General features: G+C 35.7%; 59 protein-coding genes, 2 pseudogenes, 2 riboswitches and 1 other annotated feature (1 of these 64 running past the window's edge). Of the genes and pseudogenes, 38 read left to right on the forward strand and 23 right to left on the reverse strand.

Annotated features, from left to right (window positions below):
- Positions 1 to 528 precede the first annotated feature (528 nt).
- The 4 genes from FG384_RS17460 (at position 529) to FG384_RS17475 (ending at position 4,672) form a co-directional block, all read left to right on the forward strand.
- Positions 529 to 1,221 (forward strand): response regulator transcription factor, encoded by a 693-nt coding sequence (locus tag FG384_RS17460; protein WP_142643972.1) that lies wholly within the window; start codon positions 529 to 531, stop codon positions 1,219 to 1,221.
- 141 nt (positions 1,222 to 1,362) lie between these two features.
- A complete protein-coding gene (locus FG384_RS17465; protein ID WP_142643973.1) occupies positions 1,363 to 3,531 on the forward strand; it encodes a sensor histidine kinase in 2,169 nt (722 codons plus the stop codon).
- Positions 3,532 to 3,660: 129 nt separating this feature from the next.
- Complete coding sequence (locus FG384_RS17470) at positions 3,661 to 4,125, forward strand: DinB family protein (RefSeq protein WP_142643974.1); 465 nt, start codon at positions 3,661 to 3,663, stop codon at positions 4,123 to 4,125.
- 19 nt (positions 4,126 to 4,144) lie between these two features.
- Positions 4,145 to 4,672 (forward strand): P-loop NTPase family protein, encoded by a 528-nt coding sequence (locus tag FG384_RS17475; RefSeq protein WP_142643975.1) that lies wholly within the window; start codon positions 4,145 to 4,147, stop codon positions 4,670 to 4,672.
- Positions 4,673 to 4,791: 119 nt separating this feature from the next.
- Here the strand turns inward: FG384_RS17475 and FG384_RS17480 are convergent, their stop codons facing one another.
- The 6 genes from FG384_RS17480 to FG384_RS17505 form a co-directional block, all read right to left on the reverse strand.
- A complete protein-coding gene (locus FG384_RS17480; RefSeq protein ID WP_142643976.1) occupies positions 4,792 to 5,043 on the reverse strand; it encodes a hypothetical protein in 252 nt (83 codons plus the stop codon).
- A gap of 55 nt (positions 5,044 to 5,098) precedes the next feature.
- Positions 5,099 to 5,740, reverse strand: coding sequence for a response regulator transcription factor (locus FG384_RS17485; RefSeq protein WP_142643977.1), 642 nt, complete (start codon positions 5,738 to 5,740; stop codon positions 5,099 to 5,101).
- A 45-nt stretch (positions 5,741 to 5,785) separates the two neighbouring features.
- A complete protein-coding gene (locus FG384_RS17490; RefSeq protein ID WP_142643978.1) occupies positions 5,786 to 6,895 on the reverse strand; it encodes a sensor histidine kinase in 1,110 nt (369 codons plus the stop codon).
- Entirely contained in the window at positions 6,892 to 7,593 is a 702-nt protein-coding gene (gene liaF / locus FG384_RS17495) for a cell wall-active antibiotics response protein LiaF (protein ID WP_142643979.1), read from the reverse strand. Before liaF ends, FG384_RS17490 begins: the two co-directional genes overlap by 4 nt.
- 219 nt (positions 7,594 to 7,812) lie before the next feature.
- The gene (locus tag FG384_RS17500) at positions 7,813 to 8,451 is read right to left on the reverse strand and encodes a PspA/IM30 family protein (protein ID WP_142643980.1); all 639 of its coding nucleotides are present in this window, start codon (positions 8,449 to 8,451) and stop codon (positions 7,813 to 7,815) included.
- 13 nt (positions 8,452 to 8,464) lie between these two features.
- Positions 8,465 to 8,818 (reverse strand): lmo0954 family membrane protein, encoded by a 354-nt coding sequence (locus FG384_RS17505; protein ID WP_142643981.1) that lies wholly within the window; start codon positions 8,816 to 8,818, stop codon positions 8,465 to 8,467.
- Positions 8,819 to 8,979: 161 nt separating this feature from the next.
- Between FG384_RS17505 and FG384_RS17510 the strand changes: the two genes are divergently transcribed.
- From FG384_RS17510 to FG384_RS17535, 6 genes are all read left to right on the forward strand, one after another.
- On the forward strand, positions 8,980 to 10,071 hold the full coding sequence (locus tag FG384_RS17510; RefSeq protein ID WP_142643982.1) for a metallophosphoesterase: 1,092 nt from the start codon (positions 8,980 to 8,982) through the stop codon (positions 10,069 to 10,071).
- Complete coding sequence (locus FG384_RS17515; protein ID WP_142643983.1) at positions 10,071 to 10,673, forward strand: DedA family protein; 603 nt, start codon at positions 10,071 to 10,073, stop codon at positions 10,671 to 10,673. The genes FG384_RS17510 and FG384_RS17515 overlap by 1 nt, the downstream gene beginning before the upstream one ends.
- 9 nt (positions 10,674 to 10,682) lie before the next feature.
- Positions 10,683 to 11,510: an undecaprenyl-diphosphate phosphatase gene (locus FG384_RS17520; RefSeq protein WP_142643984.1), complete on the forward strand. Its 828-nt coding sequence runs from the start codon at positions 10,683 to 10,685 to the stop codon at positions 11,508 to 11,510.
- A 768-nt stretch (positions 11,511 to 12,278) separates the two neighbouring features.
- A riboswitch (cobalamin riboswitch) is annotated at positions 12,279 to 12,456 on the forward strand.
- 154 nt (positions 12,457 to 12,610) lie between these two features.
- On the forward strand, positions 12,611 to 14,836 hold the full coding sequence (locus FG384_RS17525) for a ribonucleoside-diphosphate reductase subunit alpha (protein ID WP_142643985.1): 2,226 nt from the start codon (positions 12,611 to 12,613) through the stop codon (positions 14,834 to 14,836).
- A complete protein-coding gene (locus tag FG384_RS17530) occupies positions 14,836 to 15,258 on the forward strand; it encodes a flavodoxin (RefSeq protein WP_205961818.1) in 423 nt (140 codons plus the stop codon). The genes FG384_RS17525 and FG384_RS17530 overlap by 1 nt, the downstream gene beginning before the upstream one ends.
- Positions 15,251 to 16,282, forward strand: coding sequence for a ribonucleotide-diphosphate reductase subunit beta (locus FG384_RS17535; RefSeq protein ID WP_142643987.1), 1,032 nt, complete (start codon positions 15,251 to 15,253; stop codon positions 16,280 to 16,282). Before FG384_RS17530 ends, FG384_RS17535 begins: the two co-directional genes overlap by 8 nt.
- A gap of 68 nt (positions 16,283 to 16,350) precedes the next feature.
- Here the strand turns inward: FG384_RS17535 and FG384_RS17540 are convergent, their stop codons facing one another.
- Together FG384_RS17540 and FG384_RS17545 are read right to left on the reverse strand one after the other, a co-directional pair.
- A complete protein-coding gene (locus FG384_RS17540; RefSeq protein WP_142643988.1) occupies positions 16,351 to 18,018 on the reverse strand; it encodes a sensor histidine kinase in 1,668 nt (555 codons plus the stop codon).
- Position 18,019: 1 nt separating this feature from the next.
- Positions 18,020 to 18,718, reverse strand: coding sequence for a response regulator transcription factor (locus tag FG384_RS17545; protein WP_142643989.1), 699 nt, complete (start codon positions 18,716 to 18,718; stop codon positions 18,020 to 18,022).
- Between the two features lie 114 nt (positions 18,719 to 18,832).
- Between FG384_RS17545 and FG384_RS17550 the strand changes: the two genes are divergently transcribed.
- From FG384_RS17550 to FG384_RS17595, 10 genes are all read left to right on the forward strand, one after another.
- Entirely contained in the window at positions 18,833 to 20,038 is a 1,206-nt protein-coding gene (locus tag FG384_RS17550) for a DUF418 domain-containing protein (RefSeq protein WP_142643990.1), read from the forward strand.
- A gap of 212 nt (positions 20,039 to 20,250) precedes the next feature.
- Positions 20,251 to 20,976, forward strand: a complete 726-nt coding sequence (locus FG384_RS17555) for an HAD family hydrolase (RefSeq protein WP_240793465.1) — start codon at positions 20,251 to 20,253, stop codon at positions 20,974 to 20,976.
- Entirely contained in the window at positions 20,976 to 21,812 is an 837-nt protein-coding gene (locus FG384_RS17560; RefSeq protein ID WP_142643991.1) for a MurR/RpiR family transcriptional regulator, read from the forward strand. The genes FG384_RS17555 and FG384_RS17560 overlap by 1 nt, the downstream gene beginning before the upstream one ends.
- Positions 21,813 to 21,828: 16 nt before the next feature.
- Positions 21,829 to 22,563 carry an MBL fold metallo-hydrolase gene (locus FG384_RS17565; protein ID WP_142643992.1) on the forward strand — a complete coding sequence of 245 codons (735 nt, stop codon included), beginning with the start codon at positions 21,829 to 21,831 and terminating at the stop codon, positions 22,561 to 22,563.
- Positions 22,564 to 22,580: 17 nt separating this feature from the next.
- Entirely contained in the window at positions 22,581 to 24,131 is a 1,551-nt protein-coding gene (locus FG384_RS17570) for an ABC transporter substrate-binding protein (RefSeq protein ID WP_142643993.1), read from the forward strand.
- A 21-nt stretch (positions 24,132 to 24,152) separates the two neighbouring features.
- The gene (locus FG384_RS17575; RefSeq protein ID WP_142643994.1) at positions 24,153 to 25,097 is read left to right on the forward strand and encodes an ABC transporter permease; all 945 of its coding nucleotides are present in this window, start codon (positions 24,153 to 24,155) and stop codon (positions 25,095 to 25,097) included.
- Positions 25,094 to 25,912: an ABC transporter permease gene (locus FG384_RS17580; RefSeq protein ID WP_240793467.1), complete on the forward strand. Its 819-nt coding sequence runs from the start codon at positions 25,094 to 25,096 to the stop codon at positions 25,910 to 25,912. The genes FG384_RS17575 and FG384_RS17580 overlap by 4 nt, the downstream gene beginning before the upstream one ends.
- Before the next feature lie 11 nt (positions 25,913 to 25,923).
- Positions 25,924 to 26,904: an ABC transporter ATP-binding protein gene (locus tag FG384_RS17585; RefSeq protein WP_142643995.1), complete on the forward strand. Its 981-nt coding sequence runs from the start codon at positions 25,924 to 25,926 to the stop codon at positions 26,902 to 26,904.
- A complete protein-coding gene (locus tag FG384_RS17590) occupies positions 26,901 to 27,872 on the forward strand; it encodes an ABC transporter ATP-binding protein (RefSeq protein ID WP_142643996.1) in 972 nt (323 codons plus the stop codon). Before FG384_RS17585 ends, FG384_RS17590 begins: the two co-directional genes overlap by 4 nt.
- A gap of 1 nt (position 27,873) precedes the next feature.
- On the forward strand, positions 27,874 to 28,692 hold the full coding sequence (locus tag FG384_RS17595) for a metallophosphoesterase (RefSeq protein WP_142643997.1): 819 nt from the start codon (positions 27,874 to 27,876) through the stop codon (positions 28,690 to 28,692).
- Between the two features lie 241 nt (positions 28,693 to 28,933).
- Here the strand turns inward: FG384_RS17595 and FG384_RS17600 are convergent, their stop codons facing one another.
- The 6 genes from FG384_RS17600 to FG384_RS17625 all read right to left on the reverse strand — a co-directional run bounded on the left by FG384_RS17600 (position 28,934) and on the right by FG384_RS17625 (position 33,540).
- Positions 28,934 to 29,302, reverse strand: a complete 369-nt coding sequence (locus FG384_RS17600; RefSeq protein ID WP_142643998.1) for a VOC family protein — start codon at positions 29,300 to 29,302, stop codon at positions 28,934 to 28,936.
- Positions 29,303 to 29,693: 391 nt separating this feature from the next.
- Positions 29,694 to 30,194: a DUF1697 domain-containing protein gene (locus tag FG384_RS17605; RefSeq protein ID WP_142643999.1), complete on the reverse strand. Its 501-nt coding sequence runs from the start codon at positions 30,192 to 30,194 to the stop codon at positions 29,694 to 29,696.
- Between the two features lie 79 nt (positions 30,195 to 30,273).
- The gene (locus tag FG384_RS17610) at positions 30,274 to 31,032 is read right to left on the reverse strand and encodes an energy-coupling factor transporter transmembrane component T family protein (RefSeq protein WP_142644000.1); all 759 of its coding nucleotides are present in this window, start codon (positions 31,030 to 31,032) and stop codon (positions 30,274 to 30,276) included.
- Complete coding sequence (locus FG384_RS17615) at positions 31,013 to 32,383, reverse strand: ABC transporter ATP-binding protein (protein WP_240793468.1); 1,371 nt, start codon at positions 32,381 to 32,383, stop codon at positions 31,013 to 31,015. Before FG384_RS17615 ends, FG384_RS17610 begins: the two co-directional genes overlap by 20 nt.
- Complete coding sequence (locus FG384_RS17620; protein WP_240793476.1) at positions 32,376 to 32,954, reverse strand: ECF transporter S component; 579 nt, start codon at positions 32,952 to 32,954, stop codon at positions 32,376 to 32,378. Before FG384_RS17620 ends, FG384_RS17615 begins: the two co-directional genes overlap by 8 nt.
- A 4-nt stretch (positions 32,955 to 32,958) precedes the next feature.
- Positions 32,959 to 33,540, reverse strand: coding sequence for a YkoF family thiamine/hydroxymethylpyrimidine-binding protein (locus FG384_RS17625; RefSeq protein WP_142644003.1), 582 nt, complete (start codon positions 33,538 to 33,540; stop codon positions 32,959 to 32,961).
- Between the two features lie 78 nt (positions 33,541 to 33,618).
- Positions 33,619 to 33,726: riboswitch (TPP riboswitch) on the reverse strand.
- Between the two features lie 220 nt (positions 33,727 to 33,946).
- Here FG384_RS17625 and FG384_RS17630 point away from each other — a divergent pair.
- Entirely contained in the window at positions 33,947 to 34,942 is a 996-nt protein-coding gene (locus FG384_RS17630) for a 2-hydroxyacid dehydrogenase (protein ID WP_205961820.1), read from the forward strand.
- Positions 34,943 to 35,003: 61 nt separating this feature from the next.
- Here the strand turns inward: FG384_RS17630 and FG384_RS17635 are convergent, their stop codons facing one another.
- Together FG384_RS17635 and FG384_RS17640 are read right to left on the reverse strand one after the other, a co-directional pair.
- The gene (locus FG384_RS17635; RefSeq protein ID WP_142644005.1) at positions 35,004 to 36,077 is read right to left on the reverse strand and encodes a hypothetical protein; all 1,074 of its coding nucleotides are present in this window, start codon (positions 36,075 to 36,077) and stop codon (positions 35,004 to 35,006) included.
- A 24-nt stretch (positions 36,078 to 36,101) separates the two neighbouring features.
- The gene (locus FG384_RS17640) at positions 36,102 to 36,836 is read right to left on the reverse strand and encodes an ankyrin repeat domain-containing protein (RefSeq protein WP_142644006.1); all 735 of its coding nucleotides are present in this window, start codon (positions 36,834 to 36,836) and stop codon (positions 36,102 to 36,104) included.
- 650 nt (positions 36,837 to 37,486) lie between these two features.
- Here FG384_RS17640 and FG384_RS17645 point away from each other — a divergent pair.
- Positions 37,487 to 38,221 (forward strand): hypothetical protein, encoded by a 735-nt coding sequence (locus FG384_RS17645; protein ID WP_142644007.1) that lies wholly within the window; start codon positions 37,487 to 37,489, stop codon positions 38,219 to 38,221.
- A 153-nt stretch (positions 38,222 to 38,374) separates the two neighbouring features.
- Positions 38,375 to 38,935: an ATP-binding protein gene (locus tag FG384_RS17650; RefSeq protein ID WP_142644008.1), complete on the forward strand. Its 561-nt coding sequence runs from the start codon at positions 38,375 to 38,377 to the stop codon at positions 38,933 to 38,935.
- Between the two features lie 168 nt (positions 38,936 to 39,103).
- Here the strand turns inward: FG384_RS17650 and FG384_RS20530 are convergent.
- A pseudogene (locus FG384_RS20530) lies at positions 39,104 to 40,053 on the reverse strand (IS110 family RNA-guided transposase); the annotation flags it as partial.
- Positions 40,054 to 40,074: 21 nt separating this feature from the next.
- A pseudogene (locus FG384_RS17660) lies at positions 40,075 to 40,401 on the reverse strand (IS110 family transposase); the annotation flags it as partial.
- A gap of 391 nt (positions 40,402 to 40,792) precedes the next feature.
- Between FG384_RS17660 and catA the strand changes: the two are divergent.
- The 3 genes from catA to FG384_RS17675 all read left to right on the forward strand — a co-directional run bounded on the left by catA (position 40,793) and on the right by FG384_RS17675 (position 42,731).
- Positions 40,793 to 41,443, forward strand: coding sequence for a type A chloramphenicol O-acetyltransferase (gene catA / locus FG384_RS17665; RefSeq protein WP_142644009.1), 651 nt, complete (start codon positions 40,793 to 40,795; stop codon positions 41,441 to 41,443).
- A gap of 200 nt (positions 41,444 to 41,643) precedes the next feature.
- Complete coding sequence (locus FG384_RS17670) at positions 41,644 to 42,069, forward strand: ester cyclase (protein WP_142644010.1); 426 nt, start codon at positions 41,644 to 41,646, stop codon at positions 42,067 to 42,069.
- Positions 42,070 to 42,290: 221 nt separating this feature from the next.
- Complete coding sequence (locus FG384_RS17675) at positions 42,291 to 42,731, forward strand: cell wall hydrolase (RefSeq protein WP_142644011.1); 441 nt, start codon at positions 42,291 to 42,293, stop codon at positions 42,729 to 42,731.
- A 284-nt stretch (positions 42,732 to 43,015) separates the two neighbouring features.
- Here FG384_RS17675 and proC read toward each other — a convergent pair whose 3' ends face one another.
- Together proC and FG384_RS17685 are read right to left on the reverse strand one after the other, a co-directional pair.
- Positions 43,016 to 43,828: a pyrroline-5-carboxylate reductase gene (proC, locus tag FG384_RS17680; protein ID WP_142644012.1), complete on the reverse strand. Its 813-nt coding sequence runs from the start codon at positions 43,826 to 43,828 to the stop codon at positions 43,016 to 43,018.
- Positions 43,829 to 43,894: 66 nt separating this feature from the next.
- Entirely contained in the window at positions 43,895 to 44,803 is a 909-nt protein-coding gene (locus FG384_RS17685; RefSeq protein ID WP_142644013.1) for a Nif3-like dinuclear metal center hexameric protein, read from the reverse strand.
- A 46-nt stretch (positions 44,804 to 44,849) separates the two neighbouring features.
- Positions 44,850 to 45,059, reverse strand: a binding site (T-box leader).
- A 121-nt stretch (positions 45,060 to 45,180) separates the two neighbouring features.
- On the opposite strand from FG384_RS17685, the gene FG384_RS17690 reads away from it, so the two are divergent.
- Both FG384_RS17690 and FG384_RS17695 read left to right on the forward strand, forming a co-directional pair.
- Positions 45,181 to 46,128 carry an MBL fold metallo-hydrolase gene (locus FG384_RS17690; protein WP_142644014.1) on the forward strand — a complete coding sequence of 316 codons (948 nt, stop codon included), beginning with the start codon at positions 45,181 to 45,183 and terminating at the stop codon, positions 46,126 to 46,128.
- Positions 46,115 to 46,867 (forward strand): SDR family NAD(P)-dependent oxidoreductase, encoded by a 753-nt coding sequence (locus FG384_RS17695; RefSeq protein WP_142644015.1) that lies wholly within the window; start codon positions 46,115 to 46,117, stop codon positions 46,865 to 46,867. Before FG384_RS17690 ends, FG384_RS17695 begins: the two co-directional genes overlap by 14 nt.
- 118 nt (positions 46,868 to 46,985) lie before the next feature.
- Here the strand turns inward: FG384_RS17695 and FG384_RS17700 are convergent, their stop codons facing one another.
- On the reverse strand, positions 46,986 to 47,150 hold the full coding sequence (locus FG384_RS17700; protein WP_142644016.1) for an aspartyl-phosphate phosphatase Spo0E family protein: 165 nt from the start codon (positions 47,148 to 47,150) through the stop codon (positions 46,986 to 46,988).
- A gap of 335 nt (positions 47,151 to 47,485) precedes the next feature.
- Here FG384_RS17700 and FG384_RS17705 point away from each other — a divergent pair, with 335 nt between their 5' ends.
- From FG384_RS17705 to FG384_RS17740, 8 genes are all read left to right on the forward strand, one after another.
- Positions 47,486 to 47,899, forward strand: coding sequence for a MarR family winged helix-turn-helix transcriptional regulator (locus FG384_RS17705; protein ID WP_142644017.1), 414 nt, complete (start codon positions 47,486 to 47,488; stop codon positions 47,897 to 47,899).
- Between the two features lie 605 nt (positions 47,900 to 48,504).
- Positions 48,505 to 49,362 carry a DUF4097 family beta strand repeat-containing protein gene (locus tag FG384_RS17710; protein WP_142644018.1) on the forward strand — a complete coding sequence of 286 codons (858 nt, stop codon included), beginning with the start codon at positions 48,505 to 48,507 and terminating at the stop codon, positions 49,360 to 49,362.
- A 375-nt stretch (positions 49,363 to 49,737) separates the two neighbouring features.
- Complete coding sequence (locus FG384_RS17715) at positions 49,738 to 50,553, forward strand: lipid II flippase Amj family protein (RefSeq protein WP_205961819.1); 816 nt, start codon at positions 49,738 to 49,740, stop codon at positions 50,551 to 50,553.
- A 73-nt stretch (positions 50,554 to 50,626) separates the two neighbouring features.
- Entirely contained in the window at positions 50,627 to 51,082 is a 456-nt protein-coding gene (locus FG384_RS17720; protein ID WP_142644019.1) for an SRPBCC family protein, read from the forward strand.
- Positions 51,083 to 51,209: 127 nt separating this feature from the next.
- Complete coding sequence (locus tag FG384_RS17725) at positions 51,210 to 51,692, forward strand: hypothetical protein (RefSeq protein ID WP_142644020.1); 483 nt, start codon at positions 51,210 to 51,212, stop codon at positions 51,690 to 51,692.
- Positions 51,693 to 51,786: 94 nt separating this feature from the next.
- The gene (locus FG384_RS17730; RefSeq protein ID WP_142644021.1) at positions 51,787 to 52,212 is read left to right on the forward strand and encodes a GNAT family N-acetyltransferase; all 426 of its coding nucleotides are present in this window, start codon (positions 51,787 to 51,789) and stop codon (positions 52,210 to 52,212) included.
- 242 nt (positions 52,213 to 52,454) lie between these two features.
- Entirely contained in the window at positions 52,455 to 53,537 is a 1,083-nt protein-coding gene (locus tag FG384_RS17735; RefSeq protein WP_142644022.1) for an FAD-dependent monooxygenase, read from the forward strand.
- 242 nt (positions 53,538 to 53,779) lie between these two features.
- The gene (locus tag FG384_RS17740; protein WP_142644023.1) at positions 53,780 to 54,238 is read left to right on the forward strand and encodes an SAM-dependent methyltransferase; all 459 of its coding nucleotides are present in this window, start codon (positions 53,780 to 53,782) and stop codon (positions 54,236 to 54,238) included.
- 186 nt (positions 54,239 to 54,424) lie between these two features.
- Here FG384_RS17740 and FG384_RS19900 read toward each other — a convergent pair whose 3' ends face one another.
- Positions 54,425 to 54,598, reverse strand: coding sequence for a hypothetical protein (locus tag FG384_RS19900; RefSeq protein WP_166462479.1), 174 nt, complete (start codon positions 54,596 to 54,598; stop codon positions 54,425 to 54,427).
- Between the two features lie 218 nt (positions 54,599 to 54,816).
- Positions 54,817 to 55,161: an ATPase gene (locus tag FG384_RS17745; protein WP_142644024.1), complete on the reverse strand. Its 345-nt coding sequence runs from the start codon at positions 55,159 to 55,161 to the stop codon at positions 54,817 to 54,819.
- Between the two features lie 331 nt (positions 55,162 to 55,492).
- On the opposite strand from FG384_RS17745, the gene FG384_RS17750 reads away from it, so the two are divergent.
- Complete coding sequence (locus FG384_RS17750) at positions 55,493 to 56,755, forward strand: ATP-binding protein (protein WP_142644025.1); 1,263 nt, start codon at positions 55,493 to 55,495, stop codon at positions 56,753 to 56,755.
- A 556-nt stretch (positions 56,756 to 57,311) separates the two neighbouring features.
- A protein-coding gene (locus tag FG384_RS17755) for a malate:quinone oxidoreductase (protein ID WP_142644026.1) crosses the window boundary here: on the forward strand, positions 57,312 to 57,671 show its start. 1,140 nt of this gene lie beyond the right edge of the window; the window shows 360 of its 1,500 coding nt (coding positions 1-360); it begins with the start codon at positions 57,312 to 57,314; the stop codon falls past the right edge of the window.

Raw genomic sequence — 57,671 nt, forward strand, 5'->3', positions numbered from 1 at the left:
AAATCCAAACGAAAGAGATTAGGCTACATTTTGTGAATGGTGACTTGGAAGAGCCGTGTGCGTAAATAGCGCAAGCACGGTTCTGTGAGGGGGGAGGAACACAATCTACCGCAAGGTAGAGAGGTTCCCTTCTACTCGACTAGTTGAACAAGTTAAGCCAACGTTTAGTTGGCTTTTTTGTTGCGCATCTGAAACATAAAGCCATAAACTAAAACTCCATCATTAAAGGGTTTACCAAGACTTAGAACAAGGTGGGTTTTTTTTTTTATAATGAAAAGTATATTTCTACCCAAAAGCACAAGTCCGGAATTTTAGTTATTTTCATGTACCCCAATTGCACCCCGTCTATAAATGTAGATAAAAAATCTGACGAGCCTTCTCAAAAGCCGTAAACAATAGGATATAGATTTTCTAAATACGAGTAAATAACTAGATTCTTAAGAATTTCTTCATAATTATTATGCTGGAATGTTAAGAAATGAAGGGTACAATAAGAAACATAAGAAAGGCAAGTGAGGAGGTAAGAATATGACACAGTTTACTGTATTAGTGACTGATGATGACCAAGATATTCGAGATGGCATCGAAATTTACTTAAAAAACGAAGGCTACCATGTACTAAAAGCAGCGGACGGACTTGAAGCATTACACCTTATAGAAGAAAATGAAGTCCATGTTATTGTGTTAGATATTATGATGCCTAAAATGGATGGAATTGCAGCGACATTTAAAATAAGAGAGCAAAAAAATATCCCTATTATTATGCTTAGTGCTAAGGCAGAAGATTCGGATAAAATTCATGGACTGTCAGTTGGAGCAGATGACTATGTAACGAAGCCGTTTCATCCAATGGAGCTGGTTGCACGTGTGAAGTCTCAACTTAGACGGTATACGAAACTTGGTACCTATCAAGGTCAACAAGCAGTCATTGAAATCGATGGACTTGCGTTAAACCAAGAAGCGAAGGAACTTACTGTTGAAGGTGAAACTGTCAAACTGACCCCTATTGAATTTAAAATAACGGAATTGCTGATGATAAACGCAGGACGTGTATTTTCCATCAATGAAATATACGAACGTGTTTGGAATGAACCAGCTTACAATGCGGAAAATATCGTGGCAGTGCATATTAGAAAAATACGAGAGAAAATAGAAGCAGATCCTAAAAATCCTAGGTACGTAAAGGTGGTGTGGGGCGTTGGCTATAAAATCGACAAGTAAAATGAATTTAATTTTGTCTATTTTTGCGATTTTTTGCGGTATGGTTTGTTTATCTTATTGCGTCGCCAACGTGCTACCTATAATTGAAAGTAATGAAAGCTTTATTCAAATCATTCGAATTATGAAAGAGGGTGTAGCAGGATGAAACATTCATTAGGAAAAAATATTTTGGTAAGTGTATTAGCTGTAATTACAGTATTTTCAATGTTTACGCTGATTGATCAAAGTAGCAATTACATTGGTAAAAATTATTTTGATAGCGACAGTTTTCAAATGGAGCTGACCGAATTTGAATCGTCTATTGTTCCATTAGTTTTTGCTGTTCCCGATAAAGAAGAAGTGAAGAAAAATATTACGGTAACACCAGAGGAAATAGAAGAATATCGTTTTCGATATGGGGATTTGGAGAGCCAATTAAATTCGATAAGAAACCAATATGAAACAAACGAAGAAGTAACAACGGAAACAACTACAGGCAATGGAGATACAGCAGAAACAGTTACGGCGATAGAAGAAGCATCTATAGCTGAACGCAATAAAAAGATAGAAGATATTACGAAAAACTTTACAGATGATAGCTATGTTGAAAAAAAGATTCGTAAAGAAAAAGAAGCACAAGTTGATGCCTATTATCAATCGATTGCTAGAGCCAAAAATAACCTCATGAATGATAACGATGATTTTGTTTATGATTTCAAAAATGTAGAAACAGGCGAGCAATTTAGTAATGGGGATACAAATTCAAAAAATGCGTTTATAAAAGAGTATTCTAGTAAACATGGCTATTTGAAGAAAAGTATTATTTATGAACAAGTAGAAGACTACTGGAATATCAGAAATTTAATCGACATTGAATTTGCTCGATTTGAAGGCACAATTGCTATTCCAGAATCCAACATGTTAAGTGGAGATAGAGCTTATGAATATAAATACTTTTTAACAAATCAACGCAAATTTTATGGAGTTATTCTAATTGGGATATTGGCTGCCATCGGGTTTATTTTATTGTGGAGAAAGAATAGTGACATATTCCGTCATGAAACTTATGAGCAAAAGTATCGTAAGCTGCCAATCGATGTGAAACTAGCGTCGTTTTTTATTAGTATTTTCGTGGTAATTAGTAACGTAAATTATTCGGTAGAATTTATATTTAATAGAGACTATGACATGCAGATAATTACGTTTGTTCTTGCAATCTTTTTTACTGCTTTAATTCTGTACCAATGGAAATGGATGCGCACTGGTTTTGGTACAGCTGACTGGAAACGAAGTCTTATTTACAGCTGGTGGAAATCATTAGAAGGTTTTTTCTTGAAGCAATCTATTGGGGTACAGACTTTGATTATGCTGATTGTAATGTTTTTCTGGGGATTTGGTACGATGCTAACGATTGTTCAACCAGCAGCAATAATCATTTGGATTCCAGCTACTGTATTAATAGGAATTCCAGTGCTTGTGGCTTTATTGTCAAGAACGGCTTACCTTAACCGCATCTTTGTGAAAACGGAGGAAATGGCAAGAGGTGTTATTCGAGATGAAGTAGAGGTAAAAGGACAATCAGCATTTTCCCATCATGCATCCAAATTAAACGATCTCCGTGATCGAATAAAATCATCTCATTCTGAACAAGCAAAAAGTGAGCGTTTGAAAACGGAGCTTATCACAAATGTGAGCCATGATTTGCGTACACCATTAACATCAATTATTACCTATACAGACTTATTGAAAAATCCAAGTATTACGGATGAAGAGCGAGCATCTTATATTGCGATTTTGGATAAAAAGTCAATGCGTTTGAAAACATTAATCGAAGACTTATTTGAAGTATCGAAAATGGCATCTGGCAATATGGAGTTAGACAAACGGAAAGTAGATTTAACACAATTATTGCAGCAAGCGATTGCAGAGCATCAGGAAGAGATTGATAAATCGGGCTTAGAATATCGTGTTAATATTAGTACTACTCCAATAATGTCCTATGTGGATGGTCAAAAGTGGTGGCGAGTACTCGATAACTTAATTATTAACACATTGAAGTACGCGCTTTCGAATACTCGGGTGTACATCAATTTAGATCAAGTGGATGGAGAAGCCGTTTTCGTTATAAAAAATATAGCGAAGTATGAATTAGGCAATAACGTAGATGAGTTGACGGAGCGATTTAAACGAGCAGACACATCACGTCATACAGATGGCTCGGGACTTGGTCTCGCTATTGCACAATCTATAGTGGACTTACACGGAGGCAGCTTACGAATGGAAGTAGATGGCGATTTATTTAAAGTGACAGTAAAAATAGCATCTATTTAATAAAAACGAGAAACCCATTATCGGGTTTCTCGTTTTTTTAGGTTAGTTGGAAAAATGAGTACTTTAGTTGGAAAACTATGTATCTCCACTTTTGATATACTATTTAAAATGCCAAAGGGGGAATTATTAATGGAAACAATGAGTCAATTAAGTTTTGCAAGAGTATATACACTAGGGAAGGTTAAACAAAGTAATGAAGCAGCTTGGGACATAAAGCCTAATGGATTTAACAATACGATTCGTTGGAATGTGGGACATATATTTGTGACGATGGAAACATTAACACAAAGAGCAATTCCATCTTACGAGCCGATCCATGCGGAATGGATTCCATTGTTTGTGCCTGGAACAAACCCAGACCAATGGGAAGTTGAGCCGCCAACGATGGAGGAACTAGTAGAAGCGCTTGAAAACCAGCCAGAACGAATAAAAGCAGTGCTTGCAAATAATTTAGAAAATTCTTTAGCAGAACCAATGTCTATTGGCAAGTTTCATCAAATGGATACAGTAGAAGCACTTGTACAATTTATGGTCTGGCATGAAGGTATTCACTCTGGAATTATCCATGCATTGAACCGGTGCAACGCAGAATAAACGTTGCAGGTGTATTTGGATGAAAATATACATTGTCGGGTCAGTTGGAAGTGGAAAAACAACGTTTGCACGAAGACTTTCGAAAACATTGGATTTACCTCATTATGAAACAGATAATTTTGTATGGCAAAGAAATAAAGGTGGAGACATACGAAATTCAGAGGAAATGAGGAACGAATTGTTTCAAAAAGTAATACTGCAAGAAAAGTGGATAATAGAAGGCGTTCATATAGGATGGACGGAAGCAGCAATAGAAGTAGCAGATAATATCCTCTTTCTGGATGTACCTATCCAAAAAAGAAAGTGGCGAATTATTAAAAGATATATTTTGCAACTGCTAAAACTAGAAAAAGCGAATTACAAGCCAACCTTTATTATTTTCAAAAGAATGTTTGGATGGAACTTATATTTTGAACAACATATGAAGCCTGAGTTTCTAGAAGCTTTCAACCCTCATAAAGAAAAAGTTGTTTACTTGAAGACGGAACTTGAGATGACTAGATGGATAGAGCAAAATAAAAGTAAATATGCATCGTTAGAAGCATAAGAAACTCGAAAGAAGGCTTACCTATCTAGGTAGGTCTTTCTTTAAAAGCTATTTTTGTGAACATGCTGCTTAATTAGTAAGGAAAAAGAGGATAACCTAAAAACACTCCATTTTTTAGGTTATCCTCTTTTTTTTAGTTCTTCAATTTCATTTATTAAGTATTCTAACTTACTCTGAATGTCTGACATTTGTTTCTGCTGATCTACTGCTGCTTGTTTTTCTAGTTTCTCAGCACGATTTGTTTCATACAAAACAATGCCTTCTCCAATAGTACCTACGACGTATCCAATTGAAAGAATGACAGAACTTATGAAACCAACAGTCAAGCCTAAGTTAGGTGGTAGCTCGTTATTTGGACCTTCAAGAGTCATGCTAACATCCTTTATTTCGTCTTTTCATTAGCATATGATGAATAGTTCTCATAGGTTATTTTTTCGAAGTAACAAGCTGATGTTCAAAAGCATAAATAACTGCCTGCGTTCGGTCGCTCACTTCAAGTTTTGACAAGATGTTGCTGACATGTGTTTTAGCAGTTTTCAGTGCAATAAAGAGTGTGTCTGCTATGTCTTGATTTGTTTTTCCTTCTGCCATGAGAAGTAATACTTCGAGTTCACGGTCTGTTAAGTCTTCATGAAGGGAATGATCGGTTCCTTGACGCATCCGTTTCATCATTTTGTTCGTTACCTCTGGCTCTAATACGGCATCCCCATTTAATGTTTTACGAATAGACTCCGCAATATGAGAAGCTTTAGAAGTTTTTAATAAATAGCTAATGGCACCAGCTTCGAGCGCGGGGTACACTTTATCATCGTCGATAAAGCTCGTTACAATCATCACCTTTGCTTCTGGCCACTTTTTAACAATTTCATTAGTAGCCTCTGCACCATTCATAATAGGCATAACCATATCCATCAATATAATATCTGGTTTATGTTCTAGAGCTAAGTCAACGGCTTCTTGACCATTCGTAGCTTCTGCCACTACTTCCATATCGGGCTGTGCCTGTAGATAGGCAGACACACCAATTCGAACCATTTCATGATCATCCGCGAGTAATATTCGAATCATTCTCTAGATCTCCTTTCTTATCTCCAAGCAACAGCAATGTAATAGTTACATGCCAATTCCTTGCGGTGGCTGAGGAGCTGCCTCTTCAGAAATTGCAATTTGCTCTTGTGCAAAGTTAGATGGACTGCCTGTGTTTTTCTCAATCGGAAGCTTCACTTCAACAATCGTACCTTGGGAAGGTACTGATACAACTTTGCATGTAGCACCAATTTCCACAGCTCTTTCCATTACGTTTTCCAAGCCATAAGATCCTGTTTTTGCGTCGGATACTTCAAATCCAACACCGTTGTCCTGCACTCTGAAAATAGCGAGGTCGTCTCGCTCTACGAACAAAATATCCACTTCCGTTGCGTTGGCATGGCGCAATGTGTTGGACAATGTTTCTTGTGCTATACGAAATAAATGGTCCTCGGCTCCTTTTGGTAAAGGGACCTCTTCTAAACGATAACGTATCGTGAAAAACACTTTTTGTTGCAATTCGATTAATAGCTCTTCCATCCCTTGCTTCAAAGTCTTATCATGCAATGCTGCTGGACGTAAATGGAGTAACAATGCACGCATTTCAAGCTGTGCTTGCTGCACAATTTTTTCAGTTTGTAGTAAAGTTTTTGAAGCTTCTCCGTTTTGCGATTCCTCTATTTCAACCATTGTAGAAAGAAGCATGGATGCTGCAAATAATTGCTGTGAAACCGAATCATGCAGCTCTCTTGCCAAACGTTGTCTCTCTTGCACGATACGTTCTTGAATAAGCTTATCTTGTGCTTCTGCTTTTTCATTTGTAATTCGTTGCAATGTTTTACGTTGGGTCAAAATGAGCTGCTCTAATTGTTTCGTTGTGACTTGTAGTCGCTTCGAATACGCATATTTTTTATTGTTTGGTATGAATGATTCTGCTTCTAATAATGGTCGTAGGCTTGTTTCGATTCTCTTTTCCTGATCTCGTACTTTTAGGAGAGTATTTAATGAAAAGCTAAAGCTGATAAGTATTAATACGATAATAATCCATGCACCTAGAGGAATTTCAGCATATCTAGTCTCTAGTAAAGACCACCATGCATTATCGTTCGGCCATCCCCAAAGTGTATATAGTAAAAGTGCTGAGAGAGCTAATAAAATAATAAAAATGGACAAACCTTGACCAAACAATATCTTCATTTACGAATCACCTCAATATCCCCAATCCATGTAGACACAGTGATAACTAACTCTGAAGCATAATTGACATCTTCCTGGTAACCATCTTTTAATACTACCGATTGGTTCCATAAACGTTGAACCCCTCGACCAAAAATATTCGCTTCTCCAATGATGGTTGCGTAATGGAGTCTTACAGGTACTTCATACGGAACATAAATCGTTACTTTTCCGAGTGATTGGCGGATAGAAATAAAGGAAGTGCCTTTTGGTAAAACAGTTTGTGTCACATCGATTACATGCTCACCGTAGAAACTTTGAACATGCACGTCTTGCCATTCATAAGCATTGAAAGGTGTAGTTTGAGCTGAAAACAGCTTGTTTTGAATAATACTGTTCGGTGTTTCTTTATATACCGTATCGAATGGTCTAATTACTTGTCGAACCGGTTCGTTTTTCCAAAGCTTATGAAGTACATACATCATAATGGCGATTAATAAAAGTCGTAAGCTCCACATAGAAAAAACGGCAATGAGGATAAAAATGATCCCGCCCCAAAATAAGAAACGAGTTCGTTTACGAAAACTAAAATAGATCATCCCGATGCCAAGAAGGACTAATACAATGCTGCCATTTCCAAAAATTGTTGCTTCAATGAACATAAGAAAAACAAAGCAAATGAGGATAAAAGCAAGCTTGTTCGTTTGGTTTTCCTTCATCCAAGTATTCCCCCTTCTTCACATAAAGATTGTAAAGTCATATGTCTTAAAGTCTAATCCGCAGACTCCTTCAAAGTATACTTTCTAACAGCTTGAGGAGAAGACGATCGCCTTCTCCACTTTACTGCTAAATTAACTGCCTAGTCTCCAATCCCCACAAAGCTCATTGTATATAACCTGTCGGAGGAAGATTTAGGATAATATCGCTTTTCTTATAGTTTACACAATTTCTGCCTTTGGTTGTGCATTTTTTTCTAACATTTCTAAACGTTGTTCCATAGACGTGACTTCATGTTCTTTTTCTATTTTTTGTCCAAGGCGTTCGATGTATTGCTCCATCTCTTGAAATGTACCAAAGTTTTTTTCTTTTTGTTCTGGTTGTAGAATTCGATCCATTTGATGATGTGCACGAGTTACATTTTCTTTGCCCATCAACTGTAATTGACGAACTTTCATATCTTTAATTTTATGTTTCATCTCTTCATATTTACGTTCAAGACCGAAAAGTTCTTCTGTTGTTTGTTGAATGCTGTTTTGTAAAACAGAAGATCTTTCGTTGTATGCGTTCACTTCCGCTTGTGCAAAGGCTATTAAGTCTTCTTCACCGCTTGCAGTAGCAAGCTCCACTTGCTGTTTACGTTTTTCAATCATTTGTTTTGTTTCTTCTAGTTCTTTTTCAAGTTCTTGTTTTAATTTTCCTTGGCGCTCTAACCACTTGCCGGTTTGTTCTGTTTGTTTTTCTGCTTCGCGGATGTATTGATTGAGCATAGCGATTGGATTTTTATCCTCTTTTTTATCAAACATTTTGTGTAAATCTGCCTCTACTGAATATTTGAATCGTTTCCATAATGATGTCATGGTTGTTTCCTCCTTATTTTGAAAGTTCATTCCATTGTTTTTCGAAATTAACAAATGGGTCATCGGATTTTACTGAAGGTGCTGAAAAGCTAACTGATTCGTTGTTCCATTTCTTCACTACATACCAGACACCTACGATTGCTAAAATTCCGAAGAAACCTGGCACGTTAGCAACAGCAGAAAGTAATCCAATTATCCCTACGCTTGCCCAAAAGATTTTCAAAAAGGTAGATTCACTTTTTAGATAGAAGTGCATCCCGGCAAATACGATTAATGCGGATACTCCTAATCCTAATAGGGAACCTAAGTTTGCAAGAGCAACGATTCCTGCAGTAATACCAAGTACTAATAAACCAAATTTTTTCATGTGATTGTTCCTCCTCTCGTTTGTATTTATAGCTTATCAATTCCACTAATTATTCCAAACGGGCTAGGAAACGATTTTCGTATCGGTCTAGAGGCTTAGAGGGGAGTGCAACTTACAAATCTGCTATACTAAATGAAAAATACAAAAAATGGAGAACTAAAATGAAGAGAATTAGTGCAGCTGTATTCGCAGTGATATTATATTCTGCTATTGTGTTTTATTTTGGTTGGTGTGTTGTCCAATGGCTGGACACAGTTGTGCCAAATGTTAATAGATTAATATTCGGTATTGTGTGGACACTTATTGCATATGGATTTATTATTGGACGAATTGATCATAGATTGAGATTGTTTAGTATGGCAGGTTCTTATTGGATGATTATCATGCAGTACGGTGTTATTTTATTTCCTATTGCAACGATTATGGCATGGATACTACCAAGTCGATTACAAATTATTGGTTGGATAGTTCTCTTTATCTTTCTTTTTATAAGTTTATTAGGGACTTTCAAGGCTTATACACCAGTTGTCCGAGAACTCTCTATTAAGATGCCAAAAAAGAATGCAAAACTTTCCGAACTAAAAGTAATAGTTGCTTCTGATTTCCATCTTGGTTTATTATCCAATAAGGCGCATTTGAAGCGCTTTGTGAATAAGTCGAATGAGCAGAAACCGGATTTAGTTTTACTCGTTGGAGATTTAGTCGATGACGACCCAATTTGGTTTGTGAAAAACGGAATGTCTGAAGTGATGAAGCAGCTAACTTCGACGTATGGTGTGTATGGAGTACTTGGAAATCACGAATACTATGGAAAGAAAATTCCTCTATTAGTAGAAGAAATGGAAGCATCTAATGTGAAAATGTTACTAGATGAAACCATTTTGTTGGGCGACTCGTTCTATTTAACGGGTAGAGAAGATTTGACGAACAGAGAAAGAAAACAACTTTCTTTTTTGGTTCCTGAAAATCGAAACCTTCCTTGGTTTGTGATGGACCATACGCCTTCGAATTTACTAATTCCGGAGAAAGAAGGAGTAGACTTTCATGTATCTGGTCATACACATCGAGGACAAATGTGGCCAAATCACATTTTTACTAGAAAGATGTTTGAACTAGATTATGGGTATAAACAACTAAGGGGCTTGCATGCGATTGTATCATCAGGATTCGGTTTTTGGGGTCCACCTATTCGTTTAGGTAGTCAATCGGAATTGTGGTCAGTAAACATTAAGTTTGAGGACGTGAAAGTATAGTGGAAGCATGGATTACTGACTGGATGAATCAGTTTGGTTACCTTGGTGTATTTTTATTAATATTAATCGAAAATGTTTTTCCACCTATCCCTTCTGAAGTAATTCTAACACTCGGAGGATTTATGACGACGACAACAATGATGACGAAGCTCGGTATTATTGTTGCATCTACGTCAGGTTCTGTTGTTGGAGCAGCTATTTTATATTGGATTGGTTCGCTTTTGGACGTAGAACGTTTGGAGAAAATTGTTCAGAAGTATGGAAAAATTTTACGATTGAGCATTAAAGATGTTCATAAAGCAGATGCGTGGTTCGACAAATATGGCGTTTGGGCTGTATTTTTCGGAAGACTTGTCCCGCTTGTTCGAAGTCTAATTTCGATACCTGCTGGGATGTCGAATATGAAGTTTGGGTTATTCCTTTTATTTACAACGTTAGGAACGTTAATATGGAACACAGTATTAGTTTCAGTAGGAGCAGCAGTCGGCGAAAATTGGAACGAAATCGTAGGGTATATGGATATATACTCCAACATAGTGTATGTTATATTGGCCATCATTGGCGTCGCATTTCTTGTTTGGTATTTTAAAAAACGTGACTAAGGAGATCTTATGGAATTTCTAGAATTGTTAAAAGCATTAATATTAGGATTTGTAGAAGGTATGACTGAGTTTGCACCCGTTTCTTCCACAGGGCATATGATTATTGTGGATGATATGTGGCTGAAAACAGAGGAATTTTTAGGGATGTATTCAGCAAATACATTTAAAATTGTAGTCCAATTAGGCTCGATTTTAGCTGTAGTAGTTGTTATGTGGAAACGATTATTTAGTTTAGTAGGATTATATAAAATAGAAAGTGAGCAATCGAGCAAGCAGTTCAATTTGCTGCATGTAATTGTTGGAATGCTTCCTGCTGTTATTTTAGGGTTTGCGTTTAAAGATCTAATTGATGATTATTTATTCGGGGTGGAAACTGTAATTTTCAGTCTTGTTGCAGGTGCTATTTTGATGATTGTTGCGGATAAATTTGGACCTAAAAAACCGAAGATTGTTACGCTTGACCAAATTACATATGCGCAAGCATTTAAAGTAGGTCTTGTTCAATGTCTATCATTATGGCCAGGTTTCTCCCGTTCAGGAGCAACGATTTCCGGTGGTGTCTTGTTCGGAATGAGTCATAAGACCGCAGCAGACTTTACATTTATTATGGCTGTACCTATTATGGCTGGAGCAAGTCTTGTGTCAGTTCTAAAAAATTGGGAACAAATTAATATTGATGACATGGGCTTTTATATAGTTGGATTTTTAAGTGCATTTGTGTTCGCACTAGTTTCTATTAAATTCTTCTTAAAACTTATTGACCGTATTAAGTTAACACCATTTGCAATTTATCGTCTTATTTTAGCGGCAGTGCTAGCAGTTATTGTGTTTATGTAAAAGAAGTATGGGCAGACATTTATTGGCTGTCTGCTCAACTTGTCGACAAGTGCATTTTTATGAATCAAAATGTATTAAGAACATAGTGATTATTGTGCTTTTCCTGAGCAATCGCTTCAGGCGGACGCTTTCCGCGGGCTCGCGCCAAGCCTCTTTGGCTTTGCCTGCGGGGTCTTGGACTTTCTCGCTGTCCCGCAGGAGTCGCCGCCTTCCGCTCATTTTATCTTCAATAAACAGAAAAGTGGACAACTAATCACAGCATCTTCAGATTTCCACTTTCACCTTTTGAAAAATAGGAAGGGCCCGCCACGGAGACTCCTGTGGGAATAGCTTGAGCTGAAGACCCCGCAGAAACGGCAGTGACGAGGAGGCTGAAGCCAAGCCCACGGAAAGCGAAGTGGCGGGCCCTGCTGATTCTCTTATACATCTCTACTCATTGTAAAACGAATTTGTCTACAGTGTGGGCAGACATTGTTGGGATGTCTGCTTTTTTATTTTAAGAATGAGTTGGACAATCCAAAGAAGAAGTTGGACAATAGATTCCGAATGTTGGACAATCCAAAGAAGAAGTTGGACAATAAATTCCGAATGTTGGACAATCCATAGAAATAATTGGACAATAAATTCTAAAAGTTGGACAATCCCACGCTAGTAAAAGGATGACGTGACTATGCAAAAATGCTACTAAATTTGGTAGAGTCTTTCTTCCTATGTACAAGCCTAAACACAATATGTTAGATTGTATAAGTAAATAAAACACAATATATAGTATGTAAACGATGAAAAGGTACCTTTATGGTTTAAAAGGGAATTCGGTAAAATGCCGAAGCTGTCCCCGCAACTGTAAGTGTCGACGACTGTCTAAAAGCCACTGCGAGAAATCGTGGGAAGGAGGACAGAAGGATGAAACACGAGCCAGTAGACCTGCCTTCTTATCGGTGAAGCAACACTTTCTTCGGGGGTTGAGAGGTGGAGGCGATGGACTTTCTCTTAATCGATGGAATTGTCTTGTTGTTTCCTACTTTTAATTTTGAGCGATGCTCTGCCGAAGAGGCAAGGGGATCGCTTTTTTGTTCCCTAAAACTAAGGAGGAATAACATATGACATCTATAACGTATTCAGTAAAAGAAGAGGTACTACATAACTTAATAAAAGAATTTGGAGAAGAAAAAATAGCGCCACTCATCAAATCACATGAAAGATGGATGAAGAAATTTCCTGAAGGAACTGCTTCTGATTGGGCTAAGTCCATGTCACTAGAAGCATTAAGTTTTTTAAATGAAGATGAAACATATTGGACATTTGTTGCAGCACGTATTCATTTAGCAGATGTATATGAAAAAGTAGCAGTACATAGAGGGACTAATCCAGATGTAGTGTATAGCAAATTTGCAGATAACGTACAAAAATTAAGTGTAAAAGGCATTTATGACAAACGTCTAACAGAAGCATATTCTCCAGCTGAACTGCAACAAATAGCAGAAGTAATCGTGCCAGAACGAGACTTTTTATTCACATATATTGGATTAAAAACATTACTAGACCGTTACGTAGCGAAAGATTTTGATAAATCGATCGTTGAACTACCACAAGAACGCTGGCTTATCATTGCAATGACGCTAATGAAAGATGAAAAAGAAAATCGTCTTGGGAAAATAAAAGAAGCATATTGGGCGACAAGCAATTTATATATGACTGTAGCAACACCAACTTTATCAAATGCAGGAAAGCCTCATGGTCAGTTATCTAGTTGCTTCATTGATACAGTAGATGATAGTCTGCAAGGAATTTACGATAGCAATACGGACGTAGCAACGCTCTCCAAATTTGGTGGTGGAATCGGGGTGTACATGGGGAAGGTACGTAGCCGTGGGTCTTCTATTCGTGGCTTTGTAGGAGCATCCAGCGGAGTACTTCCTTGGATCAAACAACTTAATAATACGGCAGTAAGTGTGGACCAGCTTGGTCAGCGCCAAGGGGCAATTGCTGTTTACCTAGATGTTTGGCATAAAGACATTTTCACTTTCCTAGATTTACGTTTGAATAATGGGGATGAGCGTCTTCGTGCACACGATATTTTCACTGGCGTATGTTTACCAGATTTATTTATGGAAAAAGTAGACGCTCGAGAAGAGTGGCATTTATTTGATCCACAAGAAGTACGTCAATTAAAAGGTTATTCTTTAGAAGATTTTTATGATGAAAAACGTGGAGACGGTTCATTTAGAGAAAAATATGAGGAATGTGTACATGATAGTCGTTTATCTCGTGAAACAGTTCCAGCTATCGACTTGATGAAACGAATTATGCGTTCTCAACTTGAAACAGGTGTACCATTCATGTTTTACCGCGATGAAGTAAATCGTAGAAACCCAAATAAGCATGCTGGGATGGTTTATAGCAGTAATTTATGTACGGAAATATTCCAAAACCAGAGCGCTACATCTTTTGAGTCTATTCAATTAGAAGATGATGTCATCGTAACTCGTCGCAAAGCTGGAGATTTCGTTGTATGTAACTTATCTTCTATTAATCTTGGGCGTGCGGTTCCGGAAAATGTATTAGAACGCCTGATCAAAATCCAAGTGCGCATGCTGGATAATGTAATCGATTTGAATATGATACCTGTACCACAAGCTGAACGTACAAATGCTAGATACCGTGGAATTGGACTTGGAACATTTGGATGGCATCATTTACTAGCGTTGAATAGCATTCGCTGGGAATCAGACGAAGCAGTAGAGTTTGCAGATAAATTATACGAAAGAGTTGCTTATTTAACGGTACAAGCATCTATGGAGCTAGCGAAAGAAAAAGGAGCATATCCGTTATTTGAAGGGTCAGATTGGCAGACGGGAGCATACTTTGAAAACCGCCAGTACGAAAGTGAAGAATGGAACGAACTGCGTCATCAAGTCGCGGAAAATGGGATTCGAAACGGCTATTTAATGGCTGTTGCACCGAACTCATCAACATCTATTCTAGCTGGAAGCACTGCGAGTATTGACCCGATTTTCCAAAAGTCTTACTCGGAAGAGAAGAAGGACTATAAAATTCCGGTTACGGTACCAGATCTTAACTCGGAAACGACATGGTTTTACAAATCTGCATACTTTATTGATCAACATTGGACATTAAAGCAAAATGCAGCACGCCAACGCCATATTGACCAAGGGGTTTCTTTAAATTTATATGTGCAAAATACGATTAAAGCAAAAGAATTACTAGATCTACACTTAGATGCTTGGAATAGTGGACTTAAAACGACATATTATGTTCGTTCCACTTCAGTTGAATTAATCGATTGTGATTCTTGTTCAAGCTAATGAAAGCAATTATATGCTATTTAAGCTATAGCGGAAATACAGAAGAAATAGCTGAATTAATAAAGAGACGGCTTGTGGAAAGTGGCTATCTCGTTGATATGTATATGATAGGTTTTGGCCCAGTGCCAGACCTATCGATATATGACAAAATATTTTTAGGAACCTTCACGTGGGATAAAGGAAGCACACCAGATGAGATGAAAGAATTCGCTCTGGAAGTTGGCTATAAACCAGACAATGTTTATGTATTTGGTTCAGGAGATACCCAATTCGGAGGAGACGATTTATTTTGCGGAGCTGTTGATAAATTAGTGAAGTTTTATAACTGTTGCTATGGTGGCTTAAAAATAGAACAATCTCCGAGAGGAAGCCAAGAAAAAATAGTAACTAAATGGTTAGAAGGAGTTTTAGAAAATGGATAAAGCAAAAACATTAGACCCTAGAAACCCTAATAAATCGACGGGTATTTTTAACGGAAAATCAAGTGGTATATTAAATTGGAATGATATTGCTTATCCGCACTGGTATAAAATCTATAAACGATTGTTAGGAAACTACTGGCAAGCAGATGAAATAAATATGTCTAGTGATGTAAAACAATTCCCTAATTTAACTAAACCAGAGCAAGATACCTATTTAAAAGTTATAGGATTACTTGCAACACTTGATGCACCACAAACAAGAACAGCATTATTACTATCATTATATGCAACGGATCCTTCTGTCCAATCCATTATGGCTGTAATTGCACAACAAGAAGCAGTTCATAATGAAAGCTATTCATATGTTTTATCATCCGTTGTTTCACTAGACGAGCAAAATAAATCATTTGATCTTGGAAGAACAGATGCGATATTACTAAAAAGAAATGAAAACATTATTAAGTATTACAATGAATTTGTGGAAAATCCTACAACTGAAAATATACTAAAAACATTAACTTATACTACATTACTAGAAGGATTATTTTTCTATTCTGGATTTGCATTTTTCTATAATTTAGCACGCTATAATAAGATGGTCGGTACATCCACAATGATCAGCTATATCAACCGTGACGAACTGGAGCACGGACGCTTTATCTCCGAATTGTTTAGAGCCACTTTATCTGAAAATCCAGAGCATAATAATGATGAACTAATTGGTTGGGTATATGATCAATTTAAAGAATCTGTTGATTTAGAAATTGAGTGGTCTAACTATGTGTTGAAGGATATTGAAGGTATCGATTTAGATGATATGCAAGGCTACATTAAATATCGTGCAAATAAAATGTTGCGTCTCATTGGGCTTAATGAAATATACCCTGAATATGTAGAGAATCCGATGAAATGGATTCGCGCATACGCAGACAATATAGATGGGACCAAAACAGATTTCTTTGAACAAAAGTCACGTCAATACGTAAAAGTAAATGCAATAGATAACGGGTTTGATGATTTGTAATTTGTTATCACTTTCGCTGTAAAATAATCGTCCATCAGTCATTATTACTGATGGACGATTATTTTTATCTATATAGAAGGAAGAATAATGGTGATGATTGTTCCTTGATTATTTGACTCCACTCGAATTTCTCCATCATGTGCTTCCACAAGTTGTTTCGTTATAGCGAGTCCTAAGCCTGTTCCGGAAACGTCAGATGTTGTATTTGTACCTCGATAATAACGGTCAAATAGGTTTTCTAGTTCTTCGGCAGGAATCCCATTCCCCTCATCTTTTACCTGTAAGTATACCTGTTCTTTTTTTTGCCCAATTTCTATAAATACGTTCGTTCCTTCTGGAGTATGCTTAATCGCATTTCCAACTAAATTATCGAGCACTCTTGCAAATAACTTTGGATCAATAAATACATGTACATTGGAATGATGAGAAGGCACATGTAAGTTTGGCCAAATGGAGTTACATACATAGTTATATATATAGTCATACAAATTGATGTCTAATCGTTCTATAGCTATGGCATTGTTTTTAAGCTGATACGTATAGGTCAAATCATCAATGAGTGCATCCATATAACTGGCTTTTTCTTTCATCGTTTCTGCAAAAGTCTTCACCTCATCATCTGACCATTCATAATCTTTGGAAGATAACATCGTTGAATAGCCATAAATGGAACTAAGTGGCGTTTTTAAATCATGTGAAAGGCCAGTAATCCAGTCCTCACGAAGTTTTTCCGTTTGCAAAATTTTCCGTTCGTTTTCTTTTAACGTATGTGTTAACTGAGATAGTGACTGATCTATATCTTCATATACACGGTATTTACGTTTAAATCTGCCAGTTTTTTTAGTACGAAGTTTTCGATCATCTAATGAAGCATAGTCTTGTTTTCCCAACTTTTCGATTCGTCTCAAAAAGTATAAAACAGGACGCCCAAATCGATTTCCAATCCAAAAGGAGAAGAGAATTATAAATAATAAAAGTAGGATGTGAAAAATCAAAATCGCCAAGGCGAATTTTTTGAGACCGTTTTTAAATGCAGGTTCAAATGGATGATAGAGCGAATTACTCATTCGTACAACAGCAGTAGTTCCATCTTCCAATAATTCTGAAGCAACAATTTCTTTTCTTTCCGTATAATCATGAGAGCCGGCGAGGATTTCAACGCCATTCAGCGCTTTTTGAGATGCCCCGAAGACAACTTGTTGACGTTTTCCGACTGCATCGTATATTTCAAAGCTAGCTTCGGCATCAGATAGTTGTTTTTTTATGTCTATAGATAACTCATCAGGGTATTGCTGAACTGCTGTTGATAATAATTGCTTTGCAGGATGGTTTTCAATAAATACTAAATACAAGCTATTTTCTTGAATCCAAACAAAAGCCTCGTTAGATTTTGACATTGCTACAAAATCTGAAATAAGGTAACTCGTACAGCACTTATACCCTTTTTTTGAACTTGCAAGCACAGTGCCTTTCTTATCAATTAATTGAACAACCCCATTATTTGCATTTGCAGAGTCGATTAGTTTTTGGGATAAATGATAAGTACCATCTATATCCTTTTTAATGTCTTCCTCTAGCTCAAAAGCATCTAAATCGCGAATGTTTGTATAACTACTAGTACTTATAATATCGTAAATTACAAATGCTGTTAGCCCGGAAGATGCAATAAGTAAAAAGCCATAAAACACAACGAAGTATGCTAAAAACCGTATAGTCATTTTGCCTGATAAGCTCATGTCAGTGTTCCTCGCTAATTATCTTATAGCCAATTCCACGAATTGTCAGGAGAAGCTGTGGACTTCCTGGGTTCACTTCAATTTTCTCTCGTAACTTTCGAATATGCACCATAATGGTATTATCATCGATAAAATGTTCCTCGCCCCATACTTGCCCATAAATTTGTTCTTTTGATAATACTTGTCCAGGATGTTCACAAAAGAAATGGAGTAAGTGAAATAGTTTTCCGGCTAATACAGTAGTTTTTCCTGCAACGGTAAGCTCTGCTGCTTGAATATCTAATTGAAAGCGTCCGAAATCATATAATGGTTTTGACTTTGTAATGGAGGGTAAGTATCTTTTCATTTGTACTTTCACGCGAGCAGCAAGCTCCATTGGGTTAAAAGGTTTTGTAATATAATCATCTGCTCCGTACATAAAGCCTCTAATTTTATCTGCATCATTTGCTTTTGCTGTTAAGAAGAAGATCGGTGCATCTGATTGTTTTCTAATATGTTCTGCTAAATCGAGACCTGTTCCATCAGGTAACATAATATCTAATATATATAAATCATACGTATTTTGTGTAATATGTGCAGTGGCGTCTTTAAAACTTGTACAAACATTGATATTGTTAAATCCTTCTTTTCTTAATATGATGTCTACCATGTCTCCTATTGCTTGTTCATCATCCACAACTAATATTTTCGCATTAAACAATGATTTCAACTCCAAAATTTAAGATTTCTTTAAGGTACGTTTCATTTTGAGATAAGCTTTCTATCTTATACTAACAAATGAGCGATAGAAAATTCTAGGAGGATTACTAATAAAATGGAGAGAGTAAGATTAATAGACAGCTTAAGGGGGCTTAGCCTGTTTGGTATATTACTGGCGAACTTGCTTATATTTCAATATGGAATCTGGGGAAAAGATGAAATATCTTACTTTTCCTTATCAAGCATGGATGCCGGTGCCTACAAATTTATTAAAATAGTAGTAGAAGGTAGCTTCATGCCAATCTTTACGTTCTTATTTGGATACTCACTTATTAAATTGGTGGAGTCATTAAAAAGTAAAAACGTCAAAGTAAAAAGACACTTAGTGAGACGTTTTATAATTCTAATGGTTTTTGGAATTTTGCATAGTACATTTTTATGGGAAGGGGATATTTTGACTTTTTACGGTTTAATGGGCTTCTTTCTCTTAATGTTTATAAACAGAAAAAAGAAAACACTTATTATATGGGGAATTATTTTATTTGTTTTGACTAACGCCATGGGATACGGCATATATGAAGAAACGAAGGAAGAAAAAGAAAAACTATCATCCTATATAGTCAAAACAAATGATATTTATAAAAACGATACATATTCAGAAATTAAGTATCATCGAAATAATGAAGATCCATTGTTGTTGGAAAATGAATTTTTTATTTTGTTCGTCTTAATATTAGCTCCCTTTTTGACAGCCCCACTTTTCTTGTTTGGTATGGCAGCTGCGAAAGGGAACATGTTTACTAAACCGCATTTGGAACAAAAATGGTATAAGGTTGGAGCATTACTATTACCAATAGGTATTGGACTAAAAAGTGTTAGTATATTGTTACAAGAGAATGCTTGGTCATCCATATTATTAAATGTTGGTGCGCAGTTGCTTTCAATCGGATATATAGCAGCATTTTCGATTCTTTTTGTATCATTATCGAAATCAGTAGTATTTCGTGGATTTGAAAGCGTAGGTAAGCTTTCACTAACGAATTATATAATGCAAACTGTTCTATGTACTTCTATTTTTTATGGTTACGGATTAGGTTTATTCGGAGATTTTGGAATGGTAAATAGTATTATTCTTGGGTTAGTAATTTTTGCTCTACAGTGTGTGTGTAGCACTCTGTATTTGAAAAAATTCAACCGTGGTCCACTTGAGTATATTTTACGAATGGGAACTAACTTTTCTTGGAATGGATCTGTGAAAAAGAAAAGACCTTTCTTAAAAAAATCTAAAAAAGTAGAAATAGAAAACACCCCAGTTTTATAAAGGGCATTGTGTCCAAAATAAAAAGTCTGCTATTCATTCAAATTCGAACGAATAGCAGACTTTTTTCTCTTCATTATGTAGGTTTTCCTTCAAGGTAAATAATTTTGATTTTTTTTCTTCACGAACTCTTTACATTTTGTTAACGCCTGCAAAACATTTTGAATCTACAATAAGTTTGTAAACAGATAGGGGTTTTATAAAAAAGAAAGAAGGTGGTTACTATAGTAGTTCGATTTATTTGGTTTGATTTAGGATACACCTTGGCGTATATCAACCGGGAAGAAATGTATTATGAGAGGCTTCAGACTATTGGAATTTCAAAGTCAATAGAGGAATTAATGCTGGCGTTTCATTTGGCAGACAAATACTACATGCGTGAGCATCCAGGAGCACTTGGAAAAAAAACTGAACAAGTTATGAATGATTATTATAAAAGACTTAACGAATATTTACATATTCAGTGTGATGATCTCACTAAAGAGAGATACATACTTGGAAGTGAAATAAAACCTGAATGGAGACCATTCGAAGAGACTATTTCAACGTTAGAGAAACTAAAAACATCAGGTATTGGCGTAGGGTTAATTTCTAACTGGGATGAAACCGCCATAGATGTGCTTGAAAAGACGAAAATTCTTCCTCTATTAGATAAAGTAATCATTTCATCTGAAATCGGGATTGAAAAGCCAGATGAACGAATTTTTTTACATGCGCTTGAGCAAATTGATATTCCAGTATGTGAATGTTTATATGTTGGAGATAATTATTATGATGATGTACTTGGTAGTCGGAAGGTAGGAATGGATAGCATTCTTATCAACCCATTCGACAATATTGGTATTGAAGAGATTCCTGATATATTGAAAATCTCCAATATTAAAGAACTTTTTCCTGCACTTGATTTATTCACGAGAGAACGAGTCAAAGAGGAGGTATAATGGTGAATTTTACAGAAAAAATTACTCAGACCTTTCATACATTAAGTGATGCTCAAAAGAAAGTTGCGCATTATATGCTTGAAAATACGCAAGAAATTGTTGTCCATACTGCCCAAAAAGTTGCAGAAGCTTCGAATGTAAGCGAGGCAACAGTCCATCGTTTGTCCAAAGCTCTAGGGTACGAAAGCTTTTTTGAAATGAAACAGGACATTCATCAATTTGTTAAAAATGATCACAGAGCGGTAAATAATTTCATTACAAAAACCGCTATGAAACAAGAGTCGTGGTTGGAAGAACATTTTTTGCAGGAAGCAGACAACATTATCCAGACTAGTCAAGGAATACAGAAGGATAGGATCCACCTTGCGGCACGCTATTTTTTAGATGCTGACCATATTTGGGTGGCTGGGTGGAGAATGGGTATTTCGGTTACATCCTATATGCAATTTGTGTTGAAATATATGCTTGGCAAAAGCCAGATGATTCCACAAGGGGAAGCCGCAGAATATGTTACCTATCTTAAAAAGGGTGATGTATTATTTGTAACTTCATTACCTAGGTACTGTCAAAAGACGTTAACTATTGCAAAAATAGCAAAGGAAAAAGAAGTTCAAATAATTGCTATCACTGATAGTCAAATTGCACCAATTTGTGAGTATGCTGATATTGTATTTTTAGTCAAAAGTAAATCTAAAAGTTTTTTGGACTCTTATACCTCTGCAGTTTCGGTTTGCAATGCAATAGTAAACGAGATTGCTTATATTGGCAAAGATGATGTGATGGATAATATTAAAGAAATGGAAACAAAATTTGAAATTTTTCACGATAGACATTGAAGCGAAGGTGATTTAATTGAAAGTAACAACAGTTGGGTATTGGGGAGCTTACCCTAGTCCGAACGGAGCAACCTCTTGTTATTTGGTACAAGAAAAATCCATAAATATACTTTTAGATTGTGGAAGTGGTGCATTAGCTAAGCTTCAAAATTATATTGAACTTGAAGAATTAGATGCGGTTTTCATTAGTCATACACACACGGATCACATGGCAGATATATATAGTTTAGAGTATGCCATGCTTATTCAAACTCAATTAGGCAATCGAAAGCGTCCGTTAGATATTTATGTTTACGAAGATAATTTTTCAGTATTACCTTTTGAATTTCCAGATATAGTTCATGTTCATCCTATTAAATTAAAAGAAAGTATTACTGTAGGTCCCTTAAAAGTGTCGTTTACTGAAAATCTACATGAAATTCCATGTGTTGCTATGAAAGTAGTTAATACAGAAGGAAAAACACTTGTTTATTCTGCAGATACAGGGATGACAGAAACTATTAAGAATTTTGGGAAATCTGCAGATATTTTTATCGTCGAGTGTAGTTTTTTTGAAAAGCAAAAAGGTTTCGTAAAGGGGCATCTTTCTACAATTGAAGTAGCAGAGATAGTCAATTTTACTAAACCAAAGATAACGGTATTAACTCATTTTCCACATTTTGGTGAAACTCAACAGTTGATAGAAGAAGTACGTAAGTATACAACCGAGGAAATATGCTTAGCGTCAGATGGTTTTACCATTAACTTATAAATTGGAGGAATTTAAAAATGAAAGCTTCATGGAAAAAAGGACTATCGGTATTCGCTTTAACATCATTAATACTTGCAGGTTGTGGATCGAACGATTCAGCATCAAAGAAAGAATCAGCTGCTACAGGTACAGAAACGAAAGAAAAAGCAAGTGGTGGAGTAGTTCGTATTGCGATGGCAACGGAAGTGGACAATTTAGATCCTTACCTATCTGCTTCTACTGACTCTTCTTCTATGATGGACAATGTGTTTGATGGATTACTGGATACCAACGAAAAAGGAGAACTAATTTCCAATCTCGCTGAAGACTATACAGTCTCTGAAGACGGTCTAACTTATACGTTTAAGTTAAAAGAAGGGGTAAAGTTTCATGATGATTCAGATTTTACTGCAGAAGATGTCGTCTATTCGTATTCTAAATTAGCAGGTCTTACGACTGGAGAGCCGATGAGTTCTAAATTTGCGGGCGTTGGATCAGTAGAAGCAAAAGGTGACTTTGAAGTAGTTGTCACTTTAAAAGAAAGGGATTCCTCTTTTTTAGCAAGAAACATAGTAGCTATTGTACCAAGTGATTATGAAGAACAAAGTAAGACCCCAATTGGAGCAGGACCCTTCAAATTCAAGGAGTATAAAGCAGGGCAACAATTAGTTTTAGAAAAAAATGAAGCATATTACTTGGAAGGAAAAACACCAAAAGTAGATGAGGTACAATTTAAAATCATGCCTGATGCAGAGTCTTCTATTTTAGCGATGCAAGCTGGTGAAATTGATGTGCTTCCGGGCATTTCGGAACAAGGTCTACAACAACTAGGTGATTCGGTAGAAGTGGTGTCTGGCCCACAAAACATGGTTCAGCTAATGGCATTAAATAACTCATTTGAACCGTTAAATGATCTCCGAGTAAGACAAGCTATCAACTATGCAATCGATAAAGATACAATAATCAAAACTGTTGCAGAAGGAAAGGCGACTAAACTTGGTTCAAACTTCAGCCCAGCAATGGACTATTATTTTGAAGATGGCTTACAAGATTACTATAAAACAGATATTGAAAAAGCAAAACAACTACTTGCAGAAGCAGGATTTGAAAAAGGATTTGATCTTCAACTAACAGTACCGTCCGACTATCAGTTCCATGTAGATACAGCTCAAATGCTAGCGAATCAATTGAAAGAAATTAATATCAATGTTGAAATCGAGCCAATTGAATTTAGTACATGGTTAGAGAGAGTCTATACAAATGCAGAGTATGAGTCAACAGTTATTAGTTTCACTGGTAAATTAGATCCTTATGAAGTGGTAGGGCGTTTTGTAAGTGATTATCCTAAAAACTTTATTAAATTTAACTATACTGAACTTGATAATGTTATTGACAAAGCTTTAAAAGAAACTGATGAAAAAGTAAAAGCAAATCTCTATAAAGAAGCTCAACGTATTCTTACGGAGCAAGCAGCTAGTGTTTTCATTATGGACCCTGACCGTTCAATAGCAATGGCAAATGGTTTGACTGGTTTTAAAATGTATCCAGTACAAAAGTATAATTTAGAGGATCTTGAATTTACTGAGTGATTACGATAGGGGATTTCGGCATTGAAGTATTTATTGTATAAAGCGTCTACTTTCACTTTAACGATTACGTTTATTTCAATTATTATTTTCTTTGTATTTCAAATAATACCAGGAAATCCTGCTCAAATAATTTTAGGAATTGATGCAGATGAACAACAGGTTATTCAACTAGAGGAAAAATTAGGATTAAACGAACCTCCTTTAGAGCGCTATATCGATTGGATTAAGGGGGTATTTCAGGGAGACTTAGGTGACTCCTTGAAATACCAAATCCCTGTTATGGATATTTTAAAAGATCGTATTCCAGTTACATTTTCTTTAGCAATACTATCCATTCTATTCACCGTACTAATTGGCATTCCATTAGGGATATTAATAGCTCGTACAGATGGTAAATGGTATTCGGTAGTTCTTTCAATCTTTACACAATTAGGCATTGCAATTCCTTCTTTTTGGTTTGGCTTTCTTTTAATTCTATTATTTGCGGTTATATTAAATTGGTTCCCAACTTTCGGTTATGTACCTTGGTCTGACGACTTTTGGGGTGCACTCAAGTCTTTCTTTTTACCATCGCTTGCAATTGCTGTAACCAATATTGCTGTAGTTATTAGATATTTAAGAAACACGATTCTTGATCAATCAAAAATGGATTATGTGAGAACTGCTAGAGTAAAAGGATTAAGTGAACGTTCTATTGTTTACGGGCATGTATTAAGAAATGCCTTCCTACCCGTTTTAACAATTATGGGAATGATTATTGCAGATACAATAGGAGGCAGTATAATCATAGAAAATGTTTTTGCTTTGCCAGGTTTAGGAAATTTATTAATTCAATCTATCACTTCCCGTGATTTTCCATTAATACAATCAATGGTTATGTACATTGCCATTTTTGTTGTCATAATTAACTTTTTAATTGACTTACTTTATCGAATTATCGATCCAAGAATCCGTTTGAAAGGTTGAGACTTTTGAAAAGAAATAAAAGTATTCCCTTTAATATTGGTGTCACACTTGTAGTACTTCTCTTCCTGATGATGGCTTGCAGTCTCTTTTACACACCTTATGACCCAAATGCAATGGAACCGCAGAATCGTTTAGCACCTCCTTCTATAGAGCATCCATTTGGAACTGATAACTTTGGGCGTGACATTTTGAGTCGAGTGATGGAAGGTTCTAAGACTGCGTTCTTAATCGGTACCTTATCAGTTACAATAGGTTTGTTTTTTGGTTTTTTGATTGGGGCGGTGGCAGGTTACTTTGGTGGCTGGATTGACGAGATTTTTATGCGATTCATTGATGCGATGATGGCGTTTCCGGGAATTTTATTAGCTATTGTCCTTGTTTCAGTTTTTAATACGGGGATGCAAAATACGATTATTGCTTTAGGGATTATGACTATTCCTTCGTTTTCCAGAATAGTAAGAAGTGGATTCATACAAGTTAAGGAATTTGATTTTGTGAAAGCGAGTAAAGCTAAGGGTGCCGGTTCAATGCGTATCATTGTCAAGCATATTTTACCGAATGTAATTTCATCTATTACTGTAGCAGTGACACTCAGTTTTTCAGGATCAGTTCTTGCAGAGTCAGGCTTAAGCTATTTAGGACTAGGTGTGCAACCTCCGGATCCAAGTTGGGGAAGAATGTTGAAAGAGGCGCAGCCTTTCATAGTTTCGTCTCCTACTTATGTAATTATTACAGGGGGAGTCATCATGCTAATGGTACTTGGATTCAACCTACTTAGCGATGGAATTAGAGACCTGAGAGATAAAAAGGCATAGGAGGAAATGTAGTGTCTCAACCAATTTTAACAGTGGATAACCTAGAAGTAGCATTTTCATTCCCGGATGGAGAATTTAGTGCACTTCAAGGAATATCCTTTTCAGTTGAACCAAATGAAGTTGTGGGAATCGTAGGAGAATCGGGCTGTGGAAAAAGTTTAACTTCTTTATCCGTAATGGGAATTCTTCCTCGCAACGCTAATATTATTAATGGTGAAATCCAACTAAATGGAAAAGATCTAATAGGACTCTCCAATAAGGAATGGCAATCGCTTAGAGGTAACAAAATCTCTATGATTTTTCAGGAACCAATGACTTCTTTGAACCCATTGCTTACAATTGGAAAACAAATATCAGAAGTGTTAAAAAAACATACTAAATTATCTAAAGAAGAACGGAAAAAGCGGACTATTGAGGTTATGAAAGAGGTTGGGCTTCCACGTACTGAAGAGCTGTATGCATCTTATCCTCATCAATTATCAGGTGGAATGAGACAACGTATTGTAATTGCTATTGCTTTAATTGGAGAGGCAAATTTAATCATTGCGGATGAGCCCACGACTGCGCTCGATGTAACGATTCAAGCACAAATTCTTGAGTTGTTTAGAGAAATAAAGCGAAAAAGAAGTACTTCAATGTTGTTCATTTCCCATGATTGGGGTGTAATTCGACAAATTTGTGATCGCGTATTCGTCATGTATGCTGGACGTATTATTGAACAAGGAACAGTGAATGAGATAGTAAATAATCCAAAGCATCCTTATACGAAAGGGTTGATATTATCTATACCTGATCATAAGAAAAGAGGAAAAGAATTACATACAATCCCTGGACGTGTTCCAACGCTTAAGGAACGAAAAGGTGGATGCCTGTTTGTAGATCGTTGTGCAAATGCTATGAAGATTTGCAAATATGAGTATCCTAAAAGCCTTGAGATTGGAGAACAAAAGGTTAGTTGTCATCTTTATACGAAGGAAGCTGAAGTAATATGATAGAGCCTATTATTGAAGTGAAAGATTTAACGAAACAGTATAAGATTGACAGAAAATACTTTTGGGCCAAGGATACGTTTGTTAAAGCTGTGAACAACCTCTCTCTTCAGTTACATAGTGGTGAGACGTTTGGCCTTGTAGGTGAAAGTGGCTGCGGAAAATCTACCACAGGACAGATTATTTTGCAGCTAATTAAACAGACAAGTGGAAAGGTATTATACAAAGGGGAAGACATTTCACGATTTTCTTCTAAAAGATTGAAGGCTTGGCGTAGGAAAGTTCAAATTGTTTTCCAAGATCCGTACTCCTCTTTAAATCCTAAGAAAACGATTCAGTGGACTTTAAACGAGCCATTGGAGATTCATGGAATAGGTACAAAAGAATCACGTCAAGAGCTTATTATCAAAACACTTGAGGATGTTGGATTAGATGCAAACTATTTAAAGCGAATGCCACATGAATTAAGTGGTGGTCAGCGTCAGCGTATAGCTATAGCGTCGGCTATTATATTGAATCCAGAATTTATAGTCGTTGATGAAGGGGTTTCGGCGTTGGATGTTTCCGTACAGGCACAAATTTTAAATCTATTAAAAAATTTGCAGAGAAAATATCAATTGACATACTTATTTATTTCTCATGATTTAAATGTCGTTCAATATTTCTGTGATCGCATTGCAGTCATGTATTTAGGAGAAATTGTAGAAATCATTAAATCGGATGAAACAAGTTTAATGCCCAAGCATCCTTATTCACAAGCCTTGTTTTCCTCCATTCCCCAAGCCTTTGATAATGGTCAAGAAAATATCGTTTTAAAGGGAGATATTCCAAGTCCAAGTGATTTGCTACCAGGTTGTACTTTTGAAACACGTTGTCCGTTAGCTATGGAGGTTTGTAAAAAGGTAAAACCTACATTCAAGAAAATTACAGAAAATCATATCGTAAGCTGTCATTTGAAAGAGGAGGCTTAGTATGAAGATAGGTGTGCTATCGGATATACATATTGATAGAAATGCAGAGATGCTTAGTGGAGGACAAAGCTATGTAGAAATAGTGGCTGAAAAAGTTCGTTTAGAACAAATTCAGTTATTACTAATAGCAGGCGATATTTCAAACGATTATTTGACAAGCCTTAAGTTTTTACAGGAATTAGAAAAAGAATGTGCTTGTAAAGTGTTATTTGTTCCAGGAAATCATGATTATTGGTCAAAAATAAACGGTATTACAGATACTAAATTGATATATGAAAAATTTAGAACGGACGCAACGACACTACTAGAAAAGCCTTGTCTTATAAATGATGATTGGGCAATTGTTGGGAACTCTGGATGGTATGATCATAGCTTTGGGAATCCGAAATTTTCGCAAGAAGAATTTGCGAAAATGACATATAATGGTCGGACCTGGCAAGACTATTATTTCGTACATTGGGGTATGTCTAATCTGGAAATACATCGTTGGTTTTATAAAAAAATTGAAGAAGACCTACAAGCGGTAGAAGGACGAAAAGTTATTTTGATGACACATATCGTGACACATCCTGAATTTATAGTACCAATGCCAAATAGCGTGTTCGAGTATTTCAATGCATTTATCGGAAGTGATGAATACAAGAAACTATATGAGAAGTACAATATTAAAGTAAGCGTAATGGGGCATGTACACTATCGGAAAACCTTGAAGCTAAATGATACTACTTATATATGCGCATGTCTCGGGAACTCAGACGAATGGCGGACTGGGGATCCAGTCAAAGAAATAGAAGCCTCTTTTGCTACATTTACTATATAAACTTAGGCTCAACATGAAAGTCTGTTCTTGACATAAAAAGCTATACAAAAGAACAGCTACAACCCTGATTCTCATCAGTCGAAAGTAAAACAGTAAACAACCGATTTTATTGGGACGTAGCCAGAATCTTTTTTGTTCTTAAAAGTAGTCAAGTACATGTTTGGAATAGCCTAAATTTTACCATTCTTTCAAGTTTGAGTATTTGTTAAAGCAGGATGAGGAACGATATTTTTTGTTCTTTTTAGTTCCATTCCAATATTTCAATTCGATTACCAAAAGGATCATGTACATATATTCTGTTTGCTCCAGGTAAATCTGTATCTACAATGAAGCTGACTTCATTTTTCGTTAGATGTATCTTTAATGCTTCTAGATTTTCTATTTCAAAAGCTGGATGTGCTTTTTTAGCTGGAGCGAATGGCTCTTCAATACCGATATGAATCTGATAGTTGCCGAATCCGAACCATACTCCGCCTTTCTTTTTTAGCATTTCTGGCTTTTCTATTTCTTGAAAACCTAGTAATTCACCAAAAAATTGTTTTGCTATAGCTTCTGAACCTTTAGGAGCTGCTAGTTGTACATGGTCGATTGATTTAAAAATAAATGACATAATAAATCCCCCTTGTATTGTTCTAGTTTAAGCTTAACCTAAAGAGTGTGATTAGAAAATTTTATTGTATTTATAGATCTTCATAACTTAATCTTATGAGACGTCTAATAAGGCACATGTGAACTTCCTGAAAATGTGTTTTCGCTTGAAATAAATGGCTAAGCTAGACTAAATATAGCGTGAAAGCGACTAAAAAAGTTTCCACCTCTCAACATGGTGGAAACTCATTTACATTTGGAAACTTGTAAGTAAGAATCGGATAATGAAGAGTCAAAATCGGATAACCACTCGGGATAATCGGATAATACAGCGTCGAAACCGGATAATCACCCAGTAAAATCGGATAATATCATATAAAAAAAGTTCATGTTATTACTAGGCGGATACCTTTTCACATTTTTAATATGATCTTATTTACTGTATTTTGATTCCGCGCAGTAGAGATCATTTTAAGCTTCTTTTCAAAGAAAGTATTCGTAAATTTTGTCTGATGATAACTTTTTGTAAGATTTATTATCACATTTCTACGATTCAACACGACAAATTCGTCATCAACTAAACTACGGAGCAATGCTTGCTGTTCATCAGAAATTTCTTTTTCTAAAAACATGACATATACTTGCTCTTTTAAAAAAGTAGAATTCTGTTGAATTTCTTCAAGCTCTTCCTTCGACCGAACGACAACGGGTATATCAAATCCGTAGGTATCACGAAGCGAAGTTTCAATCTGCTGAACATTATAGGATGAATTATCAAAGATCACATTACCTGTCTGTATATACGTACGCACATTTTCATAGCCCAACTCTTCAAATAGTACCTTTAACGATTTCATATCCACTTTATTTTTGTTCCCAAGATTGATACCCCTTAGCAAAGCAACGTGTGACATCCTCAACACTCCTTTAAGTTTTAACGAAAAACTCCTGCTTTTATCTTATCGAATTAAAAGCAGGAGTAAAATATTTATGTTAAAAATCAAGCCATAATCTATTCGTACAGCTCAACACGAGCACTAGTAAAAACACAACAGCTAAAGCTGTATCTATTTTGCCAACCTTAATAACTTGAAAATAGCTGCTTCTTCGTTCTCCAGTAAAGCCCCGTGCTTCCATTGAGAACGCTGCTCGCTCGGCTTTTCGAACAGCACCTGCAAGCATAGGAATTAGTACTCGTCGAGTGCCAAGAAGCCGTTGAAATGCATTTTTTTCTTGGGTGATTCCTCTCAAACGCTGAGCTTGCCCAATGTGCATAAATTCGTCCTTTAACACGGGCAAAAACTGATAGCCAACCATTACACCGTAAGCGATCTTTGGTGATAATTTTAATTGTTGCATTAAGCTCATGATAAAAGTGGTGGGATTAGTTGTTAAAGCAAACAAGAGCGATAGACTTGAAAAAGCGAGTACACGAAAGCTTAACGATAATGCATGATTCAGCTGTGTTTCTGTAACATGCACATTCCAAATGGACCAAATTACAGGTCCGGATTGATCTTCGGCAAAAACGAGTGTAGTCCAAAAGTAGCCGAATGCTGTCACGAAAAAAGGTAGCATAAATAATAGCCATTTCTTCCAATCAATGCGACTAAACAATAGTTGTAGAACGAGTATACCAATCCAAAATACGAAAGGGGTCCAAGGATCAAAGAAGAACGCCATCGTAAACATACAAATGGTAATCAATAAAAACTTCACCGAAGGATTCATCTTATGCAAAGCATGCTTCATGACGCATCAATCCTTTCGGAGGAAGAAGATGATGATTTTGAAGTAATCGCTCATCGCTCCAAACATCTTTCGCTGGAAACTTCCCAGTCAAACTGCCACCATCCATTAGTAGAACCGTATCTGCGATACAGTAAGCAAACTCCATATCATGTGTTACGATTAAAAACGTCGTTCCTTCTCGTGCTCGCTCATTTATTAATTGAAATAACTCAGACAAAGCAACAGCGTCCTGACCAGAAGTGGGCTCATCCATTAGAATAACTTCACGTCCATCAGAAAGCATCGCAGCAATTGCTACTCGTCTCTTTTGACCATGACTAATAGCAAACGGATGAGCATCAGCAATATTCTCTAGTTTCAGTCGAGACAGCATTTCATCAATATTACTACCACCGCCGTAACCTATTTCATCTCGTACATTTTTTGTGAGAAATAAAAACTCTGGTGATTGTGGCACATATCCTAAAAAATCTGGCTGCACAGTTCCACTCGACGGGATTAACTGACATAGAGTTTTCATCAATGTGGATTTTCCACTCCCATTTGGACCTGCAAGTACGGTTATTTCACCGCGACTTAACTGAAAACTAATGTCTTTTAAGAAAGATTTATCTCGAACTTTATTTACGGCAAGCGAAATTTCTTCTATTTTGCTACTATTTCGTTTTTCCAAAGGAGCAGCAACCTCCGTTTTATGCAACGGAATGCTTCGTTCAAAAAAATTGCCCCATAGGTCAAGCCGGTGTTCGATAGCTACTATTGTGATGGACCGTTTATGTTGTAAATCATCTAACCACTCGATATATTTTTTTGCCGTATAGGGGTCTAAATGAGCAATAGGTTCATCTAACAATAAAATTTCTGGCTCCATAATAAGAGCACATGCTGTAGCAATCCTCTGTTTTTGGCCACCAGAAAGTGATTGGATAACAGCGTGTCGAAACTCGCATAAATCCGTTAAAGCCAGTACTTCACTAATACGTTTATCCATTTCTTCACGATTGACATGCAAGTTTTCAAGGGTGAAAGCGAGCTCTTGTTCCACTGTTTGCATACAAAACTGGGAGTCGGGATCTTGGAAAACCGTCGCGATTCGATGATTTATTTCCCCGGGAATAAAATAAAGGCTATCTTTGCCGAAAAGTTTCACTGTGCCAGATAAAATGCCATCGCAATTTTCTGGATACAACCGATTGCATAAATATAGTAAAGTCGTTTTTCCACATCCACTTGGACCTGTGATGACAACGCGTTCTCCTTGACTGATCGAGAATGAAAGCTCCTGAAGTACTGGATTTTCCTCGTCTGGATAGGAGAAAGTCACCCGTTCAAATTGAATGACATCATGCACGAACTTCACCTTTTTTCGAGCGGGAAATTGCATATCCTCTAAGAGAACCTGTTGCAAGTAACCCATCGGATAATGCTTTTCCTCCAAGGCCAGCGATCATTGCTCCGCTTAGTATTCGGATACCGAGCATTAACGCAACATAACCAGGGCTATACACTGCAAATCCACCTAGGAAATACCCGTACACGAAACTAAATACAGAAGAACCGACACCAGCTAACATCAATACCCACAAATCAAAACGCTTATATCGAGTCGCTGCAAACACTGCTTCCGCACCAAGCCCTTGAATCAAACCAGAGAGGATTAATCTTGGACCAACTGCATTACCTAATAACACTTCAATTGCAGCCGCAATCGTCTCTGAAACCACCGCAGCACCCGGCTTACGAATAATATACATACAAATGATCGACACGATGAACCATATCCCGAAAATCCATTCATACGCAATGGGACCTATAAATCCAGCCCAAATATTGCCGACATGCACGAACAATAAATATACAATTCCAAACACTACTGCAAACAAAGACATAAGTACAATCTCTTTTAACTTCCAAGAGTTCAGCATATTAAAGACCTCCGTGTGAAGGACTATTAATACTCATCGAAACTGTCATAACTAAATGTTTATGCTCCTTAGAGCGAGCGTGTGTAAATGTCTCTTCGTAAAAAGCAAAAACATCATGAATATCGCCGTGAATCCCACTCGCATAATGCATCGATTCGTTGAAAACACCACGTTCCTTCGCACGGTCCACTTCTCGATAAATAACGTCCATATAATTTGGGTTGTTCATCGGATATAGAGCAAATTGAGAAGATACGTATTGTTTTGTCGTATCTATATTTGCCACTTCATCACCTTTATTTAGATACACATCTCCCGCACTATCCCCAGGACAACCAGCCGAAAAAGTGCCGGATAATGCAATATGTACACCCGTTTTTGCAGCGTGAAGTGTAATCGATTTTGCAACATTGAACACATGAACTTGTTTCCCACGAATTACTGTGGACACATCATCTGTATGCATCCACACATTGCACGTATCGGTTTCTTGTAGTGCTCCTTTAATTACTGAAATAAAATCGTTGGTCATCGGATGTAACGAAAAACGAAATCCGACAATCGGGCTTAAGCCACATTGCATAATAAAACCTCCTAAATTTTTTCATAAAAAAAGACCACATCCGTGAAGATGCAGCCACTTATCCAATATAAAAAAATTCGGAAAGTCACCGCACTTCCTCACGCAGGTATTATCCTGATCGAGTAATAAGGGATCGGAGCTAAAAAGCTCTCATCACAGCCAAAGTGGGCACCCCTAGTGCAGAAAAACGGTATGTAGTTTTCCAAATTGTTGACAAACGCTTTCATTCTTCGTTGCTGGCACTTCGTTGTAAGCTCATGAACCTTTAGTTCAATTCGCTTCCACCTCGTACTGGCACGCCTCGACTGGCAAGCGTTTTCAAGACAATTTGATTTCTTATGTGCCCCCAGTATACCCTACGAAATTAGCATTGTAAATGCAGTTGCAAAATTTCATACTTTCGTCCATGCTTGAACTTATAGATTATTTGGAGGTTGCTGATTTGAAAAAAATATTGATAACACGCAAGTTACCAGATGAAGTAGTGAACCCGTTAAAAGAAAAATTTGAAGTGAACATGTGGCATAGTGATGAAATTGGAATGACCTATGAGCAATTAAAAGCAGAAGCGAAAGATGCTCATGCTCTATGGACAGTGCTTTCAGACAAAGTAGATCGTGAACTATTAGAGAGCTTACCAAACTTAAAAGTAATTAGTAACTTAGCGGTTGGTTATAATAATATTGATGTGAGCGCGGCTAAAGAGAATGGAATTATCGTGACAAATACACCAGGAGTATTAACAGAAACAACAGCGGACTTAGCTTTTTCACTGCTTTTAGCTACTGCTCGTCGTGTGACGGAATCAGAGCGCTATCTTCGAGCAGGTGAGTGGAAATCTTGGTCACCAATGCAGCTTACTGGAATGGATGTTTTCGGTGCTACACTTGGAATTATTGGGATGGGACGCATCGGAGAAGCAGTTGCAAGACGTGCAAAAGGTTTTGATATGAATGTTCTTTACCATAATAGAACAAGAAAAATGGAATCCGAGGAAAAGTACGGTTTTACGTATGCAGAATTAGATACATTGCTGAAGGAATCAGATTTCATCGTTCTGTTAACGCCATTAACACCGGAAACGAAGGGATTAATTGGAGAACGTGAACTAGAAATGATGAAAGAAACCGCAGCAATTATTAACGTTGCGCGTGGTGGAGTCATTGACGAACAAGCCCTATACGAAGCATTAACGACAAATAAAATATGGGCTGCTGGTCTAGATGTATTCGAAGTGGAGCCAGTTCCATTAGACCACCCATTACTCACATTACCGAATGTTACTGTGCTACCGCATATCGGAAGTGCAAGTATTCGTACGAGAATTGCTATGATGCAAATGAATGCTGACGCTATTAAAGCTGTATTGGAGAATAAAGAGCCAGAGAATAGAGTAGTATAAAAAATACCAGATCAGAGCTATTTCCATTTCTCTGATCTGGTATTTCGTTGTTCTTATACTATTAAGTCACTAAGGATACATCACTTGCTGTAGCCCAATCAGTCATTGGAACCACAATATATGTTGCACCGGGTTTTAATGTATTGTCTTTAACATCAAAGATACCAACTGCACCTTTACGGGAAGAGAAGCGATATTGTGCTTGAATCTTGCTACCATCTTCAGCTTGTAATTCTACGCTTCGACCTGCAAGTAAATCCATACCAGGATCTTTATCTAATGTTAATTGGAATGATTTATCATCAATTGCTTCTGCTGATTTGACTGTCAACGGAGCAATCTCTTTCGTTTCGAAGGTTGGATTTTTAATTGTTGCCCAATCAGATGACACAGTATATGTTGTACCAGGTGTTAAAATTTGTCCATCTGATAAACGGAATTTTGGTGCTTGTCTACCATCTGCTGCTTGAGTAAATGGAACATAATTTGCTGTTATTTTTTCTCCATTATCTGATGTTATTGTCACTGTACGATCACGTAAAGAAGAAATTACTTGGTATTGGTTTCCGTTATCGTCTTTGTTTTCATCATTTAATTGGAAAGAAAGATCCCCTCTACCAGCTCGATAAGCTTCAATAATATTAGCATAATCTGTTACGCCATCTTCTTTAAAAGATTCAATTTCAAAAGTATCGTTCGTGACTTGTTTCGTTTGACTTAAATTAATTTTCTCCTCACTTGCTGCAAACGATTGTTTTTCGCCACCTTTATAGCCAACTGTATATGTTGTTCCTGGTTTTTGTATAGTAACAGGGATAATATATGTGCTTTCAGCTCCAATTTTTAGGCGAGGAACATTCACTATACTTAAATCATTATCAAACTCAAAATTTTTCTTAATGTTATCTAAGTTCTCTGGATTAATGTCTTCTTCCAATAGTGGCTCAGAGAAAGTTATTTGTAATGTCATTGCGTTTAACGGCTGTAAATCCGTGATTTGAGCTTCTGTAACAGTTTGAACTTCTTGTTGTGGTTGCTCTTGCTCGTTTTGATTGTTCTGTGCTTCCTTATTACATCCTGTTACTGCTAATGCTAATCCAATTAATATAGGTGTTAATATTTTTGCTTTTTTCATCTTGTCATCTCCTAATTATATTTTTTATTTTGCTCCTGCTTTTAACAAAATTTGCTCTATTTCTTTGAAGCCTTTCTCACGAGCATGTTGTAAAGGGGTCACGTTGTTTTTATCAGGTATGTTAACGTCAGCTCCATGATCTATGAGTAATTGAACTGCTTGTTGTTGTGTCTCATTTCCATTATTCAAAATGATTGCTTCCATTAAAGCAGTCCAACCAAGGTTATTGATATGATTAACGTCAATTTTTGTCTGAGTAAGAAGCACTTTAATTACATCTACATATCCATGTTCTGATGCTGGTATCAAAGCAGTTCCTCCATATCGGTTAGTGATAGATGGGTCAGCTCCTGAGTCGATTGTTAGCTTCAGAATTTCAAGATATCCTTCTGCGCCAGCATATAGGAAAGGAGTGTTTTTCATGTTATCTTGAATATTAACATTGGCACCTGCCTCCATAAGGACTTTAGCGGTTTCCACGTCATTGTTATAAGTTGCAATCATGACACTGGTACGTCCGTTTGAATCCTGTACATTGATATTGACGCTTTCTTTTATCAGATTTCTTATAGTTTCAGTCTCTCCGCGTTCAGCTGCTCGAAGTAGTTCCTCATCAATGCCTACTTTCACGATTTCACTCTCCTTAGCTTGTATTATTGATTCATCACCTTTGTTTGAATTACATCCTTGAAGTATGAGAATTAATCCTATTATGACTGCCAACCATTTTATTCTAATAATCTTAGTTGGAGTTACCATTTAAATTTTTTCCCCCTCCAATTAATTTTTAGATTTTTGTTCCTGAAATCATCTTAGCCAACGAACTTAAAATCCATCTAAACAATTTCTAAAAAATATATAAACTTATTCATAAAATTTCTTAATACAAATAAAAAACCCCACACGAGTGTAGCAAGGGCACTGAAAAAGTCCCTATAATCAGCTATTCAGATTGAGTTGTACAATAACCCAATCGATAAGAAAATCGTTGAAAAGCTCCTCTTCCGCGGGCGTTGCCTCAGCCTCTTCGCGTAGTTAGAGGGGTCTTCGGCTAACGCTATTCCCGCAGGAGTGTCGCCTTTTTCAACGATTTTCTAGAAATGAAAAAATATTTATCTTAAGAATAGACAGTTGTTCAGTACTCTCAGCGTAGCGAGGAGGAGGCTTGGCGATTCGCCCGTGGAAAGCGAGTGGCTTTTCCGGACTTAATTAGTTTTAATTCAAATTATTTGAATATGATTTAAATCACTATAAACTTTGTGAAGAGCGGGTCAGTTTAGTGGAATAAGAAGGTTTATGTGAGAGTGGCGTTGAATAAGTTAATATATGTAAAATTTTAAACTATTTTAATGAATTAACGGGTTATCCGAATGGATAATGAAAAGTTATGAGTAGTTGAAACTGGGAGGGTGTATATGAAATATTTATATACGTTTATCATACTTTCTATATTAATCATGAGTGGGTGTTCTAATAATGGGTCTGAGAATAATTTAAAACAAGAAAATGAACAATTAAAGCAAGAAAATGCAAAGTTATTAGTAGATAAAGAGGAATTAGAATTAGATTTGAAAATAGCTAGCTTGGAAGCATCTAGGAAAAATGATCAATTAACTAGTGAGATGAGTTCATTACAAATCGAAAATGAAAGGCAAAAGGAAATAATTAGTCGTTATCAGAATGTACTGGGATCTTCCATTTCAGGTAATCGTACCATCGCCGATACTTTAAGTATCTTTTCACCTGATCAATTAAAAAAGGATAACCAAATAGCTGATTTAATCGTTTCAGATGTAAAAACGGAGACAATTAATGACGCAACAGCTTATTTTATAAAATTCGCTGGTGAATTTGAAGTAACAGGCTCCATTATTCGTAGAGAAAGTGATTATTTCTTTATAGTAAATGAGAATTTAGAGACCATGCCACACACGTTATGGCAATTTGAAAATGGAAATATCTACTTCGATATTTCAAATGAAGAAGATTTAAAAAAATCATTGGGCGACAAATTAGATGCGTTACCTGAAGATGGTCAACTAGATATAGTTGGAGTTTTTAAAAATTATTCATATAACGAGGTTCCGGAATCGGACTCTCTGCCGAGTTTTGCTGAATTTGTAAGATTAATATCAGAGAACTAATCTTTGATTTGTGAATAGGGGGTTTCTTGTTAAATCAACGGCGAAGGTTAGTTGAATAAGAGGTAAGTAAAAAAGGGTTTTTGTCCCAATAACTGAAAGCTTAATTATACTTAATAATCACGGAAAGAATTAAAAAAATTTAGGGGATTTTAGATGAAAAGGATAGTAATTATTACAGTAGGGAAAACCCATAGTGGGAAAACAACATTTGCAAAGGCTTTAGAACAAGAGTTGAACAACTCAGTAGTGATTGACCAAGATAACCATGCTGAATTCATCAATTCATATTATAAAAACTTAATACCAAAACAAGGGACTAATACTATTAAGTATGCCATCACTCAAACTGTTGTAGATTATGCTGTTGAACAGACTAATTATCATCTCATTCTTTGCAACTCAAATCGTAATCGAAAAGGGCGTTTGGAACTGCTCAGACATTTTAATGAAAAAGGGTTTATAAGCATCCTCGTTAATCTTGATATACCAGAACATATTCTTCGTGAACGAGTAACAGAAAGTCGCCGAAGTACAAATATATTTAGGAGTGCTTCTACTTTTGAGGAGGTACTTATTAGGCAACAAGCTGAGTCACATAAAATTGATGTGACAGAACCAACAGAAGATGAAGCAGATTATTTGTTTGTAATCAAAAACAGCGACGAAGTTCAGTTCGTTATTCATGAAATTACAAATATTAATCAAAATTTATGAATGATTTTAGATTAACTACCTTCTGGGTATGTTATATTCCTTTTTTATTCAACTCCCATGAAAATTAAAATCTTCGATTTAGAGAAAAAGACAATACGAAATCAGACGCAGCTCATTTATTTTTTAAAAAAGTGCAGCGCCTAAATGTGGATCAAATTATGGGTTGGATTAGGAGGCATTTGGTTCAGTGATTGTAACGTTGTATCCTAAGTTTTCAAGTCTCCGAACAGAATATCGTACAATCGATTGTTCTTTTTGCTTGTCAAAGTAATCTTCTCCTAAATCTACGTACATCTCTTTGCGATTTAAGAGATAATAGGAGATTCTTAAAATGGCATGAGCGACAGATATTCCTGCCCGTTTTTTTCCCTTTCTTGATGCAGTACGCCTATACAGGGCTCCCAGGATCCTGCCCAGGAGCATAAGTGCGCCGAACTGGGAAATTGCTTCTCGACATCCGTACCGACTTCGGCTAAGATCTGTTCCGCCATTCGAGTGGCGATGCCGGGAATGGAATCCAACCGGAGTTATAGAAGAACCACCCTCCTATTAGATCATCGGTGGAGAAGTAAATTGTCAAGTTAGACGAGTCTTTCTTTAAGATATACCTGGTCTTACCAAAAATTGTACTCTGCAACTACACCTAACTATTACCCTCGAAGAGCTAGCTCCAGTTCACTCTTTTTCTTCTTCATTGATCGACGGGCAAAGCTAGCTAGCTTCTCAGGATCATTTTCGCCATCGGCGATAGCACGAAGCATATCAAGAGACGAAACACCCATAATGTCGGAAACAACGGAGCCAAGTTTGATATTAGCACCTTCCAACACCTTTTGAATTCGATTATGTTGCCTTGCACGTTCTTCGATAATACTCCGTCGGTACCGAACTAATTCTCGTAGTTCTCGTTGATTACGGTCCGGAATGAAACTTGCTTTAAGTAGACCGTGCCGAAGGAGCTTGGCAATCCATTCTGCATCTTTCACATCGGTCTTGCGACCTGGTACTGCTTTCATATGCTGAGCATTCACTACTAAAAATTCAATATTCTCCGCTTCAAGTAAGTTAACTATTGGCTTCCAAAATACGCCGGTACTTTCCATTGCTACGTGGGTACAANTGAAACTTGCTTTAAGTAGACCGTGCCGAAGGAGCTTGGCAATCCATTCTGCATCTTTCACATCGGTCTTGCGACCTGGTACTGCTTTCATATGCTGAGCATTCACTACTAAAAATTCAATATTCTCTGCTTCAAGTAAGTTAACTATTGGCTTCCAAAATACGCCGGTACTTTCCATTGCTACGTGGGTACAATCATGCTTCTTAATCCAGTCAATTAACTGTAGTAGAAATACAGTCTTAGTGGAAAACGTTTGAATCTCCTTTCCTTTTGGTGTAATAATACAGGCAGTAATGGAGTCTTTATGAACATCCATACCGCATGCACGATCAATGATTACTTCCATTGTAATCATCCTTTCTACGGCAACTAGTATTGGAGGCTGGTGCAATAACCAGAGTAGGATTAATCTCCCATGAGTGCTTCCCGTAAGGGAGCGACAGTCTGTGATGCACCGTGGTCGTTGGAGTCAGACTAACGGATGGGCTCTATGGCACCATAGTTCATCGACCTTCCTCTCCCAGCCGTAGTATCCTATACCCGTTTTTCACATTTTCATTCTCTGTGGTGTAGCGCTGATTTTGCGCTACATGGATGGCTAACGGGTGCTTTAGTTGAAGAAGGACTGTATTTGCTTTAGAATTTTATACAAATAATTATTTGAGGTGAGGGTTTTGGTCAGAACAGTTAATTTAGCCTCCTAAAAACTCAATACAAAATTTTAGGAGGCTAATTAAATGAAGTTTAATTTTATTGATAGAGAAAATTGGGATAGAAGTCCATATTTTGAGCATTATTTAAATTTAAAGTGTACTTTTAGCTTAACAGCAAATATTGATATCACAACGCTACTGGAACAGCTTCGTAAAAAGGAATTAAAGCTATACCCCACCTTTATTTATATGCTCAGTAGAATAGTAAATTCTCATGAAGAATTTAGAACTTGCTTTAATGACGATGGTTTCCTTGGTTATTGGGATGAAATGACTCCGGAATATACAGTTTTCCATAGTGATAACAAATCATTCTCATGTATTTGGACTGAGTTCTCTAATGAATTTAGTGTCTTTTATAAAAAATTACAAAAAGATGTAGAGCAATACGTTGACAAAAAGGGGCTTTTTACGAAAAATAATACACCAAAAAATTCATTTCCAATATCCAGTATTCCATGGGTTAGTTTTACTGGTTTTAACCTAAATATAAATAATGATGGAGACTTTTTATTACCTATCATTACAGGGGGAAAATATTTTAATCAGGAAAGTAAAATATTTTTACCTATTTCATTGCAATTACATCATGCAGTTTGCGACGGATATCACGCAAGTATATTTATAGATGAATTACAGCAATTAGCTAATAATTGTCATGATTGGCTCCCTTAAATAAGAAATAGATTGTTTTTTTAATTAATTATGGAGTTGTTAATACGACTCCTTTTTTTATTCAAAGAGGGGTGTTGATCTAAGAAGATAGAATGCTATTTTGTCGAATATATTTGTACTAACGCAGCAGTTTAGTTGAATAGCAATAATAGAATCAATTCTGGTAGAATAAGCATTAAAATAAATATGGAGGTGTTCAAATGACACCAGAACAAATAATTAGAAAATTTTTTGAAGAAGTACGATCAGGTAAAAATCCAGACTACTCAGATCAATTAATGTCCGAACAAGTATTGGCTCATCAAATTGTATCCGAGGAAGAACAAACAGTCTTAAGGACACCTAAAGATTATGCTGAACACGTAAGAGAAATGATTGAAGCCTATGGTAATTATTCTTTAGAAATTCAAGAATTATTGGTACAAGGACCTAAAGTATATGTCCGCTGGAAACAAGTAGGTGCACACGTAGGAGTAGTCGATGGATATCAACCTACAGGACTTCCAATAACTCAAATGACAAGTGCCGTATATAAGATAGAAGATGAAAAAATTTCCGAGTATTGGATTCAAATTGATAGGTCAGGAGTTCAAAAACAATTAGAATACAATAAACATATTAAATAGTTATTTAATATTCCAAAGTGTTAGGATAATAAACTCTTCTTGCAACTAACGGATGCTTTAGTTTACCAAGTTAAGCCAACACTTAGTTGGCTTTTTTGTTGCACGTTTGGAACATAATGTGCACCTTTCTTGTTCAAGTGACCGGGCAGGTTAGTTGAGTAAAGGTATAAAAATGACATCAATCCAGGCTTTTTTTCATATAATACTTTTGGGGTGAAAAAATGCCGAGAGTAAAATACAAAAGTTCAGACATTGATTTAATGGCAAGGATGATGAGGGCAGAAGCCGAAGGTGAAGGACAGCAAGGAATGTTATATGTTGGAAATGTAATTGTTAATCGTCTTGTAGCCAATTGTGTAGACTTCAGAGATTTAAGATCAATTGAAGATGTCATTTTTCAAATACAAGGAGGAAATTATTCTTTTGAAGCTGTTCAAAAAGGTAATTTATTTTACCAAGGAGCGAGAGCTGTTGAAAAAAGATTAGCAAAGAAGAATTTGGATTATTGGAGAGAACACCCAGGGAAATATGCTCTTTGGTATTTTAATCCATATGCTCCATGCCCTCCAACATGGTATGGTCAACCTTTTGCTGGTCAATTTAAAGATCATTGTTTTTATGAACCAGCACCTGGAACATGTGAAAGTGTGTATAATGGTTAGGTTGGTCTAGGAGCTATTATAAATTCCGGATTATTAGTGTGATTTTAGCTTTTTTGGTGCTACGAATAGAACATATTTAGTTGTAGTTACTAATAACCAACGATACTCAATTGAATTAAGGATATTTTAGTAAAAAAAGACAGTCAAATAAATGCGCTTGGAGAAACATTTCCAAGCGTATTTTTCTATACAAAATCAACCAATAACTTTAACTTAGCTAAAATTATCTATCCGGTCTGAAACAAAATAAAGCCCCTTCGAAGAGGGGCAAAGATAGCTGATTCTTATTCGTACTGCTGCCCAAGTATACGAGACTGATTTTGAGCTGCGTCGATGCATGCGAATATTGCATCCTTTACATTATGCTGTATGAGTTGTTCTACACCAGCTTCTGTCGTACCACCAGGACTTGTAACTTTTCTTCGTAATTCTTCTGGCTCGATATCTCCATTTTTGAGCATCTGTGCTGCACCTTCCATTGTTTGAATGAATAATTGGCGTGCGTCTGATTTATCTAACCCATGCTTGATAGCAGCTGCTTCGAAATGTTCAGCAAAATAGTAGAGATATGCTGGACCGCTTCCAGCAAGTGCGGTCACAACATGCAAATCCTCTTCATCAACAGTTTTTACAGTGCCAATGGCCTCCAATAAGTCAATAATATCTGCTTTTGCGTCATCTAATACATGTTCATTCCAACTAACAGCGGATGCGCTTAATCCAACTGCTGCGGAAGTGTTAGGCATTACCCTAGCAATTGGGCGACTTCCTAAATAAGAGCTTATCGTCTGGATGGATACTCCGGCTATGACCGATATGATCGTCGCATTTTTATTAATGAAAGGAGCAATCTCTAAAAGTGCTACTTTTGCGTCCTTTGGTTTCATTGCTAAAAAGACGATTTCTGCATCATTTAGTGCAATCTTTTCTGGACAAACAATTTGTATATTGTATGTTTCTTTTAAATATACTAGCTGTTCGACATCCGATTTATTCATCACGTGAATATTCTCAGGAGAAATTTTCTCCTTTTTCGTTAATCCGTTAATAATTGCTTCTGCCATTGAACCTGCTCCGACAAATACAATCTTCGCCATAAATATTCCTCCTTTTAGTGTATGGTTTTATCATTTATTATTAATGAGAGTCTTATTCCTCACTTTTCAATACCACCATTTTTCTTGAGCGATTAGGACAGTCTCCAGATGAAAATTATGTTCAAACCACTTTCGCATGAGAGTTTTCAGAACAAGAAATTCTGAAGCAGCGTGTGATACTCCGATTAGTGACATGGAAGTAGTAGAAGCAAAGTCCATCATACTTTTAAATTTTTGTTTTCCATATTCATTATCAATATGACAATGTATTTCACCAGAAATATATGCTTGAACGCCATTTTTCTCTGCTTCTACCATCCAGTCCACGACATCTCCACAACCAGCAACAAGTGCAACTTTTTGTATTTCATTTTGGATTTGACCTTCAAAATCGACATATGGAATTTCAAATATCTCTTTCAATTTAGCTATTAATTCTTCGCTATTAGTCTTTTCCACTTCACAATACAATACAAACTCATTATTTATGTCATCACTATTGATAATGGTTGCGTTTAGAGCTCTAGCCATAGCAATATTGGTACCTAATTGTTTATGGCAGTCCATAGGAATGTGACAAGTATAGACGGAAAGTTTCTTCTCTTTTATTTGTGTAATGTACTTTTCTTTTATCGGTACAAAACCTTTTCCCCATTTACCTTTTGGATCTCCACATTCCATTAATAAGGGATGATGCATAAACAACATATCTCCCTCTTTACTTTCTTCGATAAACCTTTCTAAGACCGAGTCCGTTGGAAAAACAGCTAAAAAGACTTTTTCTACATGTGGTGCACCTCTTAACATAAGACCATTAAACAATTCAACAAATTTTTCTTCAAAAGTATTTTTCCACCCAAACTTCAAAGGGTCATACACAGTAGGGATAAATCGACTAAAGGAAATATCCTTTCCAAAAGTTTCGATTTGGAATTCATGATCTAATCTAGCTACAATTTCATTCAGTTCATTCATACAAATCCCCCCAATGTAATAAAAAAAGCGCTCTCGTCCTATATATCATAAGGACGAAAACGCATGTTTCCGCGGTACCACCTAAATTTGCTGAAATTCAGCACAACTTAATCCTTCTTATCGTGAAGGGCACGACTATGTTTTCATAGTAGCTCCGAAGTAGGTTCAACATATGAGAGGAAGGTGAAACTTTCAGCGGGTCATTTCACTCTCTTAACTCCATCAAATATTTACTAGTCTTCATCTTGGCTTTTATTTTCTGAATTAATGAAATTATATGTTTCATTTTTAGGAAAGTCAACTTCAATTTAGTGACGGCACTTTCGAAAAGCTGTACAATAGAATGAATAGCCATTCATAAAAAGGGAGTTTTTCTTATGAAGATACATAAAATTGTTATACCTACACCTTTTGCGGTAGGAGATGTAAACAGTTATTTACTAAAAGGAGATGCACTAACATTAGTTGATGCTGGTCCGAAAACAGAAGAGGCACTAGAAGCGCTTAAAGCAGGAATCAAAGAAGCTGGATATGCACTCTCTGATATAGAGCAAGTCCTTCTAACACATCACCATCCCGATCATGCTGGTTGGGTAGATGCATTTGAACAAGCTACGTTGTTGGGGCATGCGTACAACCAACCGTGGTTAACAAGAGACGAAAGTTTTTTCCAGTTTCACGATGAATTTTATCTACAGTGTCTAAAGGAAGAAGGGGTACCTGAAAATTATTTTCGCTGGGTTGAAAAAATGAGGAGACCAGTTCACTTTATTGGAAACCGACCGTTACAATTAATCTTAAAGGAAGGTGATATACTTCCTGGTCATCCTGAATTTACTGTACTAGAAACATTAGGGCATGCACAAAGTCATTTATCTTTTTGGTCAGAGAAATCAGGAATTCTAATTGGAGGAGATCACATTTTGGAAAAAATCTCGTCCAATCCTTTAATTGAACCTCCACTTCAAAAAGATCATGAGCGTTCAAAGTCGATATTGCAATATAATGACTCTTTAAAACGTATTCAATCATTGAAAGTTGAAAAAATTTATAGTGGTCATGGTAACGAAGTGTATAATGTATCTGATCTTATTAGTACAAGACTGGAAAAACAAAGGGAACGAGCTCTAAAAGTTTTAGACATGATAAAAAATGGGGAAAAAACAATTTTTGAGCTTACTCAACAATTATTTCCGAATGTGTATGAAAAAGAGCTGGGTTTAACACTTTCCGAAACAATTGGGCAAATAGATTATTTAATGGATGAAGGCTATATTACAGAACATCGAAATGAGGAAGGAATCTTAAAGTATGAGCAAGCATAAGAAAATATTTGTTACCGGCGCTACAAGTGGCGTCGGACTTCTGCTTGCAAAAAAATTGCAAGCAGCTGGTCATGAAGTTTGGGCTTCAGGGAGAAATGTAGTAGTTTTACAAGAATTATCTAAGATGGGTATACATACTATTCAAGCAGATTTAACAGCAGAACAGTCCTTAGAGGATCTTTTTGATAAGATGGCTACACCGGACACAATCGTTCACTGCGCCGGTGTTGGCACATTTGCCTATCTAACAGAGTTAGAAGAAAAAGATATGGCCTTAATGATGAAAGTAAATGTATTAGCGCCAATGTCTCTCTCCAAATACTTTGCAAGGAATATGAAGAAAAGAGGGAGCGGTCATATCATTTTTGTCGCTTCTCAAGCAGGAAAAGTTGCTACACCGAAGGCGTCAGTTTATGCTGCTTCAAAACACGCAATTCTCGGATTCGCAAATGCTATTCGAATGGAGCTCAAAGAACATGGAATACTAGTGACAACGATTAATCCCGGTCCAATTGACACACCATTTCTTGACTTAGCAGATCAAACTGGAAATTATCGAGATAAACTTAGTAAACATTTATTATCACCAGAAAAAGTTGTTATTTCTATCATTCAAGCGATAGATCATCCAGTTCGAGAGGTGGACCTTCCCTCGTATATGAGTATAACTAGTAAATTATATGCAGTTTTTCCGAAGATCGTTGAAACAGTTGGAAAAAGTTTTTTTAACAAAAAATAAAGTATTTTTTCATGATTGTTTGTGATTCTAATTTTAGCCAACTTATATAATAATAAAACCGATTAGGTCCTTTTTAGGAGTACTAATCGGTTTTTACATAACTTACATTAATCTCTTATTATGATACTTTATCTTGGTATCGATTAAGTAAATGATCTAGTTCTTGGCTGATTGAGACGACAAGAGGATGCGTATATCCTAACTTCATAGCCATCCTGTACATGCCTTTTCTCTTGATTCCAATTCGAATCAACAGTGCCTTTTCGTTCAATAAACTTTTCACAAAACTTCCTCCATACAATATATTTAGCTTCAATTTTTGATAATAATTACTAGATAGCAGGGAAGCAACCAGTTCATTGTACGATAAATAAAATGCAAAATTTGTCACATTGCGGAATAAATATTAAATTTAACAAAATTGTAATAAAAGAAATCGATTATGGAATAATAAGGATATAACTAGCGAGCAGATCGAAGAAACCTTTTCTATTTGTAGACTAGTTTTACTGCAATATAAACTATTTTTTGACGTAATTAATGCCAATATAGTATGATTCAAATATTAAAAAGTATATTATAAATATATTTTAGTAACTAAATAAAAGGATGTTTTAGATGAAAAAATCATCAGAAGGAATTATTAAAGTCATGATGGAAGAAATGTTTAGTATTCAAAATAAATCTAAAAACTTTACACAATTACTTACTAACGATGAAAACCTCTCTGAAAATTTAGTATTGTTATTACTTAGACTGAAACTATACAGATATATGAAAATTACAGAGATTTCTGAGGCTTTTATGTTAACACCTGGAGCAGCTACGAGTATGTGCGATAAACTTGAAGACTTAAATTTTGTAGAAAGAGTTAGAATAAAAGACGATAGAAGAGTTGTAAGAGTCTCCCTTACAAAAAAAGGAGAAGAAAGAGTCGAGGCTATTTTTACAAAGTTCTCAAAGGAAAAGTTAGAGAAAATTACAAGTGTTTTAATAGAAATAAATGCTCTCTTTGCAAAAATAGAAGAATAAAACCCCAATAAACAGATCAGTCATATGATCTGTTTCAGCTTGTCGACAAATGCATTTTTACAAATCAAAATGTATTATTGTGCTTTTCCTGTAGTAATCTCTCCAGGCGGGCGCTTTCCGCGGACTCGCACCAAGCCTCCTCGGCTTTGCCTGCGGGGTCTTGGACTGTCTCGCTGTCCCGCAGGAGTCGCCGCCTTCCGCTTATTTTTAACTTCAATAAACAGAAAAGTGGACATTTAAACCCTTTTCACTTGATGAGATGGGATAGTCAATTCGTTATTTTTATCAGATATTCCAAGAAACATTGATTAATCACAGCATCTTCAGATTTTCCACTTTCAACTTTTGAAAAATAGGCAGGTCTCGCAACGGAAAGCAAAGTGGCGGGCCTCGCTGATTCTCTTATACATCTCTATTCATTGTAAAACGAATTTGTCTACAGTCTGAACAGATCAGTCATATGATCTGTTTTTTTGTTTTCTTTTTTCCATGTGCATTTGACATTTATAATATCAAATAATATATTATACTTAATATATATTTTAATCGTTAAAATATATATTGATTTAAATTAGTTAAATAGTTTCTAGAAAAGAGGTAATGAAATGAAGAAATTATTAGTTACGGGGGTAATTATGATGGGAGTTTACGGAACATTTCTTGCATTTAACATCAATAAGTCACCTTTTGTGTATAAGAGTGATATAAAGGATGTTGAAAAAATAATTGTTAACACAGATATTTCCAACATCCTTCTTACGCAAACTGATGAAAATATGAGTTTGGAATACAGAGGAGAGAAGTCTTTTCTGGGGACACCGAAAATAGATGTGACCTATAACCAAGGAGAAGTTGAAATTCATGTGAAGACAATTCCAGAAAAATGGATGGGTATTTTACCAGGTTCAAGAAAAAGAGGAGAATTACTGCTGAATATTCCACATTCATTATTAGAAGAGGTTCAATTATATACTCAGAATGGTAATGTTGAAGTAAAGGATGTTAGTAAATTAAACAAATTGGTACTTTCTTCGAATGTTGGGAATATAGAGGTGGATTCTTTTATTGGAAAGTCCTTGAAAGTAAAAGCGAAAAATGGGTCTCTTAATTTAGGATTAATTGAAGGGGAAGTTAATATAGAGAATCGAACAGGTAGTTTGAAAAACTTAACTTTAACTGATGTTCAGGGGAAGAATAATATAAAGGTATCAAATGGTAATGTAAAGCTAGTATTACCAAGTGAAAGTTCACTTTCTGACGTCGGAATAAATATTTTAACTAAAAATGGAAAGATAACTACTGGCAAAGACTATTTACAAAAGCAAGACATTATTAAAAAGGGTCCAGGACAGAGCATAGTGACTAGTTCAAACAGTAATAAAAATATTAGTATAACCGTATCAGTAGGGAATATAGAATTAATTAATCAAGCCAATATTAAAATTGAAACAAAGAAATATTAATAAACGATACAATATTCTAATAATTATTTTCCCGTGTGAAGTCCTACGTATTACTTCCTTGGCGGATCTTTTCCTCTCCCACCAAGGTTGTAGTACCTCCCCACCCATAGCATTCCTATTTGCAAATTTGCAACCATTATTCTTTAGTATCGCTATTTCAAAACCACCATTTATATACTAAGGAAACTGGGGATAAAAATCACCTTTAATCTCATAATTTATTATTGTTTTAGAAGGAAACTTGTTTTCTTAAATAAGTTTTTTGATGACATCTCTTGGTCATGCTCCAAAGGCTGGCCAAATAAATTTAGAGGAAAATTTTATATATTGTTGTATTATTAGGTTATTATATAAACCCAGAATAGGGGAGAAAATTTGGAATTTATGACAGAAAAACTATTATTTATATTTTTGTTTATTTTCATCATCCACTCAATTGAAACACTTGCTTATGCTGTCAGGCTATCTGGTGCCAGAGTGAAAATGATAGCTTCTGCTCTATCTTTATTCAATCTAATGATCATTGTTTCGAGATTAGCCAATATGATGCAACAACCTTTTACAGGTAGTCTTATAGACACTGCTCCTACAACAAATGCTTTAGAATTTGTAGAAAGCCAATATAGAATTCTTATCAGTGCTTCTACATTTGGAACAATAGTTGGTATTCTTTTACTACCCACTTTTATTGCCATATTCTCAAGAGCTATCATACATTTATCAGAAGAAAGAGGATCAATTCCAAGTTTAATTAAAAAGGGATTCTCTATTGAATATATGATGAGAGGGCTTAAGCATATTAGTTTACCGAAGCTAGTCTATTTGAAAAATATTAGAATAAAAGAAATTCCATTTAAATTATTTATAGTAAATATGATAATAACTGCAATTTATACAATCGGTGTACTATCTGCATTGTACGCGTCGTTATTGGCACCAGATAGAGCTTCAACAGCTATTATGGCATCTGGGCTTATAAATGGTGTTGCGACAATTCTACTTGTAATATTCATTGACCCTAAAATTTCTGTTCTTGCTGATGATGTAGTTAATGAAAGGGGAAGCTACCTTTCATTAAAGAGCGTTTCTTTGATGATGATTACTTCCAGATTATTTGGAACTATACTCGCACAAGTATTATTTATTCCCGGTGCTAAATATGTAGCGTGGCTTACAAAATTTATGATCTAAGAATTAATCTCTCAAGTGGAGAACTTTCATCGTAAAAAAAAATTCATGATACGGCCTAAAAAGGAGAATGTAAATGCCTATCATTACACATAAACAATTTATAAATGCACCCGTAGGTATATGTTTTGACCTTGCAAGAAACGTAGATATACATATTAAAACCAATGCTAAGACAAAAGAAAGAGCTGTGATTGGGGTGACGGAAGGGTTATTGGAAGAAGGTGACATTGTCACTTGGGAAGCTATCCATTTAGGTATAAAACAAAGGTTAACAGTTAAAGTGACGTATATGGAAAAACCTTATAAGTTTGTTGATACTATGCTAAAAGGGGCTTTCCGTTCTTTTACTCACTTACATCTTTTTGAAGAAAAATCAGGTGGAACCTTAATGATAGATACATTTGAATATAAATCTCCATTTGGACTTGTAGGGGAGATAGTTGACAAGTTGTTCTTGGAGAAATATATGAAAAGGTTTATTGTTTCTCGTGCTAACGAACTAAAAAGAATTGCAGAGAACACCGAATAGTTATAGAAAAATTAAACGTTGAATTTCCAAAAAAAATTATTAAAATTACTCCAGGAATCCATTGGTATGTGATCAATAATTTTTTTATAAGGTTGGAATGTATTAGAAAAGTCGGGAGGGAGTACTTTTGAAATTTAGACTTGTATTTTTTGCGATCGTATTTTCCTTACTTTGGCTAATGGGTTGCTCGAACAATATGGATGGAGGAGAAAAGAAAGATGTGGAAAATGGAAATGAATTTCCCCCATCAATGACAGGTATTATTAAAGCAAGTAACAAAGAGTATGAAATGAAGTCAGGAAATTATCGTTGGGAAAGGAAGCAAGGTTCAAATACCGAGGTAGTACAAACCGATGCTGCGTCTCCGTACCAACTTGCTGAACAATTTAATGCGATTATGTTAGAACAAAACACTAATATTAATATAGAAATCGAGGGAAATCCCAACATATCCGTTTACCTGTGGAATGAAAATGGAAGAGATAAAGAAGTTACATTAACGAGTAATCAATTATCAGCAGCAAACAGTAAAGGTCGCTATGTATATGAGGTATTAGCAAAATGGTCTAATGGAGAAGTTTCCTACACATTTGTTGTAGAAATTAGGTGATTCGTCAAAAGGTATGAATAACACCTTTAATTGGAAAGCCGGATATAATAATTGAAGATCCATATCAAAAGATTTATAAGAGGTGAAATTTAAAATGCATTTTCGCATAACAAAAGAAATAGATAAAGAAGCAGTAAAATATATAAATAACGAGTTGTATCAGTATAATTTAAAGCATTTTTCAGATGATTTACAAGGTAGATATAAAGAGATAACTCTTTTTGTCAGAGATGAAAAGGATACCGTTTGTGGAGGATTAATAGGAGAGATATGCTGGAACTGGTTAGAGATTCAAATATTAATTGTCAACGAGGATTTACGAAAATCAGGGCTTGGAACGAAACTATTATTAGAAGCAGAACAAATTGCTCGCGAGAATAAATGCGACTTTATCAAGCTCGATACACTTAGTTTTCAGGCGTTAGATTTTTATCAGAAATACGGATATGAAGTTTACGGTTGTATTGAAAACGTCGGCAGGGAACATAAGCATTATTATATGAAAAAGGATTTAAACTAAGCATTTAGGGTTGATTATTAGATAATTTGTGTAAACAATCGAAAGTAAAAGTTCCCAAATGGAGCGGTTTTTTTATTTTTAGCAAAGGAAAGTCCTCCGATATTAAATTTGACTATTAAAGATTGTGATAATATACTAACTTACATTACGTAAGTAGGTTAAATATAATGAATGTTTATTGGAGAATTTGTGGTTATTCTGACTTGAAAAGTTTTAGATTATCCAAAGCAGGAGGATAAGAAGTGAATTATAGAGTAGATGTTTGTATTGTCGGAGCTGGTCCAGGAGGGGCACTGCTTGCATATTTACTAGCAAAGAAAAATGTTTCCGTTATTCTTTTAGAACAGCATAAAGCTGTTGGAAAAGCTTTTCGAGGAGAGCATTTAAACGAAGAAGGAGAAGCAATTTTAAAGGAACATGGTCTATTCGATGAAATAGAACAATTAGGCTTGCTTCGCATGGAAAAGCTGGAATATTGGCATGAGGGAAAATCTTTTAAAACAATTTTACCTGATCCAAAAGTAGGGCATTTAGGTATTCATGTACCTCAAGCGCATCTGTTATCAGTGTTGTTGGAAGCAGCACAGGAATACTCTACGTATTCTGCGATGATGAATACAAAAGTAGTTGAGTTGCTAAAGGATGAATCAGGTAATTTTTGCGGTGTCAAAGCAGTAAAAGATGGGGAAGAAATCGTGATTGAAAGCCAACTGATTATCGGGGCAGATGGTCGTTATTCAACTGTACGAAAAAAGGCGGAAATTAATGTAACCATTCGAAAACATGGATTTGATTTACTGTGGGCAAGAATTCCAGCACCAGAAGATTGGGAACCTTCTATAAAAATGGCGCTAATAGGAGATAAACAGTTATCACTTTTTACACAAGCGATGGGTTTTGTACAAATTGGTTGGAATATCGAAGAAGGCTCATTTCCTAAGTTAAGAAAACAGCCGTTTACACCATTTATTGAGCAGCTTATTGAAGCATTTCCACAGCTAGAAAAAACTGTTCGTCATCATATTCAATCGTGGCAGGATTTTGTATTGTTAGATGTATACAGTTCAACAAGCGAATGCTGGGGGAAAGACGGAGTAGCATTAATTGGTGATGCAGTACATACGATGACGCCAACAGGAGCTTTTGGCTTAAATAGTGCTTTAAAGGATGCAGATTTTCTAGCAACGCTTATTGATAAAAATTATATTTCGCAACTAGATCTTAATGTTTGTGCGACTAAAAGGAAAAAAGAAGTTGAAAAGATTCAAGCAATACAAGTGGAAAAAGAGAAGTCTTTTGCTTCACAATTTGTTGTTTTAGCTTAATAAAACAAAACTAAACGCATCTTCACTTTTTTATAGTAAAAAAGTATGGAGGTGCGTTATTTTATTTTGTTGGAAATAATCGAGTTTTATCATGAGTACCAACTTTCCATAAATCAAAGAAATTAGAACTATAATGTAATGAAAGATAAGGAATTCATAATACTCTTCATAAATAATCTGTAATATTCTGTTAAACAAAAGTCTGTTACTATATTCTTGAAAAGAAATTGGGGGAAATGGATATGTTTAATATAGAATCAATAGGTGTAAATTACAATGAACGTAAAACACCAAAAGATGATTATTGGGGAGAAGTTATATCAGAAATAAAGTTAGATAAGACATTGGATGATAGTTGCTTGGATGGAATTGAGTCTTTTAGTCATTTGGAAATAGTTTATTTATTTCATCTTGTTCAACAGGAGGATATTCAATATTCTTCAAGACATCCTAGAAATAATAAAGAGTATCCCAAAGTCGGCATTTTTGCGCAAAGGGGAAAAAATCGGCCAAATAGGATAGGAGTTACAGTTGTCGAGCTAATAAGTAAGGAAGGGAACTCCTTAATAGTCAAAGGATTAGATGCAATTGATGGTACCCCAATTGTAGATATAAAACCTGTTATGAAGGAATTTTTACCAAGGGGAGAAATAAAACAGCCTCAGTGGGCAAATGAACTAATGGCTAATTATTGGAAATAGCATACTAAACTGAAATGCTCCATGGGATGTCCATCAAATAATTACAGGTTCCCCAGGTAGTTGAGTCTTCTAATCATGAACTCTGACTATGAAATAATAGAACAGTCTACTACCTGTATAGGACATCTAATTTGATTAAATAGAGAAAGGCGAGATTATTAGGATCTCACCTTTCATGTACGGATATTATTTGCTTTTTTTATTGGATTGTTGCTTCTTGTTTTTGTTGGTAACAATACTATTATCTCTAGTATCAAAGTCTGCAGCAAATTCTTCGTCTGGATTATCAGTAGGGTCTTTGTACAAATCTAAGCTGTTATGCGTTCTTACATTCATCGTCTTTTTGTTGTTTTTACTCATGAATGTTCACCTCCTAGAGTCTAATGTGCTCTATATAGAAGGTTTTATTCTTAACGGGCATTTCTTATTGAACTAACATTGTAGCCTAATGTGTGATGGTTGATTTACAAAAAAAAATTGACGTATAGAAAAAGGGTTGTACCAAAAGTCATTTATAGATTGACTAAGGAGGACAACCCTTTTACGACAATACTAGACTTCAGAATCTCTTGTTAATACTAAAGAATCTGTGTCAATTCTGAGTTTAAAACCCGTTGAGCGGTTATGACAACGCCTGAAGCTGTTCTTCCGTAAGCAGAATATAATCCGCCGGTTTGGTTAGGAACAATTTCAGTTTCATATTGAGATGCTCCTGTAACTAAACTAAGAGTTACAAAACCAGAAGCATTAGCACCTACGCTAAAGTTAGCTGATGAGAGTAAACGTCTTGTCCCATTAAGTCTAAAAACTCTAACTACTCCGGTAAGTGTTCCTCCAGTACGATTGAGGATTTTAACTCGAACGTTCGTTGCATTAGATGGTAGATTTCCAGAGTTTTCAATTGGTCCTGTTGTTAATGGCATATGAAATACACCTCCTCTCTTTAAAATGCTCATAATCTGCAGATTATATAATCATTGTATTCAATAATTCTATTAATGCTCTAAACGGATTAATCAATCTTATAAAAATATAAATCTTCTAAGCGAAGATTATTAAATCATCTAAAAATAATTTAATTCCTTTTCAGATTTTCTATAGTGCTAATCCCCAACTCAAAATATTTTAAAAGTAATAATAAAGTTCTTAATATTCATACTTTTATTCCAAATAAAATCATGTATAATCATAATAATATTTCGGATATTTATACTTGATAGACATTTAGATTTATGGAAAGAAGGGGAGTAGGGTATGGGAATTCCTACACTATTATTAAATGCATTCATCATTATCCTATGTATTTTTTGCTATCAAGTATTTTGGTTAGATAAAGATCGGAGTAATGTACGGAATAATATATTAATTTCCTTTCTTTCATCTACGGCTTGTGTTCTATGTATGACTTTCCCATTTAGTTATCATTTTGGGTATATTTACGATCTACGGCTTATTCCTATCGTTTTAGCTTTTCTATATGGAGGCTTAAGAAGCTTTGTTTTTGTCACCTTTGTCTATCTTACTTACCGCTTTTACTTAGGAGGAACGGGCTTTATACCATCAGTTATTATTATGGTTATTATGTACTTTACCATTATTACGATATTAAATTTTTCTCAATCAGATTATATAAAGAAAAGGAGACCATTGTTTGGCATACTACTGATTTTCATTTGGATTAGTACTTTTTCTGCTTTTACTATATTTAACGGATTAAAAATATATGGAACTGTCAGTTCTGATTTCTTGCAATTTTTATGTAGTTATTTAGTAATTAATATCCTTACAGGACTGTTATCTATTTATTTAATTGAAGGAATGATTGATAAGGTAAGAATGAAAGAAAAAATTCAAAGGGCAGAAAAATTTTATGTGATTAGTGAATTGGCAGCCTCTTTTGCTCACGAGATTCGAAACCCACTTACTTCGGTTTATGGATTTATACAGTTGTTTCATAAAAATGAAATAGCGGAAACAAGTAAGGATGAGTACTATCAAGTCATTCTAGAGGAGTTAGAGAGGATACAGCTAATTGTTGACAATTATTTATCATTAGGAGAACTACAGAATAATGTCATAAAAGACTCATTAGATATAAGTGTAATTGTAAATCAAGTAATAAATTGTGTTTCACCGCTAGCCATGTTAAATAATATTGAAATTAAAAGCAGTATAAACGATTCACTGTCTATAAATGCTAATGCCGATAAAATAAATCAATGTTTAATTAACATCATAAAAAATGGGATTGAAGCCATGAAAAATGGTGGAATACTACGAATTAATGGGAAAAAGGGCAAGAATAGTGTTGTAATTGAAATTGTCGATTCAGGCATTGGAATGACTCCTGAGGAGATAAAGAGAATCGCCATGCCGTTTTATTCATTAAAAGAAGAGGGAACTGGGCTTGGGACTATGATTGCATACGGAATAATAAAAGAATTAAACGGAGATATAGAAATAAAAAGTGAAAAAGGGAAGGGAACTTGCTTTACAATTATTATTCCTTCATTATAATTAAGCCCGACATGACCGTGCTGGTTATTTAACTTTTGATTACCGTACTAAAGAAATTTTGTAAATTTTAAAGGTTAACTTTTTGAGTTACAAAGAATAAAGAAATGAGATTTAGACTCAAGAGAATTTTTTTTAAAGTCTCATTTGTATATTTTTGAGTAAATTTAATAATTATCTTACATAAAAATTTTAGTTAAGGTTAAAGTAAGATTATCAAATTGAGGAAGCTTTTCTAAGATCTCAGCTTAAAATCTAAAGCAGTTGAAGAATGTTATGGTGAAATAGTATTATATATTTACCAAGGATAACAAAAGTTACAAAAAATGAAGTAGTAGAATATAGTAGATTAACTGTTTGTACAATAAGTATGGCACAACAGTTATAGTCACTAAGACAATAGTAGATATTTTTATCTATAAATATTTGTAGTACACTATGATATAGTAATAATAGATACAGAAAAGGTGTGGACTAGGTCGCGCCTTAGCTTGGTGAGACGACTAAGCTGGAGCACCTACATTCTTTCTGCAAATTTTAGGGTATAAGGATGATAAAAATGAGCAACAGAGAAACTAAAACAGACGTTATCTTAATTGGTGCTGGAATCATGAGTGCAACTTTAGGGACACTCCTGAAAGAACTAGCACCGGAATGGAAAATCACAGTGTTTGAGAAGCTCGAAAATGCAGGTGAGGAAAGCTCTAACGAATGGAATAATGCAGGAACAGGTCATGCAGCACTATGTGAACTTAACTACACTTCCGAAAAATCAGATGGATCTATAGATATTAGCAAAGCTATCAAGATTAATGAACAGTTTCAGCTTTCGATGCAGTTTTGGTCTTATCTTGTAAACAACAAGCTGATACATAAACCTCAGGACTTTATCATGCCATTGCCTCATATGAGTATGGTT

Source organism: Psychrobacillus vulpis (assembly GCF_006861825.1).
GTDB lineage: Bacteria > Bacillota > Bacilli > Bacillales_A > Planococcaceae > Psychrobacillus > Psychrobacillus vulpis.

Bases quoted from the DNA above. Each gene is read 5' to 3' on its own strand.
- FG384_RS17560 (WP_142643991.1), top strand. From the start codon at position 20,976: ATGGTGAATTTTACAGAAAAAATTACTCAGACCTTTCATACATTAAGT.
- FG384_RS17625 (WP_142644003.1), bottom strand. From the start codon at position 33,540: ATGCAATGTGGCTTAAGCCCGATTGTCGGATTTCGTTTTTCGTTACAT.
- FG384_RS17730 (WP_142644021.1), top strand. From the start codon at position 51,787: ATGCATTTTCGCATAACAAAAGAAATAGATAAAGAAGCAGTAAAATAT.
- FG384_RS17610 (WP_142644000.1), bottom strand. From the start codon at position 31,032: ATGAAGCATGCTTTGCATAAGATGAATCCTTCGGTGAAGTTTTTATTG.
- FG384_RS17465 (WP_142643973.1), top strand. From the start codon at position 1,363: ATGAAACATTCATTAGGAAAAAATATTTTGGTAAGTGTATTAGCTGTA.
- FG384_RS17535 (WP_142643987.1), top strand. From the start codon at position 15,251: ATGGATAAAGCAAAAACATTAGACCCTAGAAACCCTAATAAATCGACG.
- liaF (WP_142643979.1), bottom strand. From the start codon at position 7,593: ATGAAGGAAAACCAAACGAACAAGCTTGCTTTTATCCTCATTTGCTTT.
- FG384_RS17640 (WP_142644006.1), bottom strand. From the start codon at position 36,836: ATGGTAACTCCAACTAAGATTATTAGAATAAAATGGTTGGCAGTCATA.
- catA (WP_142644009.1), top strand. From the start codon at position 40,793: ATGAAGTTTAATTTTATTGATAGAGAAAATTGGGATAGAAGTCCATAT.
- FG384_RS17460 (WP_142643972.1), top strand. From the start codon at position 529: ATGACACAGTTTACTGTATTAGTGACTGATGATGACCAAGATATTCGA.
- FG384_RS17750 (WP_142644025.1), top strand. From the start codon at position 55,493: ATGGGAATTCCTACACTATTATTAAATGCATTCATCATTATCCTATGT.
- FG384_RS17685 (WP_142644013.1), bottom strand. From the start codon at position 44,803: ATGAATGAACTGAATGAAATTGTAGCTAGATTAGATCATGAATTCCAA.
- FG384_RS17650 (WP_142644008.1), top strand. From the start codon at position 38,375: ATGAAAAGGATAGTAATTATTACAGTAGGGAAAACCCATAGTGGGAAA.
- FG384_RS17710 (WP_142644018.1), top strand. From the start codon at position 48,505: ATGAAGAAATTATTAGTTACGGGGGTAATTATGATGGGAGTTTACGGA.
- FG384_RS17600 (WP_142643998.1), bottom strand. From the start codon at position 29,302: ATGTCATTTATTTTTAAATCAATCGACCATGTACAACTAGCAGCTCCT.
- FG384_RS17745 (WP_142644024.1), bottom strand. From the start codon at position 55,161: ATGCCATTAACAACAGGACCAATTGAAAACTCTGGAAATCTACCATCT.
- FG384_RS17675 (WP_142644011.1), top strand. From the start codon at position 42,291: ATGCCGAGAGTAAAATACAAAAGTTCAGACATTGATTTAATGGCAAGG.
- FG384_RS17670 (WP_142644010.1), top strand. From the start codon at position 41,644: ATGACACCAGAACAAATAATTAGAAAATTTTTTGAAGAAGTACGATCA.
- FG384_RS17520 (WP_142643984.1), top strand. From the start codon at position 10,683: ATGGAATTTCTAGAATTGTTAAAAGCATTAATATTAGGATTTGTAGAA.
- FG384_RS17510 (WP_142643982.1), top strand. From the start codon at position 8,980: ATGAAGAGAATTAGTGCAGCTGTATTCGCAGTGATATTATATTCTGCT.
- FG384_RS17540 (WP_142643988.1), bottom strand. From the start codon at position 18,018: ATGAGCTTATCAGGCAAAATGACTATACGGTTTTTAGCATACTTCGTT.
- FG384_RS17635 (WP_142644005.1), bottom strand. From the start codon at position 36,077: ATGAAAAAAGCAAAAATATTAACACCTATATTAATTGGATTAGCATTA.
- FG384_RS17605 (WP_142643999.1), bottom strand. From the start codon at position 30,194: ATGTCACACGTTGCTTTGCTAAGGGGTATCAATCTTGGGAACAAAAAT.
- FG384_RS17500 (WP_142643980.1), bottom strand. From the start codon at position 8,451: ATGACATCATTATGGAAACGATTCAAATATTCAGTAGAGGCAGATTTA.
- FG384_RS17550 (WP_142643990.1), top strand. From the start codon at position 18,833: ATGGAGAGAGTAAGATTAATAGACAGCTTAAGGGGGCTTAGCCTGTTT.
- FG384_RS17690 (WP_142644014.1), top strand. From the start codon at position 45,181: ATGAAGATACATAAAATTGTTATACCTACACCTTTTGCGGTAGGAGAT.
- FG384_RS17525 (WP_142643985.1), top strand. From the start codon at position 12,611: ATGACATCTATAACGTATTCAGTAAAAGAAGAGGTACTACATAACTTA.
- FG384_RS17485 (WP_142643977.1), bottom strand. From the start codon at position 5,740: ATGATTCGAATATTACTCGCGGATGATCATGAAATGGTTCGAATTGGT.
- FG384_RS17570 (WP_142643993.1), top strand. From the start codon at position 22,581: ATGAAAGCTTCATGGAAAAAAGGACTATCGGTATTCGCTTTAACATCA.
- FG384_RS17740 (WP_142644023.1), top strand. From the start codon at position 53,780: ATGTTTAATATAGAATCAATAGGTGTAAATTACAATGAACGTAAAACA.
- FG384_RS17505 (WP_142643981.1), bottom strand. From the start codon at position 8,818: ATGAAAAAATTTGGTTTATTAGTACTTGGTATTACTGCAGGAATCGTT.
- FG384_RS17490 (WP_142643978.1), bottom strand. From the start codon at position 6,895: ATGAAGATATTGTTTGGTCAAGGTTTGTCCATTTTTATTATTTTATTA.
- proC (WP_142644012.1), bottom strand. From the start codon at position 43,828: ATGGCGAAGATTGTATTTGTCGGAGCAGGTTCAATGGCAGAAGCAATT.
- FG384_RS17530 (WP_205961818.1), top strand. From the start codon at position 14,836: ATGAAAGCAATTATATGCTATTTAAGCTATAGCGGAAATACAGAAGAA.
- FG384_RS17480 (WP_142643976.1), bottom strand. From the start codon at position 5,043: ATGACTCTTGAAGGTCCAAATAACGAGCTACCACCTAACTTAGGCTTG.
- FG384_RS17595 (WP_142643997.1), top strand. From the start codon at position 27,874: ATGAAGATAGGTGTGCTATCGGATATACATATTGATAGAAATGCAGAG.
- FG384_RS17475 (WP_142643975.1), top strand. From the start codon at position 4,145: ATGAAAATATACATTGTCGGGTCAGTTGGAAGTGGAAAAACAACGTTT.
- FG384_RS19900 (WP_166462479.1), bottom strand. From the start codon at position 54,598: ATGAGTAAAAACAACAAAAAGACGATGAATGTAAGAACGCATAACAGC.
- FG384_RS17590 (WP_142643996.1), top strand. From the start codon at position 26,901: ATGATAGAGCCTATTATTGAAGTGAAAGATTTAACGAAACAGTATAAG.
- FG384_RS17695 (WP_142644015.1), top strand. From the start codon at position 46,115: ATGAGCAAGCATAAGAAAATATTTGTTACCGGCGCTACAAGTGGCGTC.
- FG384_RS17470 (WP_142643974.1), top strand. From the start codon at position 3,661: ATGGAAACAATGAGTCAATTAAGTTTTGCAAGAGTATATACACTAGGG.
- FG384_RS17705 (WP_142644017.1), top strand. From the start codon at position 47,486: ATGAAAAAATCATCAGAAGGAATTATTAAAGTCATGATGGAAGAAATG.
- FG384_RS17720 (WP_142644019.1), top strand. From the start codon at position 50,627: ATGCCTATCATTACACATAAACAATTTATAAATGCACCCGTAGGTATA.
- FG384_RS17630 (WP_205961820.1), top strand. From the start codon at position 33,947: ATGCTTGAACTTATAGATTATTTGGAGGTTGCTGATTTGAAAAAAATA.